27 protein-coding genes, 1 tRNA gene and 1 pseudogene are annotated in these 44,632 nt (G+C 45.0%); 12 read left to right on the top strand and 17 right to left on the bottom strand.

Translation table 11 applies throughout. The annotated features are described in order from the left end of the window. Positions 1–183: 183 nt before the first annotated feature. From ACRBG0_RS19875 to ACRBG0_RS19845, 7 genes are all read right to left on the bottom strand, one after another. Complete coding sequence (locus ACRBG0_RS19875; RefSeq protein WP_431488600.1) at positions 184–753, bottom strand: hypothetical protein; 570 nt, start codon at positions 751–753, stop codon at positions 184–186. 55 nt (positions 754–808) lie between these two features. Then, positions 809–1,522 carry an alpha/beta fold hydrolase gene (locus ACRBG0_RS19870; RefSeq protein WP_431488599.1) on the bottom strand — a complete coding sequence of 238 codons (714 nt, stop codon included), beginning with the start codon at positions 1,520–1,522 and terminating at the stop codon, positions 809–811. After that, a complete protein-coding gene (locus ACRBG0_RS19865; protein WP_431488598.1) occupies positions 1,519–2,202 on the bottom strand; it encodes a DUF4386 domain-containing protein in 684 nt (227 codons plus the stop codon). The genes ACRBG0_RS19870 and ACRBG0_RS19865 overlap by 4 nt, the downstream gene beginning before the upstream one ends. 117 nt (positions 2,203–2,319) lie before the next feature. After that, positions 2,320–3,561 carry a serine hydrolase domain-containing protein gene (locus ACRBG0_RS19860; protein ID WP_431488597.1) on the bottom strand — a complete coding sequence of 414 codons (1,242 nt, stop codon included), beginning with the start codon at positions 3,559–3,561 and terminating at the stop codon, positions 2,320–2,322. 163 nt (positions 3,562–3,724) lie between these two features. Beyond that, the gene (locus ACRBG0_RS19855; RefSeq protein ID WP_431488596.1) at positions 3,725–6,121 is read right to left on the bottom strand and encodes a TonB-dependent receptor; all 2,397 of its coding nucleotides are present in this window, start codon (positions 6,119–6,121) and stop codon (positions 3,725–3,727) included. A gap of 277 nt (positions 6,122–6,398) precedes the next feature. Then, the gene (locus tag ACRBG0_RS19850; RefSeq protein WP_431488595.1) at positions 6,399–8,201 is read right to left on the bottom strand and encodes a tetratricopeptide repeat protein; all 1,803 of its coding nucleotides are present in this window, start codon (positions 8,199–8,201) and stop codon (positions 6,399–6,401) included. Positions 8,202–8,639: 438 nt separating this feature from the next. Next, on the bottom strand, positions 8,640–9,386 hold the full coding sequence (locus ACRBG0_RS19845) for a hypothetical protein (RefSeq protein ID WP_431488594.1): 747 nt from the start codon (positions 9,384–9,386) through the stop codon (positions 8,640–8,642). A 380-nt stretch (positions 9,387–9,766) separates the two neighbouring features. Here ACRBG0_RS19845 and ACRBG0_RS19840 point away from each other — a divergent pair, with 380 nt between their 5' ends. Beyond that, positions 9,767–10,114 (top strand): hypothetical protein, encoded by a 348-nt coding sequence (locus ACRBG0_RS19840; RefSeq protein WP_431488593.1) that lies wholly within the window; start codon positions 9,767–9,769, stop codon positions 10,112–10,114. Positions 10,115–10,196: 82 nt separating this feature from the next. On the opposite strand, the gene ACRBG0_RS19835 is transcribed toward ACRBG0_RS19840, so the two are convergent. Further along, positions 10,197–10,268, bottom strand: a tRNA-Arg gene (locus ACRBG0_RS19835). Between the two features lie 95 nt (positions 10,269–10,363). Between ACRBG0_RS19835 and ACRBG0_RS19830 the strand changes: the two genes are divergently transcribed. The 5 genes from ACRBG0_RS19830 to ACRBG0_RS19810 all read left to right on the top strand — a co-directional run bounded on the left by ACRBG0_RS19830 (position 10,364) and on the right by ACRBG0_RS19810 (position 19,693). Beyond that, positions 10,364–10,966 carry a hypothetical protein gene (locus ACRBG0_RS19830; RefSeq protein WP_431488592.1) on the top strand — a complete coding sequence of 201 codons (603 nt, stop codon included), beginning with the start codon at positions 10,364–10,366 and terminating at the stop codon, positions 10,964–10,966. Positions 10,967–10,988: 22 nt separating this feature from the next. Beyond that, positions 10,989–11,357, top strand: a complete 369-nt coding sequence (locus ACRBG0_RS19825) for an MmcQ/YjbR family DNA-binding protein (protein ID WP_026211571.1) — start codon at positions 10,989–10,991, stop codon at positions 11,355–11,357. 88 nt (positions 11,358–11,445) lie between these two features. Continuing rightward, positions 11,446–12,534 carry an NAD(P)/FAD-dependent oxidoreductase gene (locus ACRBG0_RS19820; RefSeq protein ID WP_431488601.1) on the top strand — a complete coding sequence of 363 codons (1,089 nt, stop codon included), beginning with the start codon at positions 11,446–11,448 and terminating at the stop codon, positions 12,532–12,534. Between the two features lie 98 nt (positions 12,535–12,632). Next, the gene (locus ACRBG0_RS19815; RefSeq protein WP_431488591.1) at positions 12,633–18,644 is read left to right on the top strand and encodes an alpha-2-macroglobulin family protein; all 6,012 of its coding nucleotides are present in this window, start codon (positions 12,633–12,635) and stop codon (positions 18,642–18,644) included. 350 nt (positions 18,645–18,994) lie between these two features. Then, positions 18,995–19,693, top strand: coding sequence for a DUF697 domain-containing protein (locus ACRBG0_RS19810; RefSeq protein WP_431488590.1), 699 nt, complete (start codon positions 18,995–18,997; stop codon positions 19,691–19,693). 58 nt (positions 19,694–19,751) lie between these two features. Here ACRBG0_RS19810 and ACRBG0_RS19805 read toward each other — a convergent pair whose 3' ends face one another. Further along, entirely contained in the window at positions 19,752–20,954 is a 1,203-nt protein-coding gene (locus tag ACRBG0_RS19805) for a hypothetical protein (RefSeq protein WP_431488589.1), read from the bottom strand. 317 nt (positions 20,955–21,271) lie between these two features. Between ACRBG0_RS19805 and ACRBG0_RS19800 the strand changes: the two genes are divergently transcribed. From ACRBG0_RS19800 to ACRBG0_RS19775, 6 genes are all read left to right on the top strand, one after another. After that, entirely contained in the window at positions 21,272–21,862 is a 591-nt protein-coding gene (locus ACRBG0_RS19800) for a hypothetical protein (protein ID WP_020538861.1), read from the top strand. Next, a complete protein-coding gene (locus ACRBG0_RS19795; protein WP_431488588.1) occupies positions 21,853–22,677 on the top strand; it encodes a DUF3822 family protein in 825 nt (274 codons plus the stop codon). Before ACRBG0_RS19800 ends, ACRBG0_RS19795 begins: the two co-directional genes overlap by 10 nt. Before the next feature lie 9 nt (positions 22,678–22,686). After that, positions 22,687–23,247 (top strand): RsmD family RNA methyltransferase, encoded by a 561-nt coding sequence (locus ACRBG0_RS19790; RefSeq protein WP_431488587.1) that lies wholly within the window; start codon positions 22,687–22,689, stop codon positions 23,245–23,247. Positions 23,248–23,335: 88 nt separating this feature from the next. Continuing rightward, positions 23,336–23,788 carry a hypothetical protein gene (locus ACRBG0_RS19785; RefSeq protein WP_431488586.1) on the top strand — a complete coding sequence of 151 codons (453 nt, stop codon included), beginning with the start codon at positions 23,336–23,338 and terminating at the stop codon, positions 23,786–23,788. A 28-nt stretch (positions 23,789–23,816) separates the two neighbouring features. Continuing rightward, the gene (locus ACRBG0_RS19780) at positions 23,817–24,917 is read left to right on the top strand and encodes an aminodeoxychorismate synthase component I (RefSeq protein ID WP_431488585.1); all 1,101 of its coding nucleotides are present in this window, start codon (positions 23,817–23,819) and stop codon (positions 24,915–24,917) included. A 52-nt stretch (positions 24,918–24,969) separates the two neighbouring features. Continuing rightward, positions 24,970–25,590 (top strand): aminotransferase class IV, encoded by a 621-nt coding sequence (locus ACRBG0_RS19775; RefSeq protein WP_431488584.1) that lies wholly within the window; start codon positions 24,970–24,972, stop codon positions 25,588–25,590. A 19-nt stretch (positions 25,591–25,609) separates the two neighbouring features. Here ACRBG0_RS19775 and ACRBG0_RS19770 read toward each other — a convergent pair whose 3' ends face one another. The 8 genes and pseudogenes from ACRBG0_RS19770 to ACRBG0_RS19735 form a co-directional block, all read right to left on the bottom strand. Beyond that, positions 25,610–25,828 carry a hypothetical protein gene (locus ACRBG0_RS19770; protein WP_431488583.1) on the bottom strand — a complete coding sequence of 73 codons (219 nt, stop codon included), beginning with the start codon at positions 25,826–25,828 and terminating at the stop codon, positions 25,610–25,612. A gap of 8 nt (positions 25,829–25,836) precedes the next feature. After that, positions 25,837–32,811: a hypothetical protein gene (locus tag ACRBG0_RS19765; protein ID WP_431488582.1), complete on the bottom strand. Its 6,975-nt coding sequence runs from the start codon at positions 32,809–32,811 to the stop codon at positions 25,837–25,839. Positions 32,812–34,835: 2,024 nt separating this feature from the next. Continuing rightward, positions 34,836–36,707, bottom strand: a pseudogene (locus ACRBG0_RS19760) (hypothetical protein); the annotation flags it as partial. A 3-nt stretch (positions 36,708–36,710) separates the two neighbouring features. Then, positions 36,711–38,813: a hypothetical protein gene (locus ACRBG0_RS19755; protein WP_431488581.1), complete on the bottom strand. Its 2,103-nt coding sequence runs from the start codon at positions 38,811–38,813 to the stop codon at positions 36,711–36,713. 4 nt (positions 38,814–38,817) lie between these two features. Continuing rightward, positions 38,818–41,709, bottom strand: a complete 2,892-nt coding sequence (locus ACRBG0_RS19750) for a DUF6603 domain-containing protein (RefSeq protein ID WP_431488580.1) — start codon at positions 41,707–41,709, stop codon at positions 38,818–38,820. Between the two features lie 10 nt (positions 41,710–41,719). After that, on the bottom strand, positions 41,720–42,184 hold the full coding sequence (locus ACRBG0_RS19745) for a hypothetical protein (RefSeq protein ID WP_431488579.1): 465 nt from the start codon (positions 42,182–42,184) through the stop codon (positions 41,720–41,722). An 84-nt stretch (positions 42,185–42,268) separates the two neighbouring features. Then, positions 42,269–42,844: a hypothetical protein gene (locus tag ACRBG0_RS19740; protein ID WP_431488578.1), complete on the bottom strand. Its 576-nt coding sequence runs from the start codon at positions 42,842–42,844 to the stop codon at positions 42,269–42,271. 268 nt (positions 42,845–43,112) lie between these two features. Beyond that, on the bottom strand, positions 43,113–44,632 hold a 1,520-nt coding region (locus ACRBG0_RS19735; RefSeq protein ID WP_431488577.1), incomplete at its 5' end, for a hybrid sensor histidine kinase/response regulator transcription factor.

The following is a 44,632-nucleotide window of genomic DNA, read 5'->3' as shown; positions in this document are numbered from 1 at the left end:
GCACCTAGCACCAAAGTCGGAAGTCGGAAATATTCATCGCACCCCGCACCAAGCACCCCGCACTTGAAAGTCAGAAGAGGGAAATCTGCCCCGTCGGAATACCTTGGACAAGTTCGCAAGTATTCATCGCACCCCGCACCAAAAACCGCACTCCGCACCAAAAAAACGCACCAAAAAAACATATCAATACCAAGTAAAACCAATACCCACTGAGAATGCCGCACCATCACGGTATTCATCACCATCGAGAAATACTCGGCCTAGGTGGATTTTACTTTGCAGATCAATCACGAAATTGTCGGTTTGACGTAACTCATAGCCGCTACTCAAGGTGACAGCACAGCCAAAGTTGAAGGTTTCATCCTTGATTTTTTTTATTTCATAAAGCGCAGGAGCATCAATGGCCAGCCCTACACCGCCACTGACCCACCACCGATTGTCGACCCAATATTGAATCGCAGGCACAAAACCTTCAAAGCTGCGGTCTTTGCCATCGTATTCGTAGATCATACCCGGAAAGGTGGCCAAAAGAGCTACTCGATCAGATAACATCATCCCCAACTTGAGGTTGGGAAGACTCAGCCCGCCGCTGGTTTTATCGAAAGGATTTTCCTGGTTACTATCGGAAACACTGATGGCGCCGCCGCCAATACCCAAGCCGATTACAAAGCCTTTTCGTTCTACTGTTCCGTTGTTTTGGGCAAATACATTTAGGGCACTCACTAGGAGCGCAAATAGCAATACGTTTTTCATTTTTGTTGAAGTTAGCAGCAATGATTCTCCTGTCATTCAGATCATTGCCCAATGATTAGAATTGGTTTTTAATAAAATTAGTGATACGCTCATAGCTTTGAGTAGTAATAACTACTTCTGTTGTTTCGAGCAACATCGTTTCTTGTAGAGAAGGAAAAATAGTTCTGGCGTAAGCCAATAATCCCCTGCCAGAAAAATCAGAATGCCCTTCCCTGGCAATGATGTACAGAGGAGTAGTAATACGATTCGCTTCCTCAGCTGTAATCAAAGGGTAATCTTCTTCTATCGGCGAACCCTCTTTTTGAATGACCCCTGCAGGGGCAATAAGAAAGGCACGTGTAATGCGATTTTTGAGAAAGTCCAGTGATTTCCATGCGATGAATCCTCCTTTTTCCAAGCCCACCAAAGTACCTTCTTCGATGTTCAGCCGAGTCAGTAATTCAAACATCCATTGGGCGTAGGATTCATCTGTTTTGGGGAGGGAAAACGGGGCACTCAAGTTAGTTTCTCCCAGTATATCGATGGCATAGACCCGAAAGTCTTGTAACAGGCCTTTAAAGGCTTCAATCATCAATGCTGCGTTACTTTGCGCCTCGTGTAGGAGTACCAACGGTGGCTTATCACTGGGCCCAAGGAACACGATGTGTGTATCACCAAAACTGGTTTCTATACTCGTCGATTGGTAAGGAGTAGCCAGCTCATCCAGTTTGTTGAAGTAGGAGTTTGTCAACTGCCAGCGGTCGTTTTTATGTTGGTTGGATAATTTCATGCCACTGTTTTTACACCTTTAATCAATAACCATACACAGAGAGAAAATTCTCCAATTACGGTGGGCAAAGTCACCAGCGAGGAAGTAGCTGCGCTGTAGTCTGTCAAAAGAAAGAACAAGAAGAAATCTACCAGAAAACTCATGCCAGCCACCAATAGCATTATGCCAAGAATCTTGGGGAAGTAGCCCGATTGGCAAACCAAATACCCCAAGGGAAACAGCCAAATACCGAAGAATATCTGCGCAATCCGATAGCCGTATTTGTGAAGCTCAAGAAAAAAGGCAACCATGCCCGTGAGTTGTTCATTACTAAAAGCATGGAGATATACACCTTCCTCGAGCAATAGAATCACGGCAAAGTGATGAAGCATATTCAAGCACATGATCGCTACTCCGATGGCTACACTCAAGAGCATCGACAAGGCGAAACGGCGATTTACGGATTCGAACAAACGGTATAACGTCAAGGCTAGATAGAAAAAAGCAACTTGCATCAGGAGGTCACTGAGAAAAGCCAGCCGGAACGATAGTTGATGATTGAGAATATTACTCACAGTTGCCTGTGAATGACCGGGCACAACCAGCTCAGCACGTACATGTAGTTCCGCAAACGTACCAAAGAGGATCACGATCAAATACAACAGTCCGGCTCTTCTGGCGATGTTCTTCTTGTTTGTCATAAAGTCGGGGATTAAACTTGTTCTGCTGGATCAGCTTGGTACGATTTGCCCCCGAGATGATCCTGGCAGAACAAGTCTATTAATAAAAAAGTCTGTTTTTATAGGTTTCGCTAACGCTTAATTCGCATCAGAAAATTCGTTGATCGCCGTTAGAATGGCGGTAGCCATCTCGGTAAATGCCTCCTCGTGCTCATCGGTAGAGGCATCCATGTTTGTCATTATGATAGACCCCACTGTGCCCTCTTCATTAAAGCGCAGGTCGCAGGCCGTTCCGGGGTCGCTGCCGTCGTGGAGAATAAAACCATTGCCCAAAAACCAGAATACACCTTGATTTTCGCCAACATAAGTGGGCAAAACTCCACTGGGCAACAAGGCAGATAATAGCATCTCGTAAGACGCCTGCGAGAATAGGGTAGTAGACTGTCCCTGTGCGCCTTTCATCATGTCTGTCAGGTATTTGCCCAGGTCTTCGTTGCTGGTGTGTATGCCTCCATCGGGGTAAGAATCATTGGTATATTTTGGAAAAGGCGTCTGTTCATCCCAATAAAGTTGGGCCACGTGTTGGGCATCCAAATCTGCCAAATCATAAGCCGTATCATCCATGCCCAACGGCTGGAAAACATTTTCCTGGACGTATACTTTGAAGTCTTTGCCAGTAGCTACTTCTACGAGGTATGCTGTGAGCGAAGAAGCAATGTTTGAATAATTCCAGGTATTCCCCGGTGCTGTATTGGCAAAGTTATCAGGGCTATAGCCTTCGCCGTCAGGCAGGTAATAGGCCGCCAGGAAATCGCCCAAAGCAATTGTCTGCCGTTGTTCAGCACCAATCTCCGTGAGGATTTGCGCGCCGAGCCCAGTGAGGTCCTCTCCGGGTAGAATGTGGTAAGCGGCGAGGTAATAATCAGGGGCATCCAACAGGCCCGAGGTGTGAGTCACCAGGTGTTTTACCTTGATGGCCGTGTTCGGTTGTTTGGGGTTGTTTACCTCAAAAGGCAAAAGATCATTGATGTTGGTCTCCAGCGTGAAGTAGCCCTCCTCAATCGCTTTTACCACAGCCGCAGCAATAAAGGTTTTGCTAATGGAACCAATCGGTAGCAAAGTCTGATTGGTGAAATCCTTTCCGGCAGCAATGTCGGCCTTGCCGAAAGCTTCCTGGTAAATAATCGCGTCATTTTTGACCACAGAAACAGCAAAGCCCGGTGCTTCAGCCGACGCGTAAATATTGTCTAAGGCAGCCGTCAATTCCTCCGCCGTCTCGATAGTCGTGGTTGCAGGTGGGGCGTCATCATCCTTGTCACAGGAAAAAACAAAAAGAGTCGTCAATAAAAGCGTAATGGAAAAAAGAAAAATGTTTTTCATTGTTTGATTTTTTGAATTAAAGTCTACCAAGTCAGAAATCACAAATCTTGCCTTGGTAGATTATGAATATTTGATTTTTTGGGCCATGCCGTCTCCGGGGTCGGCACTAGGCTGTCTGCCGCTCTACTAGGGCGCTTGCCCTGCAACGTTGCGAATTGATCTACTAGAAATAAACCCGGTACATCATGTTGGGCAGCAGCCCAAATTGGGTAGTGTTTCCAATTCCGTCGGAGGCATTCTGGTCGTAGTATTCGGTGAGTTTACCTTTGTTGTTGGTAATATTTTCGAGGTTGAGGAAGAGTTCGTGGGTAGCTGATTTACGAGCAATCTTATAACTCACAGAAAGCGTTATCTGATAGATATCTTCGAGGTCGTTTTCGTAAGCCTTGGCATAATCCCAATATTGATTATTGGCGGTGTCTACGGCTGCATTGCCTTGCGCGTCTCGTAAAATGGGAAGCACTTTTTGGCCACCACCCATAAAGAAGCGGGCATTGATGCCGAGGGTTTTATTATGTTTCTTGCCCAGTTGCGTAAATTCTTTACCACCCACCAGGTTGACCAAGTAGTTGGTGTTGAAGCGGGTGTTGCGGGTGATTCCCTCCAGCGTCTTGTACGCTGATTCGTAAATAGAAGTATTGGCGAGCAAGTAGTACCCATCAGAGAAGTACCGCTGTAGCGAAAGCTCAATGCCGTAATTTCGTCCTGTCCCTTCGTTCACCAAATCGACATATTTGATCTCGGCACCTTCGTTGATAGTCGCATAGTAGCTGGTGTCGTTGTTCTCCACCGGTAAGTCATAAAGATGCTGGTAATAAGCTTCAACTTTGCCGATCAGACCGGGAGCAAATTGGTGCTCGTAACCCAAAACAAAATGATGGGCTTTTAGTAGGTCCAGGTCTTTGTTGGGTTGGGTGGTATTACCCGCGCTGTCTTCAATTTTAGCAAAATAATGGTGAACGCTTTCCATCGTGCTGTGCAGCCCGTAGCCAAAACTCATAGTGTTGCGATCATTGACTTGCCAGCGAGCCGATAGGCGGGGCTCCAGCGTGTGCTTTTGGTTGAAAAACACATTGGTGTTGTGCAAGCCACCCACCAGGCTTATGTCGTCGTTCATGCGATACTTCCAGCTAACGTAGCTGCGGAGGTTACCCAATTGCTTGTCAAAATCTACCAAGGGACTCAGCGGTGAATCAATAGCTGGCCGCATCCGCTGGTCGATAAACTGGTCAAACAAAGTGTAGATCACACCAGCTTGTAATGTATGTTTTGGGTTGATCTCCCGGTGATAGGTACTACTGGCGCGGTAGGTGTTTTTCCGCAATTCGCTGGTGTAACTGTTGACGCCTGTACCCAGGGAGTCTGTTTTTTGGTAAACATCGTCATCAATACCTTCCAGTGAATACGACAAGGAGCTTTTGAGGTAGCCCTGCTTTCCAAAGCTGATCGTGTGATTCAGACCTGTATTGAAGAGGTAAGAAGCTTTTTCATAGTCTTCAAAAATTAAGCCACTCATGATCTCATCACCGGGCGTAGTCCAGTCTTCGGGCGTCGCGTTGACTATCGAAAAGTCACTCATGCCGCCTAGACCAAAGAGAGAGAAAGTTCCTGCTTTTTGCGTAGGTAGATTCAGCTTAAAGGCCGCATCTTGAAACCTTGGATTACCATCCACTTCTACCAAGCCAGCATCGTTGAGAATACTTGAGGTGGAGTAGCGGTAGTTGACCAAAAAAGAACCTCTGTAACCCTGTTTCAGCGGCCCTTCAACGGTCAGGTCGGTGCCTAATAGGCCGATCCCGAAAGTATATTCTCGCTTTTCATTGTTACCGTTTCTCAGTTTTACATCGTACACGCCAGACAAGGCATTGCCAAAAGTGGCAGGAAAGGCACCCATGTAGAAATCTGAAGTTGCCAGCAGGTTAGTATTCAGGGTACTGGTGGAGCCGAGCACTGCATTTTGGTCAGCAAAGTGATTGGGATTGGTAATGGGCACACCCTCCAGGGTCCACTGCATATATTTGGGGGAATTGCCGCGAACGATGATGTCATTACCACCAGTTCCTGAATTTGCCACCCCAGCGTAGTTGGCGGTAATAATGGACGGATCATTAAAGCTGCCGGTCATTCGGCTGATTTCTTCGGTAGAAATGGAACGGGCGCTGATCAAGGCCATCGAGTTGGTCGGAGTACCATTGCCTTGGAAGGCTTTTACCACGACTTCTTCCATATCAACAGCAGCCTGTTCCATCATGAGCTCCAGAACGACTTCCTTGCCGGAATTAACGACAATATTCGGAATGAGCGTATTGTCGTAGCCGAGGTAAGCCAAGCGTAAATCAATGCGACCCAGCGGTACTTTTGTGATCTTAAATTTACCATCAAGATCAGTGACATCCCCTTTTAGCGGCTCACTATTGACAATGATAACTTCGGCTCCAATAATAGGTTGGCGAGTATTGGCATCAATGATGGTGCCACGGACGGTCTGCGAAAGTTCCTGGCCCAAACCACTAAGGGCAAAGAACAGGATCAGCAGCGGTGTTAGAATTAAGTTTTGCATATCAACAAATTTTAGTGCTCAGTGCATTTTTGTTGACGCAAAGATGGGGGCTGTAACCGCCGCCATCGTCCGGTATTACATTTGTGAACTAGTTATGAGATTCCGTACTTTTAAAGCTTGATTGCTTTTGAGCGATTTTATGGATGGCAGACATGAGTCATTATGGTAATGAGCATCGCCAATATCACCAGCCCATCCAGCAAGGAAAACCGCTGAATGAATCCATCCGTAAATTAGGAAGGAAGATTGTGAGCTATAATAAGAGGCCTCGTCGAGATTACTGTTGTGATTTCACCCACTTCCGCGGAGTCATACCCTCCGTCTTTTTGAAGAAGGCATTAAAAACGGTCTTGGAATTGAAACCACTTTCATAAGCGAGCCCCAGCAGCGTCAGGTGGCTGTTGGCAGGGTCTAGTGCCTTGGTCTTAAAGACTTTTACCCGAAAAGCATTGATGAATTCATTAAAATTTTTGCCCACCTGATCGTTCAGTAACCACGATAGTTTATTGGGGTGTAGGTCAATGTGTTCGGCTAGTTGCCGCAAGGATAAAGAAGCGTCTAGAAACAGCTGTTCCTCCGTCATACTTTGATGTAGAGGCACCAGGTATTGTTCGATCTCTTCCGGTGTCATCAAAGCCGTACTGGTGGCCGGTTTTTCTGGGATAACGATGGTTTTGATAGGAGAGGGGCGGTAATTGCTTTGATCCGCAAAGTTCATTCGGTCATAAATGACCTGAAAGCGTTCGTCTGACCTGATATTGTCCCATATCCAGTGATGTTTGAGGGTCACTAACATCACGGAACGTTCTTGATAGCCGCGTTCCAGCCAAGCGATGGCCTCGTCGGGCATCTTTAGCATGGTGTACAGCATTGCTGGGTCCATGGGGTCGATGTAGTCCGTTTGTTTGATCTCCGCAAGGGCTTCTTTTTTCTGACCCATCAAAATCTTTACCATTAGGAGGTCCAGTTTGGCTAAGCCTTCCCCGTCAGAGATATCCAGTGCTTTTTGGATGGATAATTGAGCATCGTCGAACTTTCCGAGGTAACCCAAAACCAAGCCGCGCCACCGTTGCGCTTCGCCAAAATCGGCATCAATCTTCAGGGCATTATCAAAAGCTTGAAGAGCTTCTTCAAACCGTTGGGCAAAGAAAAAACACAGGCCTAGTTGCCAATGGCCAATGACGTGCAGCGGGTCGGTATCCAACAATTGCTGAGCGACATGAATTGCCCGATCATAGTCTTTTTGGATAAAGACGTAATAGTAGGAGATAAACTCATTCTGATTGGGTAGGCCGTTTTCAATCGCTTTGTTGTACTGAAACAAGGCGGCATCCCAATCCCAATCGAAGAAAAAGTGAATATAAGCCAGCACCTTATGCGCCAAAGGTTCTTGTTCATTGATGCTGAGGGCCTTCTTGGCGGCGATTCGTGCCTTGCCATGCGCCTCCGTGTTGGAGAGAATACCAAAACCAGCCTGATGGAGGTACGTCTCGCCGATATAAGCATAAGCTTGTGCATAGTGAGGATCAAGGGCTACGGCCTGTTGGAAATAGTCGAGTGCCTTTTTGATATCCTCAAAATCCTTCCGCTTGAGGTAGTAGCTTCCTTGCAGCAGTGCTTCGTAGGCGGCCGTGTTTTTGGTAGGCGCTTCTTTGGTGATAGTTCGGATATTGAAGTGCCCGAAGTTCTCCCGTATCTGGTCGGCAATGAGCAAGCTGATCTCATCCTGGAGGGCAAAAATATTGTCCATCTCCCGGTCAAAATTCTGTGACCAGATGTGCGCTCCGTCAGTGGTATCAATCAGTTGTGCCGTGATCCTGACCCAATTGTTGGCTTTGCGGATACTCCCTTCCAAAATAGTGCTTACCCCCAGCTGCTGGCCGATAGTCCGAATATCAATATTCTTGTTTTTGAAAGCAAAAGAAGAAGTGCGGGCGATCACCTTCAGCTCCTCAACGGTAGTGAGCGCATTGATGATTTCCTCCGTGATCCCGTCACTAAAGTACTCATTCTCAGAATCAGCACTCATGTTGACAAAAGGAAGGACCGCAATGGATTTGTTCTCGGGCAGAACGCTCATGCTTTAAAGAAGTGAGTTGTGGGGTTTGTGTGGCGGGCTAAGATAGGGAAAACTTGGGGATGGGAAGAGGAGTAGGGTTTCTATAAATCTGATAAAATGATGCACTTACTATTTTTGAAGATTTTTAAATTTAGACCACAGTAATAATATTTAATATTGCTTTATCTTTAGTTGGGGTGGTATGAGCCCGGTTGCCATGTTTGGTCAATTCTCAGTGATACGAAGAACGCATCATTTTATGCATCGGGGAATCAGATAAAGAGGGCAAAGGCCCGGACATGGTAGAATATTATGAAAAGGCTAAGTCTTTCGAGCGACGGATTAGCAAAAGGGAAGGCATGGAACTAGTAAGCAACGGAAGGCGATCTACTTGAGCTACGGGCGGTAATGCAGTAAACAAAATTGTTAATTGGTAGGGCGTGTGCGAGGGCTTGCGGCCTATTTTAGTTTTTGGATCACTCCAAATGCAAGTAAAAACAGGAATATTGCTATAAGTAGCTGTATTAGCTGAACGCCCAAAGATGGTGAGAGACTAAAGATAGATTTTATACTGCTCCAGAGTTTCTTTGTTATGTTATTCCAACGGTTTTGCTTCTGTTTCGGTGGTAGCGGGAAAGACTTTGAAGCTATGAAGGTTCCTAACTTTTCATCTTTCAGACGAGATATTTCGCCACTATAGTATCTAGCCTTATGAATTTCGTCAGCCCTGATCAGAATAGGCTTGTCAGTGTAAAGTGAACTGATATTAGTGTAGTATATGCCTTGATTAGAATTACTGCTGTAAGAGACTTTATTGATGAGGTTTAATGGTAGGTCAAAGTCTGGTAGAGTTGTGTGGATTTCTCCTGATCTGTAGTGAAGTGTTAAGAAGTGGAATCTGATTGACCTTTCATGGAGATAGAACAAAGTAAGCAAGAAGCCAATACCCTGCAATTGTATTTTATCTACTGTCTTTGTACCATTGCTAAGGCGTTCAATTCCATATCCCCAAAATGACCGCTCAATGATTCTTTTTTCTTCTACAAAGACTTTGAGGTTTTTAATTATCGCTGGGGTCCTTCTTGCTCTGATGCTGTTTTTGTCGAGTTCGTCAGTAACCATCTTTTCTACCTTCTGGAAAAAATAGTTGGAATTGAGTTTAGCTTTTATAGGGTTTTGCTCCATATCAGAGGGCTTTAAGGTCATTTAAGCGGCAAATTGGCCACGAAATGGCCACAATAGACTGGAAAGAATTTCCAGGAAGCATCTGTCAGTTAATCATTGGTTATTGCGCCCGTAATATACGGCTTTTTGCCTTACGCTTCAATTGTTTCTGAAAGAACAATAGCTTGCTTAATTGCTTAATTGCTTAATTGCTTAATTGCTTAATTGCTTGATGATCTTTTTTTGTCCAAAGCCTTACAGATATGAAATATGTAACCTTGTTTATTTTTGCATTACTTCTTTCCGGATGATCGAAAACTGAAAGCGCCCCAGGTTATGGGCAGTGGCAAGAAATTTCCCTTATAGATGATTTTGGAGACGAAACAGGAAAGACGGCTTTGCAATGTGTCGTTAAGGGGAAAGTGAATAATTCCGTCTTGGTGGAGCAAGACGCTTTTGGTGTGTTCTCTATCTCGGAAGGGATGATGAGTATTAAGCTGTTTGACTACTCGCTGGAAACCCCTGCTTATCTTCCTGAGCAATTCGACTGGTCAGTGGTGGAGATCAAGAAAGCGGACGGAGAAACAGAATATGAACAACTGCCGATTATTGACGGGTTTATAATCGACACGGAAAGGGTGATACTAGGAATGATGTTAGAAAGCGTCTATGTGGCAAAAATAATCGTCACTACAAAAAACGCAGACAAGAGCAAAAACAAATACCTCTTTGAAGTTGACACAAAAGGGCTTTTTGGGGATTCTGAATAGAAACTGACACTCATAGTGACACTTAGTGAAACAAAAAAAGACATAAATGACTGTTAGTCAGTCGTTTGTGGTCTTTTATTTGTAGCCCCACCGAGACTCGAACTCGGATCTAGCGTTTAGGAAACGCTTGTTCTATCCCTTGAACTATGGGGCCATGAACAGGAAGAAAGCAAATATAAGATGTTTAGTCTTATTCCATCTTACTCACTTGCTAAAAGCTTGTATCTTTCCGAAAATTTGTATTTCGGTATGCACAAAGCTTTTTCTTTCGTAAATCCTATTGCTGTCAAGGGGCTCAAAATGCCATCTCTTTCGCCTCAGATGATGTACCTGCTGACAACAGATGTTGAGCAATATGGCAAAGCAGCTATCTTGCGCCAATTGGCTCGCTTATTTGAGATTGATCTGGAAGAACTCTTACACCCCGTTTTAGAGCAGAAACCAGAAATATTTATGAATTATGACCCCGAAGAGGAGGAGTGGGAATTCCTGGGTGACCGTTCGAATAATGCCTTGTTGTTACGGACCTATCAGTTGGCACAATCCATGAAAACGGGCGAAGTAGATGATGAGACCACCGACTTTATGCAACAGCAAGGATGGTCGAGTTTCTCTGATTTGAAAGAAGCGATAGACAAGATGCTACAGCTGATCACCGACTATCCTTTTTTTGGTCGCGCGATCAAATACCAAGGTCAAGACGAGCTAAAACCGTATTTTGAACAAGCTATTCCTGAACACTCTAGTGAAGATAAGGTCATTACGACTTTCTACCAGGATGTACAAGCCTTAGCTGGTTTTTGTGCAGAAGCTAGTCAGCAAAAGTTGCTATGGTTCGCTAAACATTATTAGATCTTTTAAACCACCAAACACAATGACGCTGGAAACCTTCCACTCGTATTGCATGGCCAAGCCAGGCGTTGAAGAAACCTTCCCATTCAATGAATCCACACTCGTTTTTAAAGTGATGGGCAAAATGTTCGCCCTTTGCGGACTCGACAGAGAAGCGTTTGAGATAAACCTGAAATGTGACCCGGAATGGGGCGTAGAATTACGTGAGCGATACCCCGATATTCAACCCGGCTATCACATGAGCAAAATACACTGGAATACCGTCTTGGTTGAAGGCGATGTCCCCGAAAAACTCTTACTTCAGTTAATAGACCACAGCTACGACCTGGTTGTCAAAGGCCTCACCAAAAAACTGAAGCTGGAACTAGAAGAATTACGCAACCAGAACTGATGTGTGAAAAAAGGTGTAAAAGTTATAAAATAGGTGTAAAGGTGTAAAGGTTTTTTTCATCAACCATCAACTCTCGAACCATCAAACGATCCAACCAAAGAAAAACCATCTAACCATCAACCATCAACCATCAACCAAAAAGAACCTCATCATCGGCCACGGTATCGCCGGTGCTTTGCTTGGTTACTTCCTGGAACAAGCCGGCGAGGAGTGTATTTACCTTGATGCGCCCGACCAAAAGGCAGCCACCCAGGTTGCCGCAGGAATTATCAACCCGATTACGGGCCGCCGTTTTGTAAAGTCGTGGCGTATTGATGACTTGGTGCCTTTTGCTCAGCAGCTATACCGCAAGCTGGAGCAAGAACTGGATATTCGGTTTTATCACGAACGCCCTTTAGTCAGAACCCTCTTCAATCGAGGTGACGAAAACAATTGGCAAGCCAGGATACAAGAAGATGCTTACCAGAATTTTTTCCACGAACCGCCCCGTTTGGGGAATATTCCCACACTTACAGAACCTGCTTTCTCTTACCTCGAAGTAACCCAGACGGCACAAGTAACCATCGGCGTTTTGGTAGATGCTTTAAAGGCAAAACGAAAGAAAGAAGGTCGCTTTTATGATGAAGCTTTTGAGCCAGAGCAGCTGGTTATTCGTGAAAAGGATGTTCAGTATGGCGATTTGGTAGCAGATCGTGTCTTGTTTTGCGAAGGTTGGTGTGCCCGCTTCAATCCCTGGTTTGGCGATTTGCCTTACGGCGGAAACAAGGGTGAAGTGCTCCTCATTCGGCTGCCCAATGCCCAGTTGGAACAGATGTTTAAACACCGTGTTTTTATTGTTCCTTTTACGGACGATCTGTATTGGGTAGGTTCTACTTCCGAAAACCAGTTTACCAGTGACGAACCCACACCGGAAGGGAAAGCCTACCTGCAGGCTCGCCTGGAAGAGGTGCTTACCACGCCTTATGAACTGGTCGATCATCGGGCTGCTATCCGCCCAACGGTCAAAGATCGTCGGCCCTTTTTGGGGCTACACCTAACGTATCCGCAGCTTGGTATTTTCAACGGTCTGGGCACCAAAGGCGCTTCGTTGGCTCCTTTCTGGGCCAAACATTTTGCGGATTTTTTAGCTTTTAATAAAGAACTAGACTTTGCTGTGGACATTCAGCGTTTCAAATAAAAATACACACCATGCTGCTGCCTAATCGCCTATTTCTTCCTTTGTACAGACATTGCATTGCAATGTTTCTACTGCTATTTTTGACAATTACCTCCCTTATGGCCCAGGATATCCTTTCTAACGAACCATTCACCAAAGAATGGAACAATATCGATTCCCTTTACCAACAAGGGTTACCGGAATCGGCAGACGACGCACTTCTTGAATTAAAGGAGGAACTGGATGGAATGAATAGTGACGACCCTTTGCGGCAAGCACATGAAATCAAGGTTTTGTTATACCAGCTGGTGCTGGAAGCGCGGCAAGAACAGGGAGAATGGAATGCCCTGCAAACGCTGGAAGAGCTGACTGCTTACGCTGATCAGCCCACTAAAGCGATTTATCAGTCTTATCTGGCCGAAAAGTATCTCAACTACTGGCAAAATAACCGCTGGCAAATTGATCAGCGAACCGAACTTGCTGATACCAGCCCGACCACCGATGAAACAACCTGGAGTTCCCAAAGCTTCGTCAATCGTATCACCGACTTATACCTTTCTTCGCTTGCCGCAACAGAGCTGCGGGATAAAGACCTTGCCGCTTACGGCCCTTTAGTGGTTCCCGGCGAAAATGCGGAAGATTTGCGGCCCAGTATTTACGATTTACTACTGCACCGAACACTGCAATACTTCCAAAACAATGACGCTTTTCTTGGCGAACCTGCTTATGAACCGCTACTTGATAATGTGGCTTGGTTAGGGCCGGTTACGGACTTTATCGCTTTTAAATTACCAACCAGCGAAAAAGCAACCAGCTACCACCGTACCTTGGAAATTCTGCAAGAAGCCCTCCGTTGGTCTTTGCGTTTTCGAACAGATAGCAAAGCACAGCTTGACCTTGATCTTATCCGTCTCAAGCTGGTTTACGGGCAGTTGAATACAGAAGGTCGCCACGATGCTTATCGCAAAAGTTTAGAACGTCTGCAAAAACAGCACAAAAATACTCCCAAAGAGGCCATGGTACTCAAAGCGCTAATGACCTTTCACGAACAACAAGGATACACCTACAACCCAGGAGAGCCAGGAAAAGAAGAACTCCGCTGGGAATTCAAAAAAGCCATAGCAATAGCTAATGATGTTCGCGCTCGTTTTCCCAAAGAGCAGGCTGCAAGTGAGGCAACACAGTTACTCAATCGGTTATTACGCCCAGCGTTAAATACCTTGATCGAAGCGGTACAGCTACCACAGACACCTGCCTTGGTTTCAATATCTTACAATAATGTGGAGAAAGTCTACCTAAAAGCCATTCCAATCACGGTAGAGGAGTATCATGACCAAGATAAAACGACTACAGAACTGGAAACCATTGTAGGCAAAAAAGCTACCCTGGCATGGTCCGAAAATCTACCCCAACCCGGAGATTTTCGAGAGCATCAGGTAGAAACGGCCTTGCAGGGCTTACCCAACGGCGTGTATTGCCTAGCTGTCTCCACGAAGGCTGATTTTTCTTTCGAAGAAGGGAGCACAGTACTGACCTATTTTTGGGTGTCAGAATTGGCAATGATCCAAAATGTTGATGACGAAGGGCAGTATCAGATTAGGGTCGTAAATCGGAGAAGCGGCGAGCCTGTCCCCGCAGCCACGGTGAAGATATGGGCAGACAATCGCCGTAATCGCGATAATCAACCCATGAAGCAGCAAGCAGTTTATCAGACTGATGAAGATGGTAAGATCACTTTTCCGGGCGTTTCCCAAGGGCGGGTGGTGATTGAACTCATTAAAGGAGAGGATCGGTTGTACCCTTCCGAGTATTTGTGGCTCCGTAGTAACAACTACAGACGGCAGCAAAAATCACCGCCGTATACTGCCTTCTTTACCGATAGGGGGATCTACCGACCTGGACAGATCGTGTATTTTAAGACGCTGGCTTTACAAAAAGAAAAAGAATTAGCAGCCATTGTTCCAAACACAAAATTCTCGGTTAGCCTGTTGGATGCCAATAGCCAGGAAGTTGCTACGGTAGCTTTGCAAACCAATGAATTTGGCTCCGCACATGGTCAGTTTACCTTACCGCAAGGTGGCCTGTTGGGAACCATGTACCTGCGTTCTAACTTGGGCAACGGTACCACCCAATATTTACGTGTTGAAGAATATAAACGCCCTCGGTTTGAAGTAGAATTGGCTGATTTGAAAGAAGAACCCCGCTTATGGGATTCGGTTATGGTAGAAGGTACTGCTGCTGCTTATGCAGGACCAGCCATCGCCGATGCCAAAGTGAAATATACGGTGGTCAGAGAAACAGCTTTTCCTTGGTACCGTAGAGGGTATGGCCGTTATTTTCCTTCTTATGGGGAACCTAAGACGCTCGTTACAGGCACGACCACCACGGATGAGTCCGGGAAGTTTTCTTTCCGCTTTTTTGCTGACCCTGACGTCGCTGTAGAAGATCGCCAGTTTCCGACTTACTATTTCAAAATGAATGTAGAAGTTGTAGACGGTACGGGAGAAACCAGGATGGCCAATAAAAGTATTACCCTGACGGAATATCCATTTAGCTTGGATATACAAGCACCAGCATCTTTTGATCGCGAAGAAGGCCTTGTTTTTGGACTGGGCTGCAAAAACCTGGATGGGCAACCACTCGAAAAGGACGTTTCTATACAGATTGTACAGCTTGACGCCCCGACGAAGAATTACCATAATCGCTATTGGAGTCGACCTGATTTGCAGTTGCTAAAAGAGAAGGATTTTCGCGAATATTTTCCTTTGTTTACTTATAACAAAGAAGAGGAAAAAGAACACTGGCCCGAAGGCGATCAGGTGTATAGCACTACGTTGACACTGACTGGAAGTGATAGTCTTTCCATAGCTGCCAAAGATTGGAAGGTAGGCCATTATCGCGTCACCTTGCTGACGGTTACACCAGAAGGAGATACCTTGAAAACAACCCAGGATTTTCAGGTGCACGATTGGTCAAAAGGTAATTTTGCTGTAGGGGAGTGGCTTTACACACGGAAAAACGAAGCGCCTCTTCAGCCCAGTGATGTAGCAGAACTAGGACTAGGGGAGCAATCCGTCGACCTTCATGTTTTTTCTATCCTACAAAATCGTCAAACGACGCATTGGGAGCAGTGGCTAGAAGGGGAAACGGGCTTCGGTTATGAATTAGCGGAAGCTGATCGTGGTGGACTGAGCTGGAATGGGTTCTACATCACCAATAATCGTTATTACGAAACCTCGGCTTATTGGCCTGTTCCGTGGAAAAATAAGGAACTCGATATTACTTTTGAAACCTTCCGCTCCAAGCTGTACCCAGATGCAGAAGAAGAGTTTATCCTGCGAGTGGATGGACCAGACAAAGACAAGGTTGCTACGGAATTATTGGCCAGCATGTATGATGCCAGTTTGGATCAAATCAGACCATTTGACTGGACATTTCCAGCGTATCCAACCGGGATGGTAAGGCCCCAGTGGCAGGCGATGGGCTTCCGGCAGTTGCAAAACTATGCCAATTTCAATAGTCCGCCTGTGCCGTATGAGAAAGAGACCAATCTGGTTTATCCACGCCTTTGGTCCAGCTCCAGCTACGGTCGCCCTAATGCGTTTATGATGATGGACGGTGCACCAATGGACACAAGAATGCGCAGCACGATGGCCTTTAGTGAAGAGGAACCTGATATTACTATGTCGAAGATGAGAGCAGGTAGTGCTCCACCACCACCTCCGGCACCTTATGAAGCGATAACGAGTCCTGTAGGTGAAGCATCACCTGTGGGCCCTCCGCCAACAAAAATACGAACGAATCTGGGCGAGACGGCTTTCTTCTTTCCCCAGCTGGCTACAGATGCTGAGGGTAGGGTGGTACTCAAATTCCGTGCACCGGAATCTCTCACACGTTGGAAATTGCAGCTATTTGGTCACACCAAAGACCTGGCGTATGGCCTCTCCACAGAGGAGTTGGTGACGCAAAAAGAGTTGATGATCCTGCCCAATGCCCCACGCTTTTTGCGAGAAGGCGATCAAATAACTTTTACCGCTAAGGTGAGTAACCTCTCCGATAAAACACTCAGCGGCGAGGCTACACTGGAGCTGTTTGATGTGCAAACCAATGAAAGCATCGCCAGTGTTTACAGCTTGAAAGGGAAAAACACTGCTTTCAACCTGGCTACAGATGCTTCCCAAACGGTCAGTTGGTCGTTGATGGTGCCGAAAAAAGGAGCAGGCGTTTTGGGCTACCGCGTCATTGCCCGGGCAGGCGACTTTTCTGATGGCGAGGAAGCTGCTATTCAGGTATTGACCAACCGGGTGTTGATCACAGAAGCTCAGCCTTTGTTTGTACGTCCCAAGCAGACAAAAACGTTCACCTTGGAGCGTTTGCAAAACGCGGATGCGACCACAGATCAGCATGCTTTTCGCCTGGATATTACCAGTAACCCCGCATGGGAGGCGATCAAGGCACTGCCTTACCTACAGGAGTATCCATATGATTGTACGGAACAGATCGTCAATCGAATGTTTGCCAATAGTCTGGCTAGTAAGGTGGTCAAAGACTATCCAAAAATCAGAGAGGTTTTTGCCGATTGGCGAAGCAACAAGGAAGCGTTGAAAAGCCCACTTTACCAGAATGAAGAATTGAAAACAGCGCTATTAGAGGAAACGCCATGGGTAATGGAAGCCCAAAGTGAAAGCTTGCAAAGAGAACGCATCGCACTCTTGTTTGATCTAGACCGTCTGGCCAACGAGCAGGCTGTTGCCCAACGTAAGTTACTAGACCGACAGCCCCCAAATGGTGCTTTCAGTTGGTTTCCCGGTGGGCCGGAACAGTGGCACATGACTCAATATGTGGTAGAGCAGCTCTCGCACCTGCGGCAGCTTACGGGCGAAGAGATGAACTATGAGCTGAAAAATGCACTGGAAAACGCCATGCGTTACTGTGATCAGCAGGCTTATCAATGGTACCTCGAATTGGGCGAAGAGCAGAAAAAAGATAAAGTGTATGCTGCCAGCCCTCAAATCATCCACTACCTCTATACCCGCAACCTGAATTTAGATATCGACCTACTGCCGGAGCAAATGGCGATGTACGAATATTGCTGGTCGATGGTGACGGAACATTGGCTGGATGCCAGTTTGTTTGAGCAGGCCATGATTGCGCTTGCCGCAAAATACAGTAGTCGAGATGAGCTTGCTAACAAAATCTTCGCTTCTCTCAAAGAGCGTTCATTGTATTCAGAAGAGTTGGGCCGCTACTGGAAGCAAACCAACGGTTACTATTGGTACCAAAACAATGTGGAAACTCACGTAAAGCTGACCGAGCTTTTTGCTGTCATGAATGCCGATGGAGAGACCCTCTCTGAATTGAAGATATGGCTTCTGCGCAACAAAGAAACCAACCGTTGGGAAACGACTAAAGCCACTGCAGCGGCCGTCTTTGCCCTCGTGAGCACAGGCGACAACTGGCTGGGCGAGACGACACCACTAGAGGTGAGTTTCCCCAATTGGTCGAAAGATGCCTACGAGGCAAAAATAGCCACCGCGCAAGAGAATGCCGAAGCAGGCACTGGCGCGTATCAGGTGAAATGGACAGAAGAAGAAGAAGTGCAGCCAGCTATGGCAACGCTACGCTTGCGCAACCGCTCGAAAGCACCAGGATGGGGCGCCTTGTACTGGCAGTATTTTACCAGTATAGATGCCGTTACCAGAGATGGTGACAACCCGCTACGTATAGAACGCACCCTGTATCAACGTATCAATAACGGAGAGGGCGAAGTTTTGGAACCCTTGACCAATACTCCACAAGCAGGCGACCGAATCACCGTTCGCTTGGTGGTGCGTAATGATCGGGCGCTGGAGTATGTACACCTCAAAGATCTTCGTGCCAGTGGCTTGGAACCTATTGATCAACTGAGTAGCTACCGCTACCAGGGAGGCTTGGGTTACTACCAGCAAACCACCGATCTGGGTACTCATTTCTTCTTCCATTGGTTACCTGCCGGAGAATATGTATTGGAATACGACCTGGTTGTTTTCCATGAAGGCGATTTTTCTGGTGGCTTGTCTACCATCCAGTGTATGTATGCTCCTAAATTTGTGAGCCACAGTGAGGGGACAAGGTTGCAGGTAGGGCAGTAGCGAAGGCACTGTTTACCGTAGCTTGGGCTTCGGCCCTACGGTTGGGACACATCTTTTTGAAAACGGCTAGGCTTGTCGTAGTCTCCAGACTACGAACCTAGCGCAAGGCGTAGCCTGAAGCTCGGCGGACGGAGGAGCAGGCCAAAGGATAATAGGAAGCGATAGCGACCGGATAGCCTGGTGCCGCAGTAGCGTTTGCACAGCAACGCCACTGTCGGCATGGCCCCAGAAAATCATAGTTCAAGTCAAACCTCACACGCACTTATCCTTAAAATACCCTCCATCGTCGATAATTCTGGCATCACAGAGCGGAAAGGTGCATATTTGTAGAGAATTAATTACCCGAATTTATGCGCAAGCAAATCAAGAAGTTTGCTACCAAGAAGATAAAAGAATCATTTATGAGCACAGGGAAGAGTGATCGTGCCAAGCACGCCGATACCGTAGTACGCAATCATGTTATTTGGTCGATGGGGGCCAGTTTTTTGATCCCTATCCCGATAGCGGATGTTTTTGCCGTTAGTGCTTTACAGTTGGATATGATCCGACAGTTGAGCCGGGTTTATGATATAGATTTTGCGGAAACGCAAGGGAAAGCCATTATTACGTCTCTTACGAGTAGTACGCTGGCTCGCGCCGGAGCCCGAAGCTTGATAAAGCTAGTGCCTGGTATTGGGACACTCATCGGCGGTGTGACGGTCTCTGTTTTCAATGGTGCTTCGACCTATGCCCTCGGTGAAGTGTTCAAACGACATTTTGATTCTGGTGGTACCATACTTGATTTTGATACGGAGCGACTGAAAAAAGTCTACAAAGAGAAGTTTGAGAAAGGGAAGAAAGTAGCTAAAGAATGGCAGGCAGAGGAGGCACAAGCCCCTACGGAACCTGCTCCGAAAGAAGCAACGCCCGAGCCAGCGGCTACTGCTGATGCAGTCGTTGAAGAAACGATCATGGACAAACTTAAAGGCCTAGCTCAAATGCGAGATGATGGCGTAATTACTGACGAAGAATTTTCGGAAATGAAACGCAAATTGATTGCTGGGATGTAATGTGAATTTTGCAATTAATAAGACCGCCAATATGCGGCCTTATTAATTGCGGCTTCTATTAAAGTATCGTGTAACCAAAAATTAAGGAGAGCGCAGTGTAATCTGATTCGGATTTTCCAACAAGTTGGAAGACATTTTTATTCAACCGCTGTCTTATTTCAATGCTTACTTTGTTTGCAAAACAATATCCACCACCAAAGGCCAATGTGGTGCTTGAAGCCAAAGGTAAGCGACCTAAGTTAGGCGTTTTTACCTCACTCTTGCTTTTTATTGGAAAGTCAAAAATTGTGATGAAGTTCAAAAATAGTTTTGATCTTTTGCCCAAAAAAGAATAATACCTAAGCCCTGCACCAAGTTCAATTGTATGATAATCAATACTGCTTTCTGTCTGGAATAAATCTCTTGTTGAAGACTGATAAGATTGATAGGTAGGTTCTAACAAAAAGCTAATCTTGTTACGATAAAAGGGCATTACATATTCTGCTTCTAAGCCAAGACTGAGATTTGTTTGTTCTTCCCAGTAGAGGTCAAAAAAAGTAGAAGAAATAAAGGTATTGGTAATAGAAATAGAAGAGTGTTGCAGACCAGGGCGAATGCTAAGGTGGAAATTTTTATCTTCTTTCTTTGGGGTGTAAAGTTTAGAAGTTCCTCCGTTAAATTTGTTGTAATCCGTAAATAATCTAACCAGCGATTTTTGCTCATAAGTGAGTTTGTCGATCCTGTCAATTCCTATATTACCTCCACTCAGAGCGGTATTTAATTGGACCTTATATTGATTGTTGGTTCTTAATAGGTGATCTCCTACATCGTATTTTTTATAAAGTAGTTGTTCGATATCGCCGTTGTCTAAACGGAAAAAGAAACTTTTCATGGTTCTTTTCTCAAGAAAATAGAGTGTTGCTTTACCTTCTAGTATTACTTTTAAAGCAACCGTATCTTGTTCAAGGTTAAATTTGTTTGAAGAAGACAGCATGCTTGGGTTTTCAGAGGACCAGTTTACTTCACCCCGATAAATGATATACTTGGAAGCACCATTAATGCCGAACTCTTGAAGGTCTCGGATATGAACTTGCTGAACATCACCTCCTTCATTGATTTTATAGCTAAAGGAAACTGGATTGTTCTTCCAATCTTTGTTTTCAATTAAGCATTCTTGTCTTTTTCTTTGATTGTCAATAAAATAGCCTGGGTCAAAGCTTATTTGGGCACCAAGGAAACAGGCGTAGAAGAGAAACGAGAAAAGCGCGATATTCTTTCTCATGGTAGCGCGTTTAGTTTTTTAGTGATAAAACTTATGTGATGTTGGATCAACAAGTTTCGTTGTGTTTTTTTAGAGAGAGCTAAGTTAAACTCATTTTCGTTTTAACGCATCCACCAAAAAACATTTTCCTTGCATCTTATGCTTTGAAGCAATAGCTTCAGGTTGATCTGAAAAACTGTCCTCGGAAAAAATCCGTTAAAAATTACACTAATGTGCCAAGATATTAACATCTTAGCAGCTGGTCAGTAAGCGGATGTGGGAAAGCTACCCGAGATTGACTTAAAAAACGTATAATTGCATCAAAACAAAACCGGAAAATGAGATTGGTATTAAACGTCATTCTTCTAGTCATCGCTGCGGCACTTGCCTATATGCTGTATATGAGTATCGAAGAACCCATCGCTTTTGACGCTGAGAAAGAGCGCCGCAAAGAAATTGTTGTGGAGAAGTTAGAGCTCATTCGTGATGCTCAGGAAATGTACCGGGATATCACCGGAACATTTGCTCCTAACTTTGATACTTTGGTAGATGTACTGACCAACGGTCGCTTTACGCGTATTGCAGTCATTGGTGATCCTGATGATCCTAACTTTACCGGAGAGATCACTTACGACACCAGCTACACGAATGCGATTGATTCTATTCGAACCTTGGGTATGGATTTACAGTCACTGAAATTTGTGCCTGTATTTAAAGATACAGAGCAAGCTACTTTCCAAATTGCAGCGGATACCATTGATTATCAGTCAACAACGGTAGCTGTTGTTGAGGTGGGTACGCCTTACGGAACGTTTATGGGGAAATATTCCGATTTGCGTTTTGCGAAGTATGATCAGAACTACAGCCCAAAAAAGATTATCAAGTTTGGTGATCTGAACAAACCAAACCTTTCTGGTAATTGGGAGTAATTCGTTATGATATTACAGAGGAGGCTTTTAGAGAACAAAGCTTGCCTCAATCAGAACTGTCCATCCTTACCGGGATGGACAGTTCCAGTTATTTGATTACTGACGCTGAGAAAAAGGCATTGGCTATCAGGGCCTTTAGCCATCCTACCTCAGAGGCTTGGTGGCAAATGGATGAACGGCTAGGCGCTAGTTTTAAGAAGATTCGCTTGGCTTGGTTAGGGCCTCGTTTCACACTCGTACCTGCCAGGCTTTACAATGGCGATGCTCGGCAAACGATGCTAGCTGATCTTACGGACTTGAAAGCTTCTGATACGATTCTGGCAGATCCTATACCAGAGCTTGGTGCTTATTTGTTGTATGCGCTGGATCAGGAGAAATTGAGTGAGTGGCGGCGAGCTTTTGTTGGATGCCGTTTTTATCATGGCCTGACGCCGATGCTCCATGAATTGGCGCAGTATACCCGAAGATTGGGGAGGGCTCAGATGTACGCTTACCTGCGGGATGGTTTTATCTATTTGATTGCTATTGAGCGAGATCGGTTGCTTTTTTGTAATGCTTTTTCTTGTCACTCTGCCAAAGATTACCTCTATTACGTTTTGTTAGCTTACGAGCAATGTGGCTGGAAACCGGCTCAAGTACCGCTGAAAATCTTTGGCGAGATATTACCAGCAACGGAAGTCTTTAATCTTTTCTATCGTTATGTGCGCGATCTAGGTTTTCTTCAATTGAAAGAAAACTCCATGATGGGGCCACAAGCTAAACAACACGAGGTTCACCTCTTTTATGACTTACTGAGTCTTCAACATTACCATTAATTTTTTTGCATGCGTATTATCGGAGGAGAATTTAAAGGGCGGCGCTTCAATCCACCAGCAAAGAATTGGCCTACCCGCCCTACGACAGATTATGCCAAAGAGGGTTTGTTTAACATCCTGTATAATACCTTTGATTTTAGTGAGCTCAGAGTCCTCGACTTATTTGGAGGGACGGGCAATCATAGTTATGAGTTTATCTCCAGAGGATGCCGTGATGTAACTTATGTAGATAAATTTCCAGGCTGTGTAGCTTTTGCTAAACGTACGGCGAAAGAGCTTGGTATTGAAGACTTTATGCGCATCAACAAGGCCGATGTCTTTCGGTTTATCCAGCAGCGGCAAGCTCCCTACGATTATATTTTTGCTGGTCCACCTTATCCTTTACCTAACATTCCGGAAATCCCGGACCTTGTGCTACAGCAGGAACTGTTGAAACCTGGAGGTTGGCTGGTATTAGAGCATAACCCACGGCACAATTTCGAGAAACACCCCAATTTGCTGCAAGTTCGTAATTATGGGACCACCATTTTTAGTATTTTTACTGTTCCGGTAACGGAGGAAGAAGAGTAAACTACACACCCACACTTTTTTAGTTATTTCCATCTGATCAACTTATTAGCAGTTCTTTACAACTGGTGGTAGGCTTTAATGTCGACGTATGTTGCAGCGTTGTGTAGTTGCTTTGGTAATTTCCTTGATAGGTTTATTACCCCTTCGTGCTCAGTCTTCGGATGCTCCCCGGAGTGGAAAATGGTTAGGGAAGCTCACTCAAGAACAAGGGGGGTATCGGCAAGAATACGATTTTGAGATTTATCTCATTGAGGTTAATGATAATAGCTACACTGGCCGTACCTACGTTTATGCACCGAATGTATTAGGAATATTATCGTTTAAAGCCCAACAGCAGGGAGCTGTTTTGTACTTGAAGGAAGAAGAATTGTTGGAGAGCCGTAAACCAAGCGATTTATCCTGGTGTTTCAAAACCATGCAGTTGAGGAAGGTGAAAAGAGGAGGAGATTGGTTTTTGGAAGGCCCTTGGCAAGGTGTTTCTGATTATGGTATATGCATACCAGGCTGGCTCAGTCTTAAATATATTCCGCCACAAGTTTAATATCTTTGAACTGTTTCTTTGTGACTCTTTGGCGATAATATTCGTCCAAAAAGTAGATATAAGTATTTTTGTACTTTTCCTAAAAAACAAGACTTTCGAAAAATTACATCATACCGTTTCTAAAGACAAAGAGCGTTTATCTGGTTTACGCCACCAGCTCAACCAGTGGGGGAGTACCAGAGAACCCTTTTTGTTGTTAGCTGATTTTGAACTTCAGCAGTTGCGGGCCATTCGCTTGGCGGATATTGATCCGGCAGAGCTTCGCTTTCAGTTTCATCAGCACTCTAATGACTTTATTCCTATGGGGAATTCGGTGCCACCGCTGATGTGGGACCCTACTTTCATTAGCCCGGAGCGGTACTTGAAGGCTTTTCAACGTGTGCAGGAAGGTTTGAAAAGAGGAGACAGTTTTTTGATTAACCTCACTTTTCCAACTGCGGTCGATACCAACTGGAGCCTTGAAGACATCTATCAAAAAACCCAGGCGCGCTATAAACTGTGGTGGAAAGATCATTTTACGGTCTTCTCGCCGGAGATTTTCGTTCAAATTAAGGACAACCGAATTTTCTCTTACCCCATGAAGGGCACTTTACCTGCTTATTTAAAAGGAGAACAGTTACTTGCTGACCCTAAGGAAAGTGCAGAGCATGCTACGATTGTAGACTTGATTCGTAATGACCTGAGTCAGGTGGCCAATAAAGTTCGGGTAGAGGATTATCGCTACCTCGAGCACTTGTCTACCCCTCGGGGTGGCTTATGGCAAACCAGTACGCGTATCGGCGGAACGCTTCCTGTTGATTTTCATCATCAGCTCGGAGATATTCTTTTACGCTTGTTACCCGCTGGTAGTATTAGCGGTGCCCCGAAGGTAGAGACCGTTAAGATTATACAGGAAGCAGAAGGCCAGGAACGAGGGTATTATACGGGTATTGCTGCGCTTTGGGATGGCTATGAGCTAGACAGTTGTGTACTCATCCGTTTTGTGGAAAAACACAAAGAAGGGATGCGTTATTGGTCTGGTGGAGGAATTACGGCTTACAGTAATTGGGAGGAAGAGTATCAGGAATTAAAGGAAAAGGTATATCTGCCTTTGAGAACGGCAGCAAAAGTAGATTTGTCCTTGTCATAATCCTGACTTATATTTGGTAAATTTTCAAACTACACCCAATCCCTTCTACACTTTGTCTGATCAGCTGGTTCAATTAGTAGAGTCGATATGTTTGCGTGAAGGCAGCTTGAATCTCCTCCCTTTTCATCAGGAGCGGGTAAATCACTCTCGTCGCCAGCTTTTTGGGATTAAGCAGCAGTTGAATTTAAAAACCTTTCTAGATCAGCAAACACTTCCTGATACTGGTTATCACAAAATCAGGATCGTTTACGATAAAGTTATCCATTCTTTTTCATGTGAAGTTTATACTCCCCGGCGTGTGAAAACACTGCGGGTAGTTAAGTTGGAGCCTTTCGATTACCGCCACAAGTATCTTGACCGTAAACCTCTTGACGAAGCCTTTACCTACCGTGATGGCTGTGATGACATTATCATGAGTTGGCATGACTTTATTACGGACACCTATTATGGTAATCTGGCTTTGTATGACGGTCAAAAATGGTGGACGCCGGTGCATCCGCTGCTCAAAGGCACACGTCGGGCGAAGTTGTGTAAAGAAGGCCGAATACACCCCACCGTTATCCGAGTCCCTGATCTGAAATACTTCAAAGAGGTACGGATTATCAATGCCATGATACCACTAGCCGAAAGCAGGTCTATTAAGATTGATCAAATCTTTTTGCCGGGGGAATAGGGGGTAGACGATGGCCTCCTTAGGAGAGCTTGCGACGATCAGCAAAGCTAAAAAATAGCTGCGTCATATTTTCATGAATTCTGACTTGGCAGGCTATCGTTTCCTGTAAAGCATCCGCCGTGGGTACGCACGCTTCTCTAGCTAATATTCCAAATACACGTAAGTCGTTAGTAACAGGACTATGCCAGTTAAATTCAATATTATCAATACTTAATGAATGAAATTTAAGATCTGCCATATTTCTCTTTACAATTTCATGATGTAGATCAATGCATAATAAGGAGGCCTGTTTTCATGTTCCTCATTTCCTCCGCTATCCCCAATAGTTACAGCATGGGAGTGTTCACCTTTGGGGTTAAGTACAGATGATGGCTTCTCATCCCATCCTCCTCTATAGGTCCAAGCCCATTTGTCAACAACAGCACTTGTTCTGCCAGTGGATGTATCATCATTATTAAAATAAGAAACCTTGCCCTTAATTGCATTCCGAGAATTAAAGCCCAAGCCGTCGCCATCACCAGTATCTATGGGAATGACATGCTTATGGCCTCCAGAGGTTGACATACTTGCGTTATGAGAATGAGAAGGGATTTGCTGTTTGTTTAAGGTAACATTCTTATCACCTCCTTCATCTCCAACCGAGTATTCGGTACCAACTCCGGCTCCAACAATAAATTTATCTCTTAAATCAGGTCTTCTATCTTGTCCATCGCATAGTGCCCACCCTTGAACATCGGTATTTTCTATTCCTTGCCCATTCGAATGAAAATCCCCAGCACTCCCCGAATACATAATAATCCCACCAATAGGTACCAAATAGCCAGTTTGGTCTTTTATCCTGCCTTCTGCTTTTACATCTCCTGTTATATGGAGTGAATTGACCTTAACTTCACCATTAACATTAAGGGCGTAATCGCCTGGGTCATCTGTACCAATACCCACCTTACCTTCAATGAGCAAGCCGTTGTTTGGAGTATTAGGTACAGTGTTTTTGATAGCAACTCCACCATATAGTGTAAGGCCTCCTGCATGCCACATGTCAATTTTTGCCCCCTCTCCTATAGCCCCCATACCTATAATGGAAAGCGAATCATTAAAATGTCTCCCGACAGAAATCTGAGCAGAATTTAATTGATGCCCGTTATTATTCCCGCCGAATAAGATAGAATCACTTGTAATGTGAAGATTACTGTCAGGGTTTTGCCACTTACCATCAGAACCGTGAATAGAAAGTGGGGCCTGTGGATCAGTTTCAACTCCGGCATAGTTACTTCCGATAACAATTCCACCAGCAACGTGCAACTTGGCCTTTGGGTCATCCGTTCCGATACCGACGCGATTTTCTTTAGTCGTATCGTCTTGCCTAAAGACCAAGGGCCCTTTTTCAATAGGTAGTACAAATTCCCCATCCCAGAAGCCTGGAATATCTTCATAACGAATGTATAGATTAGAGATGCCGGAAGGCTGGTCGGTAATAATGCCAGCTATTTTTACTTCAAAATAATCGCCATAACCAAGCTCTTGGCCGTTGGTAGGAGATAATTTCCAACTACCATTTTCTGCTGTAGTTTCAGGATGTAAATCGAAATATCCCTCCGAAGACGGGTCTTGTGTAGCTAAAATTACAACACCCGTGTCAGCCCTTACAAGACGTGCTTTCATGGTCATGCCAGTGTAGCTGTCTACCAATACAGATTCATCTGTATCATCTCTGCTCACGAAGTCAAAAATGAATAAGGAGTCATCATCCGTTGTATCACCTCCACTGTTCCATTTAATCGTATATTTTTTGGAGGTATTGGTGAGTCGAAGGGTCAAGTCATTGTCGAGAGCGTCACCATTACTTTTAGTCTTTTGATTTATTACGGTATTGGATCCAATAAAGCCGGCATGCAAGGGAATGTATTCTCTTCCCACATGCGAGACCAAATTGAAATAAGCGATTTGGGCCCCTCTTTTGAGAAAGTTGGTTTCCGTTGGGTATTTCAGTTCATTGTATTGAAGCTGTACCTGGCTGCCCCGACTGCCATATTTTCCATCTCCAAACAGGCCGTTGATTTTCAGGTGGAGGAAGCCGTCATTAGCAGGAATGGATAATGCATTATCAGCCCCGGTATTCGTATAGGAAAGCCATATCTTCAATGTTTTACCAGGAGAAGCCGTATAATCCAGGTTCCAATCAGTATGATCAGTGATGATCCTGCTGCCGTCCGTAGCAATAATAGTAACGGCATCAATTTTTATCTTCTCAGGTTTTAATAATATTCCCGGCCGGAATTCCAGCATGAAATGATGGTTGTCTTTGGAGGCTGTTCCTGCTCTTCCCTCTATCCTGATATCGGTGGGAGTCGTATTTACGATCTCGGCGACCATTGCTTTCCCACCGGTATTTTCGGTTATATAGAGCGTGTTTTCATCCTCATCATTTAAGAAGGAGAAATCCAAGGGGTGCAGTGCGCGGTAGGTATTCATTATCGAAATACCGGCTAAATATTCTGCTTCAATAGCTGCCGCCGAAAGGGAATCTTTGAATAGCCGAAGGTGAGCGAGTCGACCTTGTGTGTTACCCGTAAGAGCGTCGTTGGCCATTACATACAAATCACTTCCAGGGCCACCACAGGGTGTCCTGAATTTCATGTACAGGTGTACCCATTTGTTTTCCGGAATACTTTGATAAGTGATCTCCACACTTTCTCCATTAACATAGAGCTCCCTTAGGTTGTTAGTATTATTACGAAAGAGTAATTGTCTTTCACCAGGGAAATTACTAGCTAATAGTACTCGGTTTGGGGTCGTATCTTGTGTATTTGCCAGATTTACCCACATAGAGAGTGCTTTTCCTTCTCCGACTTCGTGGAGCCGCACGAAATTATCTACGCCATTGAAACGCAGGGCCGATCCGAATTCCTCGTCCATGACGATATCTGCGCCTACCACCTCCGAGGTATCCTTTATCGGAGTAGCCTGGATGCCGGAGGTGTCGATTAGTTTGCCGTTAACCAAATTGTCCAGTTGCAGTTCCAGTAACAGATTGACGTCTTTTCGCTTAAGGTTTACAATACGGAGCGCTGCTGCTTGCTCGCCGAAGAGTTCATAAGCTTTGCCTTGGTAGGCTAATTGTTGGTATGCCAGTTCCACACTCGTACTGGGTAGCTCATTTTGCCCAAAACCATTTGCCAGGAATAGATTAGAGAGCTCAATTTTCACCTCATTGCCACCAGCCGGAATAGTGTAGGTTTGCCCTTGGCCTTTAAATAATATCCAGACTGGGACTTTACCATTTGTAGGCCCGCCTGTTGTTATGCTCCAACCTCTTTCAATTTGGATATTACCCCGAGTTAAATCCAATAATTCTTCCTCGAATTCTAGCGCAAAGTGATAATTGTTAACCCCTGGGGTGGCATCGCCGCCTTCTAATACAACTGCCGGAGACGTGTAATTACTCAGTACCAATTGTAAGCTAACAGCAATGTTCTGGTCTGTTACATAAAGAATATTCTCGTTTTCATTGTTCAATAACTTCATGTAGAGCGGCTCCAGGGGCAATTCAGAAAGCAGTACTGACAGATCGTTACTCCTTTGTTCTTTGATTTGCTGGTCGGTAAGCGATTCGCTAAATAGGGAAAGGCGTGCGAGTTTACCTTTTAGGAAATTTGAAGGAATTCCGTCCGTTGCGCTTGCCATCAAAGTTAATGGACCGTTATAAGCATGAACGGGTTCAATATACAAATGAACCCATTTGTCTTCACTTAAGGTGTCCCAAAGTTGGCCATGAATTAAACGACCATCAAAAAAACGCCTGATATAGAGGCGGTTTAGAGTTCCGATAGCGATAGGGAAGGAGGCATCACCGTCAATTAAGATGCCGGGAAGAGAATTGTCGGAACTAGCGTCGGCTAAGTTAATCCAAACCGAAATGGCTTTTATCGCTCCGACACTTGGAATCTGTAAATATTGATCTATACCATTAAAACTAAGTACCGGACCAAAATCGCTATCCTCCAATAGGCTGGCATACACTTCGGTCGGAGAAATGACGGGCAGTGTATTAGAACTGTTAATCAATCGATTATCACCGTTGAGTTTGTTGAGCTTTAATTCATGTAGCAGATGCTCTCGCTTTGCGTTAAGCGTAACGATTTTGAGACGGGTAGATTGGGTTTGCTGGAGAATATAGGGGGTGTTTGTGTACCGGAATTGGTCGGCATAGAGCTTCACTTTAGTGTCTGGCCCTCCAATTTGTAAACTTTTTAACGCGCGTGGTTCCAGGTTCCAGATGGTTATTCCGTGTACGTGATCTCGGGTGATTATCTGACTTCCGTCTGGCGAAAAGATCGCGGATTTGACCGCACTGCTATGGCTAAAGCGCATTAGTTCTTGACCATCCAGGTTCCAAAGGCTTGCTGTATTATCATCAGGGCTATGGATGAGTATTTTTTCTCCATTTGGTGAAAAGGAGGCCCGACTATTACGGTGATTAAGGGCAAAAAGCCTTACTGTTTGCCCATCGGCGATATTCCGGAGTGTAGCAGATCTACCATAAGAAGTAAGCAGGTAAACGCCATCCGGCGAAATGGCTAAGGATTGGGCGGGGGTATTATTAAAGCGTCGTTCTTCAATGCCTTCCAGGTTCCATATACGGACTCCAATAGAGGTGGAAGCTACTACATATTGCCCGTCAGGGGTAAAAGCTGCTGCTTTGACGGATCCTTCCTGATAAGGAATCTGGAAATTTTGTAGTTCCGTGCCGGATAAATCAAGTAACCGTAGCGCATTGGTATTCACGCCTATTACCAACAAGGATTGTCCGTCTGGTGAAAAGACCAAGCCGCTTGCATAGCCATTAATATCTTGAAAGTCTGTGGTCTCTAAACCAGCAAGGTTCCAGCTTGTTAATGGCTTTCTTGATTGATGTGTTCCTGCCAATACATGTTTTCCATCTGGCGAAAAGGCCAATGATCTGATTTTCGCGGAGGTACGAGGGAATAATTTAAGTTGGCGACCGTCTACATCGAAAAGGTATAAATGATGTCCTCTCGCTTCCAGTATATAACGGCCATCCGGCGAAATAGCTATCGAATTAGTAAGGCCATTGGTGCCAATATTGAGGTGTTTTATTTCCAGGCCCTCCTGGTCCCACATCTCCTCACTTATGTTCTTGCTACTTATAAGGTCATACTGTATTTGGTCCGTTGGAAATGCAACTGGCGGAAAGTAAGGGGTATCGGTAGCAGCGAGGCCGCTGATATTTAGTTTAAGACTACCAGAAGCGGGTATCTCAAGTACATCACCTTCTTTATTATAGACGATCCATACGATCACGGTTTTATTGGCTAATAGCTCACTACTTAGGCTCCAATCGCCTTGGATTTGTATGCCATTGGCTGTAAAATCCAACTGACCCGGCTGAAATTCCAAAGCGAAATGATAATTGTCCGGATCGGGATTTTCGAGACTCCCTTTTAAGCTGATAGGGATGGTGGAAGTATTACGAATTTCTGCTACCATCTGGGTAGTAAGGCCAGCTTCATTAAGGTAAAGGCTGGTATTATGATCCAGGTTCTTCATGCTGAACCGAAGAGGTGTCCGGTTCATGGTTTGTGGCGGCGTCAGCAAAGAGACGTCTGCTTCTCTTTGGGCGTCCAACTCTTGGGGAGCTAGTGCAGTGCTGAATATTCGTAGCCGGGAGAGCTTGCCTTGTGAGAAATAGCGAGAAGGATCCCAGGACATTAAGGAAAGTTTTCCGCCAAAAGAATCCGCCGCTTCAAAATAGAGATGAACCCATTGGTCCCTGGGAATGCTGCCCCAGGAAGCTATTGAAATGCCGTCTACGGACATTTTAGCTAAGTTATAAATTTGGGGATTTCCTACATGAAAATGACCCGTTGCTATTCTCAACAAGCTATGCATGTGATGGTCAGCGGTTGCTTTGTCAAAATTCACCCAAACGGAAATGGATTTGATCCCTTGTAATTCCGGTAGCAGTCCGTAATCATCGACCCCATCAAAATGCAATATTGGACCAAAAGTATCATCTGATTGCAAGGTGGCACCATGTATTTCGGTAGCAGATATTAGGGGCGAAGTTCTGGAATTATCGATCACTTTGCCATCGACAAGCTGGTCGAATGGGAGTGCTAATAGCAAATTGTCTTGTTTTCCTTCGATGGTGGTTATCTGGAAATCTTTGATTTGATTTTGCTTAATCTTGAAATCGGGAACTTCTACATAATGTAGGTGATCACATCGTAGTTTTACGGAGGTATTACGCCCTTCGTTTTGTGGAAGATCAGCAATGACTAAACCAACGATTGCTAATTCAATATTGTGATTGGGCGCTATGGTTAAAGGGGCGGTTCTATTGCTATAGGTTATCCAAACGAATATCCTGTCATCCTCTGATTCTTCACTCTTAATCTGCCAGTCTTCCTGCTGTTGAACCTTGATCCCACCCTCTTCGAAATTTAATAGACCTGATTCGAATTCTAAACTAAAATGGTAATGTGCTGGTCCTGGGGGTAATTGGGAGCCGGTAAGCAGAATAGCTGAATTGGTGGTATTTTGAATGTCCACAAACATATCAGTACTTGAACCATCTTCACTGCGGTAGAGCTGGGTGTCTTGCTTCTGGTTCCAAAAATTAAGATCAAATGGCTGTAAACGCTTGTTGGTGGAAAACCCGGAGCTATCCATTTCTTCAATTTCGTCCGCACTAAGCGCACGATCATATACGCGAAGGCGTGCAATTCTACCAGGCGTGGATGCTTGCCCTTGTTTTCCCATCAAATGGACAATAGCATCAAAGGCTTCTGTTGCTTCCACATATAGATGAAACCAAGTGTCTTGTGGAAAATCATCCCAACCTCCAACCACTACGCCATTTACACAGTATCTTGCTACGTTTACAGCCACTCCATTTCTTAATTGAAACGGGATGGTAGCTTCACCTTGGGCATAAATAAGGCGATGATGAGTAGTGTATGGTATTTGTACGTTATAGGTTGGTGCGTTATTCAACTTAACCCACATCGAAATCGCTTTAACGCCTGACAATAGTGGAAGTTGAAGGTAATCATCCTGACCATCGAAACTCAGTATCGTACCAAAAACAGGGTCTTCCCCAAAAACTGCTTTTACAGTTGTTTGGGGTGAATGCTCGTTGGTGATATTGTCTAGGAGTCGATTAACTTCTGGCGAAATGTCGAGGAGTATATTATTCATGATCTGTTTTTTTAATTTTCTGTGGTGGCTGTATTAGCTGTGGGCTTTAGCTTTAGCCAACCTTCCAGAATGGTGTTTTCTCCTGAAAAAAGTATCTCAGTAGTCGGGTGAGGATGTATTTCAATGTCCTTCCATTTTTCCTGCTCTTTTTTGATAAATGACCATTCGTACCCTTGTGTAGCAGGTAGTGAAAAATGTAGGCCACTGGGCCCGATGAGATGAGGACTGGAAACAAAAAACACTTCCATCTGTTCCATCGCTTCCGTATAAAGATGAGGGGGGATATCAAGCGCTTTAACGGGCAATAAGCCTGTGGTTAGGGTCACCTTGCCCCTTGGGTCGAATAGCAAACTAATCTTGAGTGGATCGTCATCCAGGGTTTGGAATTGATTGACGGGTTCGTGCCCCTGATGTTTTTCTTCCCCTTCCGTTTCGTTGTGCCAAGCCTGTAGGGCTGCATCGTTACCAAGGTGGGTGTCGATATAGGGCGTTTCCCGTTCATCAGAAGAGGGGGAGAAGAAGGTGTCGTCCTTATAGCTGCCGTCTTCATTTTCGACCCAATAGCCAACGACGGCATCGTTCAATTGGTCGTGCTCGCCTATTCTAATCGGAAACTGGACTTTGGTAAATTCAGTGGTTTCTCGCACCCGTCTTTCCATATCGAGGCTGAATACATCCCATCCTTGGTGGATAGCAGCTGGCGCTCTCAGTGTTAAATCAAGTGAGGCTCTAACTAGCGCCAGCGGCCTGCCGATCAATTGGGCGATGCTATTGTGCTGCCCAAAAGTGTCTGGTTCGATATTATTCAGCGCAGAATCAATAGACGCCAGAAAATGAGTTAAGAAATGAGGGTCTTTACCTGCTCCGCGCAATCCTTCTTTTATGCGTGTTGCCAGGAAATACATCATTTTATACAATTGCTCGTTGATGCCTGGTGGAACGGCTTCTTCCCAGTTTTTAAGGTTGGTATCCAATAGTGATTTCCCCTGTGTGCCAGGGGCAGGCTTCCAATCGCCATCGGTTGAGCCAAAAGCTCCCAGTGCTTTTCCTGTTGCGTCAAAAACCATAAGGCTTTTGTCTAGCTTATTGGTCATTACCCATCCACAAATAGGGCTGTAATGCTTCAGCTGATTGGATTCAATCTGTTTTTCAATAGCGGATAACCAGCGGAAATGAACCTGCGCTGCTTGTAGGAACCGAGGTCGGAGTAAAACCTGATGTGGGCTCCCCGGAGCTTCAAGGTATTCGCTAGTGATCAACCTCCCTTTGGTATTAATATCCAGGTCAATGGCTTGCCCAAAGGTGTCTACCACTCTCAGGTGGGTAATGGATAACTTACCGGCCCGTAGCGGGTTAAAGTCGTTTTGCGGGAGCGGTGCGCGAAGAGAAGCCCTGCCGACGAGTCTTTCTACTCTTTTTGTGAAATCACTGGAAAAGGATTTTACCGTGTTATTTGCGGGTACTTCGGCCAGTTCCACAGCTGTAAGCGATTCAATAATATAGTTATGCAAAGTTTTGGGTAAATGGTCCTCAATGAGGCCCTTTAAGGGGGTATTGCCATTTCCGGTGACCGAAACGGTACTGGGAAATGCTAAAGGGTCTTTGATTTTTAGTTCCAGGCTTTCCTTTCGCATGAGCAAGCTCTCGTTGAAGCCACCCAAGGCTTGCGAAAGGGTATGTAAACCCCCATCGGTAAGCTTTTCGTAGGCCAACTCGGCGGTTTTGTACAAGGAGACATTGGTGTTCTCCGCTTTCCCAAGGTAAATCTCCAATGTCTCGGCCATGTACTTACTGGCATAGGGAGTAAGAATCGAAGAACCGGCATAGATACTGGCAGAAGGCTTATAGTTCTCGCCCTCGAACCGATAGCTTACATCTGGATCATTTTCCTTCAACCTGAAATTGTCGGTAATATAAGTAGCGGCGAAATCTACGGAGTCTTCTTTGGTGTTTGCGCCGTTTTTGACCCCTAGGAGTTGCGTTTTCCATTCCAGAAAAAGAGGGTTCCAGGATTGGTCCATCNNGTTCCAGGATTGGTCCGTCCATGTTTGAAATGCAGGATGATTCACCCCCGATGGGATTTGCCGTGCTATTTGGTCAATCTTAGTCCAGAACACGGAAAGTGATTTCTTGCTAACAATAGCTTCAACGGTTTCGGGGTGCGTTAATACAGCACAAGGCAACCTGCCATCGGAGGCATGGCTGCCGTCCTTACCATAACGGCTACTGGCCTGAAGAGCCGGACCTTCTACTAGCACGACAGGGTCTTTGGGTTTCCAGAACCGAGGCCGTGGTTTTTCAACGAGCGTAAATTGGGGAGCTACTAGTGTTTCTTCTTCCTCCAAATCTCGATTGAGTTCTTCTTGTTTTGCGATATTTAGAACCCTGGCTTTATCTGTTAGGCGGCTATTGATTTTAGCTAATTCGCCGCTTAGTTCCGTATGTTTTCTAGCCAGTAAGTTTTCCAGGTACTGGTTGAGGTGAATAAGGTCTTCCAGTGTCTCAATGTCCGCTTTCTCAATATAAAATTTGAGTTCATCGACATCCTGATCTGTACGCCAGGATTGCTCGGGAGGGTAGGCGCAAACCATGTATTTGTACCAGTCGGCATATAACTGTTCTTTGAGGCTGTCCGTTTTTCGAATGGCCTGGTCATATTCCAATTGCAAACTGTTTAATTCACTAAGGAGCCCGCGCATGTGATTCCACATTGTGTCTGCGGTATCATCTTTTATTTTTTCATCGCCTTCTTTTTGTATGATCCAATAGAAGCCTCCGTCTTCTGCGGTGAATCCTTTTTCGTGCTGATACTGCCGAAAACGGGCTTCTCCATCTAACTGATCTTCTATTTTGAAACCCATCAGTAAGGCCTCCAATTGGTTTTCTATACGAAGCTTATGCTTTGCCACTTCTGCCTCAGTTCCTCCTTTTTCGTCCGAAAGGTTTTTGGCGAGGTAGGCAGAAAGTGCTTCGGGACCGGTAATTCCTACGGCGATTTTTACATCATCTCCCGTATCGTCAGATAGGCTTTCTCTCATCTCTCCCAGCGCTGTGTTGGGGGTGAAGGTGATTCGGGAATAGCACAGCATCTCGGTTGGGACCGTTTGCACACTAGTAACTTGTTGTCCTCCGGAAGAAGTCGACCATTTGAGTGTGTCGAGGAGGTGTTGCTGCTTTTTGACCTCCGCAGTAATACTGGACAGTTGCTTGTTTAGAAAATCATTGCCGGGATCACTGTACCAGCCTATCAGGTCATACGCTAAACCGGTAGGCGGCGGGCCGGTCATCTCCGAATCATGGAAACCAAATACACTGTGGCAATTAGGATAAAAAGCAGCGAAAGTGGGTTCTCCGTAGCCAAAGATAGTGAGCTCAGGATAGTAAATATTCTCAGCTGATGTGCTGATGTCAAAGATTTCAAATGGCAAGGATTTACCCATAAAACGAAAGGGGATATAGTCGGTCTCTCCCGGCTGTTGTGGTGCCGGATTGGGAACACAAACCATGTTTCGTCCTTCTTCTGTTTTTGTAAGAAAATCACTTAAGACAATCCATTCTTTTAGGGTCTTACCGTTTAGGGATTTTCTAATGAGCCATCGGTTAGGCACGATGGGAAAGTTAGTTTTATGTTCCGGATCGTTTTCGATGGTTTGCCCTCTGGTGAGTGCATCGGGCAAGCTCCAGTGCAGATGTATCCCTGGCTGTAAAAGAAAGTTGTTATTTTGGAAAGGTTTGGATATAATTTCTTCGCTGATATACGGATTGTTAGGATTGAAATCATGTCCATCGGAAGTATAGGGCAACTTGCTGAAATCTGCTGTTGCCTGTACCACCACACGTTCATGTTCTACATAAAGCGCATCCAATTGTACCGGCACCATGAGTATATTTCCCATTGCTTAGTTTGCTTTTTGGCTGGTTATTCTAACCTTGGACGCACCTTCCATCATCTGCATTGCAAAATGCGCAGAACAGAAGGATTCCCCGGCAGACAAATGCAGTTGGTTATTTTCCACCAGTTTGTCCCTGATTGCATCAGTTAATCCCTTGATATTAATGACTCGTTCCTCATGGGAGTGGAAAGGAATGGCTTTGATTTTCATGTCCTCTTCTTCCTGCTGTTCCCTACCGTCATCATTGCGCAACACCTGCCAGAATTTGCCGGTATATTCATTGTTACTATCACCTGGCAGGTCCTCGTCGAGGTCGCCATCTTCGTCTAGACCAAAATGAAGAGTATCTGGTGGCAATGAAAAATCCACCGTATTCACCTTACCCTGAAAGAAGACCATCAAGACTTCTTCAGAGAGATGAGCAGCGCTTAAGAGAGGGAGTGGCGTATAGGTTTTGGTGGCGTTTTCGTCCAATGGTTCACCGGAATCGTCTACCAATCGGGTATTATAACCATGAATCAACATATCCGCCCAGCCTCGGAGAACGCTCGATCTGAGTAGGAAACCGGTGGTTTCTTGCCCTTCGTGATGGTGTACCTCTTCGTTATTGGTATGCTTTGTGATCGCGATGGTATCTTCCCCCAAGCTGTACGCGCCGTCTAGTAGGCAATCCATCCATCTTGGATCGAGGCTGAAAAAGCGGATAGATTCTGGCGGCAGCATGGTGTCATGAGGGATTAGGTAGGAGGTAGGCACACCTTCCAGACGCTTCAATTGGTAGAAAAAGGTCTCAATGATGGGCGGAATGTCACAGCTAGCATGCTTGTGATCAGGGGACAGCCGCTGGTGAAGGAGAATTTCTTCTGCCTGTTGTAGTGCATAGGCAGCGTCAAATAGGTCAGAAGCATCAACTTGCAGCAAATGCTCACAATTAGTCAAGCGTTCTTTTTTGAGTTCTTTGATTCGTAGCTCCTTTTTCCAATGGAAAAGCGCCATCGCAAATCGAGGATCTTCCAGTGCTAGTTTTCGTCCTAATTCCCAGGCCGCAGCATAGGCGACATCAAATAAGCCATAGTCCGAATGATAATGCAAGAGTTCATCCGCAGATGCAGCTGGTAGGGCAGGGGCAGGCCAATGTAAAAGAGCAGGAGACAAGGGCCCATGATACCAGGAAATGGTCTTTTGGCCCATCCGCATCTCATGACGGAGTGGAATAAATCCCTTTTCGAGAAATTCTTCACCGGTTGACGTTACCGTCGGAGGAAGCCGGAATGTTCCGACGCTTAAGTATTCCAGTGTTTCACTGAATCCTTGCCGGGCTTCACTACATTTGAACGTCCAGCTGTGAAGGCTGACCAGCGGGACAAGGTCTTTCTGCGGCAAGGAGCGTGAACCATTTGGGTATCTACCTTCTAAGGAAACTAGGTGTACAGTAGTGGCACTGTTTTCTTTGGGTAATCGATTAGCCATCACGGTAGCTTTTTCACCACCGATCACCTGTCCATCCTTGCTGTTGAGTCGGATATGCGACAGGAACGCCAAGTCTTCATAGCGGGGAAGGATGGTTTCTAGTACTTCTTTTTTTACGTGAATGATACTGACCTTGTCTTCTTCGGGCTTCTCGTTTTCAGGGTAGATACCTCCAAGAATATTTGTCCAGCTACCTCTGTCATAATACAGTTCCTCCAGATGGGCCAAGGAAAGTACTTCTTCTTTTGGCGTTTCATCTTCATCAAATAATAGCAGCGCCAGCCAAGAACTCGCCGAGACTGATGCTGCCGTAGCGTCAGGTAGCCTTTCCCACGGAAGTGTACTTCTGTTGAGAATAATGTGAGGAACAACAAGGTGATGATCACTAAATGAACCGGCAGGTGGATAAAAGGAATGAATATCTGTTGGCGAAAGGCGAAACCGATTTCCGCGTACACTGAAGAGTTGTTCTTTGGTAAACGTTTTGGTTAGGGCAGGGGTGACTGACCCTTTTGCTTTCATTTCGAGCTTTTGCTCCACGACTATTTTATAGTCTCCTGATTTTAGAGGAGGCTGATGGTATTGAATGAATTTGAGTGCTTCGCTTTGCGGACTCAATGGTGTTGATGTGTTGTCCATGGTGCTAAGGTTGGTCTTCTATGATTAATGGCGTCTTGAGAAAACAGTCTTCATTAATCTCGAAGAGATCTAGCTCCTCCTCCTCAAAAGAAAATGCAGCCAGTAGCGCTGCCCTGTCCTTAGCGGGGTGATAAATAGTGGTGCTTATGTCTGTCAATTCGCCATTGTCGCGGTAATTACTTTCAGTAGGAGGTAGGATTTTAAAGTGATTGTCATTAGCGGACATATCCACCTTCATGATATCCTGATCAATAACCTTTGTGGTTCCTGGAGATGGAGGTTTTGCCGGTGAAATTCTGAAACCAGCAAGGATGTTTTCAATCGTGCCCTTGGATTTTGTCAAGTCCGGATTACCAGGTGTTGGGCCAGCTTCTTGCCAAAGTGCTTTGGGGAAGTTTTGGGTAATGGGTTGGAATAGGAATTGGTCATTATTGTTGATTAATCCTTCATTGCCTCCCTCTTTATAAATGGTAATGGTTTGGCAAGAAGAAGCAATCTCGTCTCGGGTTAAACCGATTGGTTCTATACCGAAAGTGCTGATGTGCTCATACTCATCATATTGTGCTGCTATGGATTGGTTTGGATCTACTTTTATTTTCCCATTGGGGATATCCCCCTTCTGAAGTGGAATTACCGAGCCCGTAGAGAGGACAAAATCTTTGGGGTTGATGATCCAGCGTGCTTCTTGGTCACTGGAGCCGGTAGGGATTAACCCGTTATTGATAAGTACCTTGCAGATGTCTTTTTCTTTGGGTAGAAAAGAAGTTTGAAATGCTTCCCAATTGATAAAAGAACGGAGCGGTGAGCTGGATGCTCCAAAAGATACATCAATGGTACATATACCAATGTCTATGGCGGCGGTGCCTTTCATTTCCGGCCCTGAAATATGTACGTCTGCGCCTACATCTACCGTGATGACCAAGTCGAAAAATGCGAAACTTTGTTTGTAGCGAGCCCCCACATTTACATGAAAACGGGCATCGTAAAAATAAGGTTCCCAGGAAATCAGGAAATCGGCACTTACAATAAACCAGGCACTGATACTCCCCTTCTTATAACTGGCTTCCAGTCGACCGCCAGCCATACACATGCTGGGCGTCATTGCAAAATACATTTCGCCTTTGATCACCACATTCTTGTTCACATTCCAATTGAAGGCGAGGCGTGGGACATCAGGGTAATGGGCTGGTTTTTTAAAATCGGGGTGGTATCCGCCCATAGATTGAACGAAATCACCCTCGTGGGCAGAACCTTCAAACCAGGAAAAGAAGGCAAAACCTCCGCTGAGTACACAATCTTTAGAGAGCACATAAGAGCCTTCGCTTAACCGAGCCTCTATGCCGAGAAAACCCTCGCTGGGAATAAAGGTGCCCTTGTATGCCATCCGTACTTCTGCAATTATAGAAGAGGACTTTTTCTTCCCTTTTTGCTGGACAGGAAAAGTGAGTTTAGATACCCCCAGTATATCCAGGCGGAAGTCCGGTTTTTTACCCAACGACGCAATCATCAAAGCAAAAGAATCGACCAGCTTAAAGGAGTTGAATTTTACGCCCAGTGCAAACCAATAATCACCTAAGGAAGGCGTGATATGCTGAGAAAGGCTTGGCAAAATATCAACAGGATTCCTGGAAACCCCTGCCGGAGCCATTGCCATGCGCACAAATGGAAAATTCGCTACTTCTTCAACTTCGGGAATAATTACCCTGCGGTTGTAGCCAAAGCCTGCTGCGAGGCCCTCCACCGCAAAGAACGCTGGCCCGCCGAGTGCCCCTTCATGTAATGCAAATACAAAAAGAGAAGGGTCACCATTGACCGTAGAATAACCTCCCAGTGCCGAAAGCGTAAAGTCTTGCGCCTTGATCATGGCCGCTCCGCTGAAGGAGAGCTTGCCATCTGGTGTTTTTTCTTTAAGAAAGCCACCACTGATTTCCATTGGCGGCTTTTTTACGCTCATCCCTAAGCCAGCAAGGCGGACACTGGGCATTTCAACTTTACCCGCGAGTAAGGAAGAAAGATGAAAACCAGCCCCCAGTCCAATGAGACTTACGGTGAGGCCTCCAAGGTTTACATCACCGCTGACCAAGAGGGCAAGTTCGCCGTTTTGATAAGAAAGCCCTAAAGCTTTAATCAATAAAGGTCCGGCTTTTTTGTTTAATTCAAACCATTTTTCTGAAGGTGCCAGCGATGCAGGTGTGGTGGTCGTTGAACCACTAGTTTCATTGGTATTTGATGATGAACTTTCCGGACTTTGATCTTCCGTTGTTTCTCCCAAATTCAAGGGGCGATCAAGCACAGGTAGGCAAAAATGACCAAGGAGATTGAAGCCTGCTTTTACACATTTGGTAAACGGATCAGGCGCTATGTTTCTGGGGATAGCAATTCCATTCGCGCTAGGAGCGGACAGCCTTGGAATAGCAAAGGCGTCCATACTTTCTGAAGCGTATAGGAAGCCAAGCTTATCCAGCCCCATACCAGCTACCTGATTACCGACCATTGGCAAACTGCTCAGGCTGAAATAACCGGATTGAATGCCAAAGGCATAGCGACTATTGTTTGAACCGACTGCTGATTTGTAATTAAAAACAAACTGAATTTCCTGCTGATTAACAGTGGTTAATGCAATGAAATTCAGTTCCCCTTTGCCAGTATCATAGGAGACGTAAATGTCTTCTAAATAAAGGTCGGGAATCAGTTCTTCCGGGACCAAAGAAATACTTCCTACTGAGGTTTTTTTTAACAGATCATCGAGAATATTCCTTAATGGCAGGTTTAACCCTGCAGTCTGTCCACTGAAGACGTAAGAAGAGTTGGCCTCACCGCTGCGGTAGTCTGCCGATAGCGCAACACGCTTGCCGGCAATCAGGAAATCTAACAGCAGTTTTACACGTAAGGCCATTGATGAAAAATTAATTATTGGTGTCCGGAATACATACTATATCACTTTCAGAAAAGGAAAGGGCCGACTGAAATTTTAGTCCAATACCAACCGCAAGATTTTCGCTGCCTGGGACTAATGCCAGTCCGGCATCTACTCTCGGATTGTGAATGGATAAATGCACTTTTCCAGAGGTGGTGATAGATAGCTTTGTAATTAGGATGGTTACTTTAGTGGTATTGGTATCAGTGGCCGGATAGAGGCCTTGGAGCAGTTTTTTCGTCTGTGTATCTGGCGCTATCAACAGAAGTAGTTCTGACAAAGGCATTGCCTTACTTCTCAATGTCTGGGTATTCACCGGATCAGGGATCTCCAATTCAAAAGCAGTGTGTTGATCAATAGCTAGTCTCTTTGCTGAATTACAGTTGATAGCAGCTGTATTAGCGAAGAGAACAAGCTGAAAAGTACCAGTACCTATTGTAATAGAAACTTGCATATGTATGGATTTTAGGCATTGCCTGGTGCTTTTCAGTATTTACTAGCTATTGATCAACCATCGCTATTTATTTTCGTGCTGTTCCTAAGAAGTTATAGGCGTGCTGGTAATTGCAAATTCCTGATCATAGCCAATCCCCAGACCAAGATTTCTGACGGCCAATAGATTGGTAATTGCATCCGGAACGGATATCATGTTATAAAAATCATCCGTAAGATTGGCTCTCACACTGAAGGTGAAACTCAACTTACCTTTTTCAGCTGTGGGCGGTGTATCTCCTACTATTTTGGAGGTCGTAAAGGACAAGTCCCATAGGTCAATTTCAATACCCTCCGCAACACCTGCTACCGCTGTGAAAAAACTTTGCAGTTCTTTAATCCCTGTGTCCCCAATTTTGTCAGCTATGGCAGCGAAAAAATCTTCAAGAGCGACGGTAATCACTTTTCCTTTTTCCATCTTGAAGGACAGGTTGAGCATTAAGTCTTTTAATTGCTCGGAATAGCTAGTAGCCATACTAGCGGCTTGATCAGCTACCGTCGTAGCTCCTTGAGCAGCAGCTATTGCAACTGATTTAGCTGAGGGAATGGCATCAGACTGAAGAATGAGCTGTTCGCTGCCAATGCTCAGGCCGATGGAAAGGTTATGAATTCTTGTAGACATGAGTAAGGTGTTATTGGTTGAGAATTGTAGCTGACAAAAATTGAGTGCTCCGCTTTGAGTATTAAATATTACGGGATTGGCCAAGCAATTTAACCTGCTTGTTGGTACACCAAAGCCCGACTTTCCTTGTACGATGTAAAGAAAGGCTTTCATACCCTGGATGGCTTTCACTATTTCGGCAAAAGCTTTAGCTATATCGGCATTTATTAAAAAGGAAAGGAAGAGAGTTGAAGGCAGGTGTTTTATGTAAGTGCCTGTTTATTAATTATTAGCGAAAGGTATTTGGAGCCGCACCAAACCTTTTAGAGAATGTGCTGGAGAAATAAGCAGGACTGGAGAATCCTACATGATAAGCAACCTCAGAGATGTTTAAGCTTGTTGTTTCGATTAATATTTTAGCTTTTTGCAAGCGAATATTTCGAATAAAAATGGATAAGGTTTGGTCCGTAAGCGCTTTTATTTTGCGATTTAATTGTGATTCACTCATCGCCATTTGTTGGGACAGTTCCTGGTTGCCAAACTCAGAGTCATCTATGTGTTCCTGGATGATAAGGCTTGCTTTTTTTAGGAATAGAGCTTCAGGAGAATTGTCAACTTTATCTTGTGCAGTATCCAAGAGTGCTGTAAAGTCGGATGAGGCATATTTTTCTTGCAGGCTCCTACGTAGTTCAACCATTTTCGCCAGCCGGATAAGTAGTTCTTCTTTTAGGAAGGGTTTTGCAAGGTAAGCGTCTGCCCCTGCTCCGAGTCCTTCCATTCGAGAAGGGATATCAATTTTGGCAGTAAGCAAAATGATGGGAATATGGTTCGTTCGTTCGTCTCCTTTTAGTTTTTGACAAACTTCGAAACCGTTTTTCTCGGGCATCATCACATCACTGATAATGGCGTCCGGGATAGACGATAGCGCTCTTTCGATACCTATGGCACCATTTTTAGCCCAATCCACGGTATAAAAATCTTGCAGGCAGGCAGTGATATATGCAGCTACGTCTTCATTGTCTTCAATGAGTAACAGTAATGGGAGTTCATCTGCTTCTATGGCATCATCAACTGTTAATGGTCGCTTTTCATTAGCTGCGCGGAGTCCCAGCGGTGTTAATGGAAGGGAATACTCCTGCACAACTATCGGCGCATGATTGGAAATAGGTAAACTTATTGTAAATGTTGTTCCCTGGTCAGTTGCGCTATCTACCTTGATGTTTCCGCCCATTAATTCAACCAATTCCTTTGTCAAGGTCAGTCCCACGCCTGAGCCTGTTTTGTTGCTTCCTTTTATCTTGTGATTTGGGGTGTCAACCTGGTAAAAGCGATTAAATATATGAGCTATGTTTTCCGGCGATATTCCAATACCATTGTCTGAAACGGTGATGATTAGTTGTTCCTTTATTTGCTTAACATCAAACAGGATTTTGCCCCCTTCTTCAGAGAACTTTATTGCATTGGTGAGTAAATTTGAGGTGATTATTTCCAGCTTTTTCTCATCAAAATCCATCATTAGGTGATTTGCATTTGACTGAAAGACTAAGGTTAGTTCGGTACGTTCGGCATAGGATTGCAAGGACTCCATGAGGTATTTCAAATATGGAATAATATCTGCTTGAATCATGTCCAATTTAAGATGACCAGATTCGAGTTTTGCCAAATCCAATATCTGATTGACAAGTCGCAATAAGCCTTGACTATTTCGGACGATGAGTTCCTTGGTTTTTGAGTTTTTCTTGAGCAAGTCAGCCATACCGAGAATGACAGTCAGCGGGGTACGAAATTCATGGGTGATATTGGTATAAA

Source organism: Lewinella sp., from assembly GCF_050633125.1.
In the GTDB taxonomy this organism is placed as follows: domain Bacteria; phylum Bacteroidota; class Bacteroidia; order Chitinophagales; family Saprospiraceae; genus Lewinella.
Note: the sequence above shows the minus strand (reverse complement) of the source record. Positions and strands in the feature narration are given on the sequence as shown.

Bases quoted from the DNA above. Each gene is read 5' to 3' on its own strand.
- ACRBG0_RS19875 (WP_431488600.1), bottom strand. From the start codon at position 753: ATGAAAAACGTATTGCTATTTGCGCTCCTAGTGAGTGCCCTAAATGTA.
- ACRBG0_RS19870 (WP_431488599.1), bottom strand. From the start codon at position 1,522: ATGAAATTATCCAACCAACATAAAAACGACCGCTGGCAGTTGACAAAC.
- ACRBG0_RS19865 (WP_431488598.1), bottom strand. From the start codon at position 2,202: ATGACAAACAAGAAGAACATCGCCAGAAGAGCCGGACTGTTGTATTTG.
- ACRBG0_RS19860 (WP_431488597.1), bottom strand. From the start codon at position 3,561: ATGAAAAACATTTTTCTTTTTTCCATTACGCTTTTATTGACGACTCTT.
- ACRBG0_RS19855 (WP_431488596.1), bottom strand. From the start codon at position 6,121: ATGCAAAACTTAATTCTAACACCGCTGCTGATCCTGTTCTTTGCCCTT.
- ACRBG0_RS19850 (WP_431488595.1), bottom strand. From the start codon at position 8,201: ATGAGCGTTCTGCCCGAGAACAAATCCATTGCGGTCCTTCCTTTTGTC.
- ACRBG0_RS19845 (WP_431488594.1), bottom strand. From the start codon at position 9,386: ATGACCTTAAAGCCCTCTGATATGGAGCAAAACCCTATAAAAGCTAAA.
- ACRBG0_RS19830 (WP_431488592.1), top strand. From the start codon at position 10,364: ATGCACAAAGCTTTTTCTTTCGTAAATCCTATTGCTGTCAAGGGGCTC.
- ACRBG0_RS19825 (WP_026211571.1), top strand. From the start codon at position 10,989: ATGACGCTGGAAACCTTCCACTCGTATTGCATGGCCAAGCCAGGCGTT.
- ACRBG0_RS19815 (WP_431488591.1), top strand. From the start codon at position 12,633: ATGGCCCAGGATATCCTTTCTAACGAACCATTCACCAAAGAATGGAAC.
- ACRBG0_RS19810 (WP_431488590.1), top strand. From the start codon at position 18,995: ATGCGCAAGCAAATCAAGAAGTTTGCTACCAAGAAGATAAAAGAATCA.
- ACRBG0_RS19805 (WP_431488589.1), bottom strand. From the start codon at position 20,954: ATGAGAAAGAATATCGCGCTTTTCTCGTTTCTCTTCTACGCCTGTTTC.
- ACRBG0_RS19800 (WP_020538861.1), top strand. From the start codon at position 21,272: ATGAGATTGGTATTAAACGTCATTCTTCTAGTCATCGCTGCGGCACTT.
- ACRBG0_RS19790 (WP_431488587.1), top strand. From the start codon at position 22,687: ATGCGTATTATCGGAGGAGAATTTAAAGGGCGGCGCTTCAATCCACCA.
- ACRBG0_RS19785 (WP_431488586.1), top strand. From the start codon at position 23,336: ATGTTGCAGCGTTGTGTAGTTGCTTTGGTAATTTCCTTGATAGGTTTA.
- ACRBG0_RS19770 (WP_431488583.1), bottom strand. From the start codon at position 25,828: ATGGCAGATCTTAAATTTCATTCATTAAGTATTGATAATATTGAATTT.
- ACRBG0_RS19765 (WP_431488582.1), bottom strand. From the start codon at position 32,811: ATGAATAATATACTCCTCGACATTTCGCCAGAAGTTAATCGACTCCTA.
- ACRBG0_RS19755 (WP_431488581.1), bottom strand. From the start codon at position 38,813: ATGGACAACACATCAACACCATTGAGTCCGCAAAGCGAAGCACTCAAA.
- ACRBG0_RS19750 (WP_431488580.1), bottom strand. From the start codon at position 41,709: ATGGCCTTACGTGTAAAACTGCTGTTAGATTTCCTGATTGCCGGCAAG.
- ACRBG0_RS19745 (WP_431488579.1), bottom strand. From the start codon at position 42,184: ATGCAAGTTTCTATTACAATAGGTACTGGTACTTTTCAGCTTGTTCTC.
- ACRBG0_RS19740 (WP_431488578.1), bottom strand. From the start codon at position 42,844: ATGTCTACAAGAATTCATAACCTTTCCATCGGCCTGAGCATTGGCAGC.